The sequence below is a fragment of the Streptomyces chisholmiae genome (assembly GCF_031845445.1).
Classification (GTDB): Bacteria; Actinomycetota; Actinomycetes; order Streptomycetales; family Streptomycetaceae; genus Streptomyces; species Streptomyces chisholmiae.
The window spans coordinates 1-49,489 of sequence record NZ_JAVREO010000030.1 but is presented as its reverse complement, the minus strand read 5'-3'; the positions used below and the strand labels follow the sequence as shown (position 1 = coordinate 49,489).

Below are 49,489 nucleotides of genomic sequence, written 5' to 3'. Positions count from 1 at the left end.
CAGCGTGGTCATCCACGAGTGCCTGCCGGGGACCAGCGCCAGGAAGCAGGCGGTGAGCACCACCGAGCAGCCGAACAGCGCCAGCGTCATCAGCGCCCCGACCCACCAGGGCTCGCCCAGCTCCTGGGCGCTGCCCCGGTGGTAGAACCAGGCGTACTCCATCCGCGGCTCGGCCCAGTAGGCGAAGAGCGCGGCGACGGCCCCGACCGGCAGCGCGGCCAGCCGGGCCGCCCGGCGGCGCAGCAGCTGGAAGTGTTCGGCGCGCAGCGTGAGGCCCAGCACGAAGTACGGCAGGAACTGCACCACCCGCTGGAGCTGGAGGTCGCTGCCCATGGTGGGGGAGGCGGTGGCCACGGCGGCCAGCGCCAGGGCCAGCGGCACCGGCCAGCGGACGGCCTTCCACAGCGGCACGGTCAGCCGCCAGATGAAGAGCGCGACGAGGAACCACAGCAGCCAGCGCGGCTCGAAGAGCGGCAGGTAGTTGTTGTCGTTCTCGTCGAGGTGGCGCAGGAAGTACGTGTAGGCGATCTGGAAGACCAGGTAGGGCACCAGCACGCCGGTGACCAGCCGGCGCACCCGGTCCGGCCGGCCGTCCCAGCTGCGCGAGAAGTAGCCGGCTATCAGGATGAACGCCGGCATGTGGAAGGCGTACACGAACATGTAGAGCGCGGTGACCGTCCGGGAGTCCGAGCGCAGCGGCTCCCAGGCGTGCCCGACGGCGACCAGCACGATGGCCAGGTACTTGGCGTTGTCGAAGAACGCGTCGCGCTGCTTCGGGGCGGGCTTGGGGCCGTCCCGGTCCGGCGGCTGCCGCTCGTCGCCCTGGGCGGGCAGACGCAGCCGCACGGTCTGTTCGGCCGGGTGTTCCGTGGCGGGCCGGGGCGAGCCGGTCATGACGCCCCCTGCGGGGTGAGGTGGCTGGTGTGGGGAGGGGAACAGCTCATCACCCCCGAACCCTAACGGCAGTCGGCCGGCCGGTGACCCGGCGGTGTCCACCAGGTGTCGGGGGCGGCACGCCGGGTGACCGGCGGCCCCCGCTGCCGGGGCGGTGGGGCGGCCCCGGGGCAGACTGGCCGCCATGAACCCCACGAACCCCATGGCGCGGAGCGCGGACCGGCGGCAGTCGGTGGACACCGAGGCGGGACAGGCGAGGATCAGCTGGTGGGAGGCGCCGGACCCGGTGACGGTGCTGGCCCTGGGGCACGGCGCCGGCGGCGGGATCGAGGCCCGCGACCTGACGGCGCTGGCCGACGCGCTGCCGGCGCGCGGGGTGACGGTGGCGCTGGTCGAGCAGCCCTGGCGGGTGGCGGGGAAGAAGGTGGCACCGGCCCCGCGCACCCTGGACACCGGCTGGCGCGGGCTCGCCCCGGCGCTCGCCGAGCCGGGGCTGCCGCTGGTGGTGGGCGGCCGCAGCGCCGGCGCCCGGGTGGCCTGCCGCACGGCGGTGGCGACCGGGGCCCGCGGGGTGCTGGCGCTCGCCTTCCCGCTGCACCCGCCGGGCCGCCCCGAGCGGTCCAGGGCCGAGGAACTGCCGGTCGGGCGGCTGCCGTTGCTGGTGGTCCAGGGCGGCCGGGACAGCTTCGGCCGGCCGGCCGAGTTCCCGGCCGGGGTGCGGGTCGTCGAGGTGCCGGCGGCCGACCACGCGTTCGCCGTGCCCAGGCGCGCCGAGCTGGACCAGGACGCGGCGCTGACCCTGCTGACCGAGGCCGTCGCCGAGTGGCTGGCCGCGCTGTGACGCCGCCGGACCAGACGGCCTAGGGTGGGCGTCATGTGCGCGTGAGTCCCCTTGAGCCCGAGGTCCCGGCGGTCGCCGGACGCGGGAGGCGCCCGGCCCGGTGCCGGCCTCCCGGCGGTCCGCCCTGCCCGGACGGCGGCTCGTGACCGCGGCCGCGCCCCCTCTTCCGATCTTCCGAGGCGCGCGCCCCCTGCCCGGCCCACCGCACGAGAAGCACGGAAGTGCCACCCATGTTCGAAGAACTCGCCGGCATCAACGCCCGCCCCGCCCTCTACGCCCAGGTGACGACCCCGGAGCTGTGGTGCGACCCGCACATCTCCGGGCGGATGCTCGCCGCCCACCTCGACCCGCTCGTCGACCTCTCCTCCTACCGGGCCGAGTACCTGGAGCGGGTGCTGGCCTGGCTCGTCGACCGGTTCGACATCGCCGCCGGCCCGCGGGTCGCCGACTTCGGGTGCGGCCCGGGGCTGTACACCAACCGGCTCGCCCGGGCCGGCGCGATCGTCACCGGTCTCGACCTGTCCGCCCGCTCGCTCGACCACGCCGGCGCGGCGGCCCGCGCGGCCGGGCTGTCCGTCCGGTACCTGCGCCAGGACTACCTCGCCTACCGGGACGACGCGCGCTACGACCTGGTCATCATGGTCATGCGGGACTACGGCGCGCTGTCGCCCGACGGCCGGCGGGCGCTGCTGGACACCGTCCGCCGGCACCTCGACGCCGGTGGCTCGTTCGTCTTCGACGTCGACTCGGCGGCCGCGTTCGCCGAGGTGCGGGAGCGGGCGACCTACGCGCCGTCCCTGATGGACGGCTTCTGGTCCGACCGGCCCTACTTCGGCTTCCTCAACACCCACCGCTACGAGCGGGCGCGGGTCTCGCTGGACAGGTACGAGATCGTCGAGGCCGGGCGGCGGCGGACCTTCTACAACTGGGTCCGGTACTTCACCCCGGACGAGCTGGTCGGCGAGCTGACGGCGGCCGGGTTCGAGGCGGTCGAGGTCGTCGGCGACCTGACCGGGGCCCGTTACGACAGCGCGGCGCCACGGTTCGCCGCCGTCGCGACCGTCGGCTGACCCGGGCGCGGGTCAGGGCCGGCCGCCCCGGCGGCCGGCTCCGGGCCGGCCGCCCCGGGCCTCGGCGCGGGCCAACAGCGCGCTGGTCGCCTGCTGGAACCTGACCTGGGACGGCGGCTCCGTCGGGCCCAGCAGGAACGCCCGCAGCTCGGCGCGCGCCCCGGCCAGCCGGTCCAGGCGCGGGTCCACCACCGCGGCCAGCAGCTCGGGCAGCTCGGCCACGTCCGGGCTGAGCACCGTCGCCGCCCGGACCGTGGGGTTGGCGGCCCGGAACGCCTCCTCGCTCAGCCCGCTGGTGTTGACCACCGCGTAGGGCTTGACCCCGGCCAGGTAGTCGGCGACCACGCTGGACACGTCGGAGATCAGCAGGTCGGCCTGGTTGAAGCAGCTGTAGAGGTCGGGGCGCGGTCCGGTCAGCACCAGGTGGCCCTCCGGGTCCTGGGCGGCCCAGAACGCGGCCCGCCAGGCGCGGGTGGCGGCCGCCACGGCCTCCTGGTGGCCCTCCGCGGGCGCCGACTGCCACAGCATCCGCTCCACGTCGTCCGCGCCCGGCCGCCAGCCCCGGCTGGTCAGCGCCTCCAACCGGGCGGTGCGGTGGGCGAGTTCGCCGGCCGTCCGGTCCGGTTCCGGCGGGGCGCCGGCGGCCAGCGCGCCGCGTTCGGCCACCGGCCCGGCCGACCGCCGCAGCAGCGCGCCGCGCGGCGCCGGCGCCGGGGAGCGCGCCCCGGCGCGGGCCGGCCGGCGGCGCTCGGCGGCCGCCACCAGCGCCCGGATCCGGGCGTCGGCGGCGCCGAACCTGGGATCGACGGAGCCGGTCATCGGGTGCGGCCGGTAGAGCAGCCGGACCCGGGCGTCGGCCAGCAGTTCGGCCACCAGCCGTTCGCCGGCCAGCAGCACCGAGGTGTTGCCCGGGTCGTTGGTCCAGCCCTCCCAGGTGGGGGCGTAGAGCACGGTGATCGGTCCCTCGGCGGGCGGCGGCCCGGTGTACGGGTGGATCGGCGCCAGCTGCGGCCGGCCCACCTCGACCACGTCCCGGTCGTCCACGCCGACGTCGGCCAGCGCGTACCGCTCCCTGGCCGCCGGGCCGGCGACCCACACCTCGTCGTACACCTTGGCGTACGGGTTGCAGCTGGAGAGCTTGTCGCTCTCGCCGTGGTTGACGAAGGCGTGCTTGATGGTCGGGATGCGCAGCACCTGGGAGGTCTTGGGCGCGTTGGCCGGGTGGATCAGCACCCGGAGGGTGGAGTGCTCCAGCAGCATCAGGTGCGCCACCTTCGGCACGCAGACCACCGGCAGCTCGGTGGGCGCCAGCTGCTGCACCATGGGCCGCTCCCGCAGCACCACCAGCGCGTTCTCCTCCAGCGCCGCGACCGCGCCCAGCCACATGTTGACCTGGTAGGCGGTGCCGCTGCCGCCGGAGAAGTAGAGCCCGACCCGTGGGCGGTGCTCCTCCAGCCAGCGCTGGAACCAGGCGAGCACCTCCTCGGTGCTCGGCGGGCGCCGCCCCGGCAGCAGCCAGGTCGCCAGCCGGGCCGCGCCGCCGGCGAAGAGCAGCAGCGAGCAGCCGACGCCGAGCAGGCTCCACGCCGCGCGCCCGGTGGCGACGGTGCCGAGCATGCCCGCGGTGGCCGGCACCGCGAACAGCGGCATCCGGCGGTGCGCGCCGGTCAGCAGCCGGGGCGGCGCGGGCCGCAGCCGCAGCTCCGAGGTGTCGATGTTGCGGGTGAGGACCGGCAGGGTGCGGGAGCGGCGCACCAGCACCGCCAGCGCGCGGGTCAGGAAGTGCAGGGCGTAGCAGGCCAGCAGGCCGGCGACGACCAGCAGCCGGACCGCGGTGGAGACCTCGGCCAGGTGCGCCAGGCCGACCACCACCAGCAGGTCGCGCAGCAGTTGGCGCATCGTCTCGTCGCAGCGGACCCGGCCGAGCGGCACCAGCACGCCGGGCCACCACTGGCGCAGCGCCAGATCGAGGGCGAGCCCGGCGCCGCCGGCCACGCACAACAGCGGCGCGTTGGGGAGTTGGGCGCCCAGCAACTGAGCGGTGAAGAGCAGCAACAGGGCACCCAGGGCGAGCCCTTGGGCGCCGCGGCGCAGCGTCGGTCCAGCAGCCACAGAGAGTCAGCTCCGGTTCGGGCGGGAGATGGGGGAGTTCAGGCAGCGATGCCAGGGGGGAACGGTCGGGCGGTGGGGGAGCCGGCCCGGGGTGTCGTCGGGAGGTCAGCCCGGGTGGTCAGCCCCGGAAAGACAGCCACTTACCGCGCACAACGGTGGTGCCACCCCAAACCGGACGGAATTCACTCGTGCGGGTGGCCGGGCAGAGTGGTCCGGGGTGAGACGGCCAGACACCCGGCGGGTGGGGTGGCATACATTTACGGTCGGCAGGCCGGCCCGACACCGGGGGTGCCCCGATGTCCGACGTCCCAGGTCGCGCGGGCGACCGCGGGCCGGGCCGCCGCCCTCAGACGCGGGGGCGCGCGGCCCCGGCTATCGCGCCCGACGCGGTCCGGCCGGACAGCGAACGCGAACAGGAAGGTGCCATGACAGCGGCACGGCAGGACGTCTCCGACGCCCGCAGGATCGTCGTCAAGATCGGCTCATCCTCGCTGACCACGGCGGCCGGCGGACTGGACGCCGACCGGGTGGACGCACTGGTCGATGTGCTGGTGAAACAGGACGGGAGGCAGATCGTACTGGTTTCGTCGGGGGCGATCGCCGCCGGGCTCGCGCCGCTCGGCCTGGCCCAGCGACCGCGCGACCTGGCCCGGCAGCAGGCCGCGGCCAGCGTGGGGCAGGGCCTGCTGCTGGCCCGCTACACCGCCTCGTTCGCCCGCTACGGCCGCCGGGTCGGGCAGGTGCTGCTGACCACCACCGACACCAGCCGGCGCGCGCACTACCGCAACGCCTACCGGACCCTGGACCAGCTGTTCGCCATGGGCGCGGTACCGGTGGTCAACGAGAACGACACGGTGGCGACCGACGAGATCAGGTTCGGCGACAACGACCGGCTGGCCGCCCTCGTCGCCCACCTGGTCAAGGCCGACCTGCTGGTGCTCCTCTCCGACGTGGACGGGCTCTACGACGGCGACCCGGCCCGGCCCGGCACCCAGCGGATCGGCGAGGTCACCGGGCCGGCCGACCTGGCCGGCGTCCAGCTCGGCCGGCCGGGCCGGGCCGGCGTCGGCACCGGCGGGATGGTCACCAAGGTGGAGGCCGCCGGCATCGCCACCGAGGCCGGCATCCCGGTGGTGCTGACCGCCGCCAGCCAGGTCGCCGACGCGCTCTCCGGCGCCGCCACCGGCACCTACTTCCGCCCCACCGGGCGGCGCGCCACCGGCCGGCTGCTGTGGCTGGCGCACGCCTCCGTGCCGCGCGGCGCGGTGGTGCTGGACCCCGGCGCGGTGACCGCCATCACGGAGCGCGGCGGCTCCCTGCTGCCGGCCGGGATCGTCGGTGTGGCGGGGGAGTTCCTGGCCGGCGAACCCATCGAGCTGCGCGACGAGTCGGGCCGGGCGGTCGCCCGCGGCCTGGTCAACTTCGACGCCAAGGAGCTGCCCCGGCTGCTCGGCCGTTCCACCAGGGAACTGGCGCGCGAGTTGGGTCCCGACTACGAAAGAGAGGTCGTCCACCGCGATGACCTCGTGCTGCTACGGGCATAAGAGATCCCGAGGAGGCCGTACGCGGGAGGCTTGGCCGGCCGGTGCCCGATCTGTGAAAGACCAGTCTTTCCACCGAAGGTTCGGGGAAAGACGCCCGGTCGGGCCGGGCGACTGGTCCACTCGTGCCTGGTGCCCGACCGGCACTCACCCGCACACCCAGCAACGACGTTCGCACCATGTCAGGAGGCTGTCGGTGAGACGACTGGCCAGCGTCGAAGGAGGCCGGCCGGCCCGCGAGCGGGACAACCCCGCGCACGCGGAGCGACCACGGGGGGACACCGAGGAGCGATCTTCCAGACTGTGGCACATCACGTTGAGCGTGGCCGGCCGGACGGTGCCGCTGCCCGATGTCCGGCGGGCGCTGGAGCGGCTGGCGGCGGACCACCCGTTCCTGCTCACCAGCCGGTACGCGGAGGACCACGCCGAGATCAGGTACTGGGAGGAGGCCAGGGACCTGCACGACGCGGCGGCCCTGGCGCTGCGGCTGTGGGGCGAGCACCGGCGCACCGCCCAGCTGCCGGCCTGGGAGATCGTGGGCCTTGAGGTGGTCGGCCGGGACACCTACCAGCAGCGGATCTCCGAGGGGTACGGGCCGCCGCCGGCCCACCCGGTCGGCGTCCACCCCTTCTAGCGCCAGGCGGGTCCCCGAGTTCCGCTCCGCCACGGTCGGGGCCGCTGTTCCGCATGCTGGCTGGCCGGTCCCCGGCCGGCCGGCGCCGGCTAGGCTGCGTGCCATGAGCAGCTCAGTGCCCTCCGCGTCGGACTCGCCCGTCATCGCCACCGCGCGCCGCGCCCGCGCGGCGGCGGCCGATCTCGCGCCGCTGCCGCGGACCGCGCGGGACGCGGCCCTGCAAGCGGTCTCCGACGCGCTGTTGGCCAGGTCGGCCGAGGTGGTCAAGGCGAACGCCGAGGACGTGGCCAGGGCCAGGGCCAACGGCACCCCGGACGCCATCGTGGACCGGCTCACCCTCACCGAGGAGCGGATCGCCGCGATCGCCGCCGACGTGCGGGACGTGATCGCGCTGCCCGACCCGGTCGGCGAGGTGGTGCGCGGCTCGACCCTGCCCAACGGTCTTGAGCTGCGCCAGGTCCGGGTGCCGCTGGGCGTCGTCGGGATCATCTACGAGGCCCGGCCGAACGTCACGGTGGACGCCGCCGCGCTCTGCCTGAAGTCGGGCAACGCGGTGCTGCTGCGCGGCTCGTCCTCCGCGTACGCCTCCAACACCGCGCTGGTCGAGGTGCTCCGCGACGCGGTGGCCGGCGCCGGGCTGCCGGCCGACGCCGTGCAGCTGGTGCCGGGCGAGAGCCGCGACTCGGTGCGCGAGCTGATGACCGCGCGCGGCCTGGTCGACGTGCTGATCCCGCGCGGCGGCGCCTCGTTGATCCAGACCGTGGTCAACGAGTCGACGGTGCCGGTGATCGAGACCGGCACCGGCAACTGCCACGTCTACGTGGACGCGGCGGCCGACCCGGAGCTGGCGGTCGAGATCCTGGTCAACTCCAAGGCCCAGCGGCCCAGCGTGTGCAACGCCGCCGAGACGGTCCTGGTGCACGAGGCGGTCGCCGAGCGCTTCCTGCCGCGGGCGCTGGCCGCGCTGACCGAGGCCGGCGTCACCGTGCACGGTGACGCGGCGTGGCAGCGGGCGGGCGAGGCGGCCGGCGTGCCGGTGCCGGCCGCCACCGACGAGGACTGGGCGGTGGAGTACCTGAGTTACGACATCGCCGCCGCCGTGGTGCCCGACCTGGACGCGGCGGTGGCGCACATCCGCCGCTGGACCTCCGGGCACACCGAGGCGATCGTCACCGCCGACACGGCGGCCGCCCGCCGGTTCGTCTCCCGGATGGACTCGGCCGCGGTGATGGTGAACGCCTCCACCCGGTTCACCGACGGGGGCCAGTTCGGCTTCGGCGCCGAGATCGGGATCTCCACCCAGAAGTTGCACGCCCGTGGCCCGATGGGGCTGCCGGAGCTGACCTCGACCACCTACGTGGTGACGGGCGACGGTCACACCCGGGGGTGAATTCCCGCCGGGCCTCCCTAAGGCGGCCGATCCGGCCTACGCTGGAGAGGTGCCGGACGACGTGGGAGGCCCACCGTTCCCGGACGGTGAGGGGCCCGACAGCCAGAACTCGGGGGCGGCCGACGAGGCGTTCGCCGCCGTGGTGCTCGACGAGCAGTTCGTCGCCGCCGCCCAGATCCACGAGCCGAGTGCCGCGGAGCGGGCCAGGCGGGCCGCAGCGGGGCGCGCCGAGCCCGAAGGGCCGGCGTTCCACCGCGACCCGGACCTCGACCCGAGCGGGATCGGCGGCGCCTACGGCGGCCCGTTCGAGGACGAGTTCGACGACGAGGCGGACGACGAGTTCGACGACGGGTACGACGCCGAGGCGCTGGACGAGGCCGAACCACTGGACGCGCCCGGCGCGTTCGACGGGCGGGCCGGATACGGCGGGCGTGACGGGTTCGGCGGGCGTGACGGGTTCGCCGAGTACGAGGAGTTGGACGGGCTCGCCGACCTGGACGACCTGGCGGGCCTGACGGACCTCGGGGAGCTGGACCGGCTGCTCGATCCGACCGGCCCCGCCGGCCGGGAGAGCGGCCCCGACCCGGCCGGCTTCTACCGCCGCGACGGCCTGGACCCGGCCAGCGTCCGGGGCCGGGGCGATCTCACGGACCCGGACGGCCTGGGCGACCCGAGCGGCTTGGACGACCTGAGCGACCCCGACGATCCGGATGATCCGGACAACGAGGGCCGGTTCGACAGCTCCGACTACACCCGCTACGTGCCCGAGCCCGTCGAGGACGGGTCGGTGGAGCCCGCCGGTCCCGCGGCGCCCGCGCCGGCCCCGGGCGCGGCGCGGGCGGGAGCCTCGGACGCCGGCGCGCGTCGGCCGCCGCGCGCCGCCGGCGGGGTCGAGCGGCCGCCGGGCCGGGCCCGGCGCCCGCTGCGCTGGCAGCGGTCGGTGGCCTGCCTGTTGGCCATGGTGATGAGCCTGAGCGTGATCGCGCTGACCCTGATAGCCATCCAGCGCGCCGGTGCCCCCCGGGAGGGCCAGCCACGGCCGGCGCCGCCGCCCCCGGCGATCTGGCCGGACGGCGAGCGCGGGCAGGCCGCCGGCCGGGCCCGGCGCCGCCGCTGACCCCCGGGCCGCGGCCCGCAGGTCTCGGTCGGATGTCGGTTTTGCGCCAACTCGCTTTCTTCACCCGTCGCTTACCCACCGGACGGGCGATTCTCCGCCTTCGGGGCTGTCCGCACCCGCGACGGGGACCTACGCTAGGGGAGTGGCCGGGAGAGCTGACCCTCCCGAAGGTGGCGCCGCTGGCGCCCCGGGAGCGGGGGACGAGGAGTACCGATCGATCGTCTTCGACGACACGTTCGTCAACGCTGCCCGGCTGCAGGAGTTCTCTGCCGAGCAGCGGGCGGTCGAGAACGCGGTCGCCGTCCGCGACCGGGAGCCGCCCGCCGAGCCCAGCCTGAGCCGCGCGGTCCCCAAACAGGGCCTGGCGCTGGCCATGATCATCCTGCTGGCCTTCGCCGCCGCGATCTACCTGGGCGCCAACAACCCCTACCAGTCGCCGCGTTCGCTGGCCGCCGGCCGGCCAGCGGGCTCCACGGTGGCGCTGGTGCCGGACGGTGAGGTGCCCGGCCAGATCGACGTCGAGGCGATCTTCGGCAGCGGCCCGGTCCGCGAGTTCGGCGTCGGCTCCGGCGGCCTGGAGCTGCCCGACCCCAAGTCCACCACGCACTTCTCCCGCGAACAGGTGCTGACCGCGCTGACCCTGGCCAAGGAGTACCTCACGGCCAGCGCGCTCAACCCCGACGTGTTGGTCGGCGGCTCGCTCAACGAGGTGCGGCAGCTCCTCGGCATCGAGCAGCAGCGGCAGTTCGACGCCGTGATGGACGACGAGGCCGGCCGTTCCTGGGCCACCGACTGGCTGGTGCGCTTCGACCGGGAGCGGGTCGAGATGGCCGACCCGCACGTCCGGGTCAGCGGCGCCTTCACCTTCACCGAGGCCGCCGAGGACGTGCTGGAGATAGCCGGGCACCACGTCTTCGTCTACGCGCTGCGCCCCACCGACTCGATGGGCGCCTCCGCCTCGCTCTTCGGGGTGCGGCGCGAGGTGCGCTTCCAGTTCGGCAAGGAGGAGCTGCGGGACCGGAACGTGGTGCTGCGGCAGGTGGACACGCTGGCCGGGCCGATGGCCTGTGAGGCCGATCCGGCCGTGGCCTTCGAGCCGCTGCTGGCCGGCGAGTCGGCGCCGCAGACGGTGGTCGCCGGCATCGACCCGCTGGTGCCGGACGCCGACCGACCGGTGCTCTGTGCCGCCCTCATGCCGGGCCAGCTCAACCTCTCCTGACGTTCCTCCCGCTGACCTCAGCCGCGCGCCGCCCCGGCTGCGCCGACTCCGGCTGCTCCTCACCCGGCTCCGATGACCTCGGCTGCTCTCACCTGGCTGTGCGCACCCGTTTGTGCTGACCTCGGCTGTGTGGGACCCCGGCGGTACTGACGTCGCCTGCGCGGACCCGGCCGCGCTCACCCGGCTCTGCCGACCCGCCGGCCGCCGGGCCGTTACCCTCCGTCCCCGCGGGCGCCGCTGTTGCGTTGCGGTGGTGGCCCCGCCGGCCTCCCGCTGCTCCGGCGTTGCCGGGCCCCCCGGCCCGCGGGCCCGACGCGTGGCCGTCGCTCTCCGTCCCCGCCGGCGCCGCCGTTCCGTGCCGGTGGTGGCCCCGCCGGCCTTTCGCCGCTCCGGCGCCCCCGGCCCCGCCGCCCCGGCCCGTCGCCGGCCCCGCCGGCCGACGCGTGGCCCCGACGCGCGGCGCCCCCGGGTGGTGCCGTCGGGCACCACCCGGGGGCGCGCGGCCGCTCCGCCCGGCGCCGTCAGCGCGGGCTCTCCGCCCCCGGCCCCGCCGTGCCGCCGTCCGTGTCGCCCCGCTCCGGTCCGCCGCCGGAGCCGTCGCCCGAACCGCCGCCGGTGCCCGACCCGGCGCCCCCGCCGGGCCGCTCGTCGCCGCCGGCGTCCTGCTGACCCGGGCCGCCGGCCCGGCGGCCGGTGGCGAAGTCCCGCAGCCGGCCGCCCAGGTCGCTGGCCCCGCCGGCCACGTCGGTGACCAGCTTCATCAGCGGGTCCTTGCTGGTCCGCACCGACCGCGCGTAGTGCCCCGCCGTCTCCCGCACCGATTCGCTCACCGAGGCGCCGGCGTCCTCGTTGCGCCGCGGGTAGTGGCCGGTCATCAGGCGCTGGTAGTCCCGGCTCTTCGACCAGTCGTGCAGCTCGGCGGCCCGCACCGCGGCGAACGGGTGGGTGCGCGGCAGCACGTTGAGGATCTTCAGCACCGAGTCCCGCAGGTCGCCGCCCGCCTCGTACTCCCTGGCCTGGGCCAGGAACGCGTCCACGTTCATCTGGTGCAGGTGGTTCCCGCCGGCCAGCTTCATCAGGCCGCGCATCGAGGCCTCCGGGTCCTGCCCGACCAGCAACCCGGCCCGGTCGGCGGAGAGTTCGGACTTGCGGAACCACTCGCGCAGCGCCGTGACGATGGCCATGATCGCCATGTTCCCCAGCGGGATCCAGGCCACCCGGACCGCCAGGTTGGTCAGGAAGAGCAGCAGGGTGCGGTAGACCGCGTGGCCGGAGAGCGCGTGCCCCACCTCGTGGCCGATCACCGCCCGCATCTCCCGCTCGTCGTCGAGCAGTTCGATCAGACCCGTGGTCAGCACGATGATCGGCTGGTCCAGCCCGATGCACATCGCGTTGGGCTTCGGGTCCTGCGCCACGTAGAGCGGCGGCACCCGCTCCAGGTCCAGGATCGCGCAGGCGTCCAGCAGCATCTCGTGCAGGTGCGGGAACTGCCGCTCGTCCACCCGCACCGAGTCGGAGAGGAACAGCAGCCGCAGGCTGCGCTCCGGCAGCATCCCGCTCAGCGCCTTGAACACCGTGTCGAAACCGGTCAGTTTGCGCAGCGCCACCAACGCCGAGCGGTCCGCCGGGTGTTCGTAGGCCCGGGAGGAGATCCCGGGGAACCGCCGCCGGCCGTCCGCCGGCCGCTCCACCGCCTCGACCGCCGCCTCTCGCTGGGGCGGCACCGAGCCGCCCGTCTCCTCGACACCGTCCGCGTTGTCCGTCATGTCAGGCCCCCTCCGTTCCGGCTTACGACCCGCGTCGCGGCCCCGCCACCGCCCCGACCGCCCGGACGGGTGGGGGCAGGAGGCTGCGGTCTCCGCGTCCGCATACCATGACCCTACGTCCCAGCGTCCCGTTCCCGGATAGGCCGTCGCATGACCCAGCTCTCCGCTCTGACCGCCGACACCACCGTCGCCGAGACCCTGCTGCCGCTCGCCTCGGAGGGAGGCCCGCACGCCAGCCTGAACGCCTGGGGCATCGGCGCCGGCGCGCTCGCCGCGCTGCTGCTGCTGCTCTGGATCACCACCCGCCTCAACCGGGACCGCTAGGGTCTCCTCCCATGCGAGAGCCGATAGCCGACGGCAAGCGCCGGCTCGGGGTCATGGGTGGCACCTTCGACCCCATCCACCACGGCCACCTGGTCGCCGCGAGCGAGGTCGCCGCGCGGTTCGACCTGGACGAGGTCATCTTCGTGCCGACCGGTCAGCCGTGGCAGAAGGGGCACCGTTCGGTGTCGCCGGCCGAGGACCGCTACCTGATGACGGTCATCGCCACCGCGTCCAACCCGCAGTTCTCGGTCAGCCGGATCGACATCGACCGCGGCGGCAAGACGTACACCATCGACACCCTGCGCGAGCTGCGGGCCACCTACGCGAACGACGACCTCTTCTTCATCACCGGCGCCGACGCGCTGGCCCAGATCCTGGGCTGGCGGGACGCCGGCGAGCTGTTCTCGTTGGCCCACTTCATCGGCGTGACCAGGCCGGGGCACACGCTCACCGACCCCGGCCTGCCGCAGGGCGGGGTGTCGCTGATCGAGGTTCCGGCGCTGGCCATCTCCTCCACCGACTGCCGGGCCCGGGTGGCCCGCGGCGATCCCGTCTGGTATCTGGTGCCGGACGGCGTGGTGCGCTACATCAACAAGCGCGCCCTCTACCGGGACGCGCCGTAACCCACCCCCGCTGACCCCCGCTGACCGGACACCGAAGGGCGGCCCCTGGTGAACGACCGACAGCAGCCGTACGGGCAGAACCACGGCTACGACGCGTACGGGCGCCCGCTCCACCAGCCCACCCAGGACCCGGCGGACGAGCACACCGGGGCCGGCTACTCCGACCCCACCGGGCCGGCCGCCCCGCCCGCCGGCGGCTACCAGGACGGCTACGGCGGCTACGGCTACCAGCAGGGGTACGCCGGCGACCAGGGCGGCTACCCGGGCTGGGACGGCTACGGCGGCGACACCGGCCAGCAGACCCCCGTCCCGTCGGCCCCCGGCTACGACGGCGCCTACGCGGCGCAGGCGGGCTATGCCGGCTACTACGCGCCCACCGTCGACCACGACACCGGACAACAGCCGCCGGTGCCCGATCCCTACGGCTACGACACGGGTCAACAGGCCCCCGTCGCGGACACGTTCGGCTATGACACGGGTCAACAGCGGCCGGTCGCCGACGGGTACGGCTACCAGCCGGGGCAACCGGCCCCCGTCGCCGGGGCGTTCGGCTCCGACACCGGGCAGCAGGCCCCGGTCGTCGACGCGTTCAACCCCGACACCGGGCAGCAGCCGCCGGTTCCGCCGGCCGAGGAGCGGGCCGCGCCCACCGTCCCGGGGCCGCGCCGGCCGGCGCCCGACGAGCAGTACGAGACCGAGCAGTTCGCCTTCGTCGAGGAGCAGGACGAGGAGTCCGAGGACGTCATCGACTGGCTGAAGTTCAGCGAGAGCCGCACCGAGCGCCGCGAGGAGGCCAAGCGACGGGGCCGCAGCCGGCGCCGGCTGCTGGTCATCACGCTGGTGCTGGCGCTGCTCGGTGGCGTCGGCTTCCTCTGGTCGACCGACCGGCTGCCGTTCCTCGGCGGCGAGGACGCCGCCCCGGGGCCCGGCGCCGAGGCGCGCGACGTGATCGTGGTGCACCTGTGGCCGCTGGACTCCGAGGAGACCGCCACCGCGCTGCTGGTCGCCAACGAGACCGCCGGCGCCGGCACCACCCTGCTGCTCCCCAACGAACTCGCGGTCAGCCCGGACGGCGGCACCACCACGCTCGGCCAGGCCGTCATGGAGGAGAGCGCCGGCTCGGTCCGCGAGGCCCTCAGCTCGCTGCTCGGCGCCGACATCAAGGGCACCTGGCGGCTGAACGTCCCCTCGCTGGTCAGCCTGGTCGACCTGGTCAGCGGGATCACCGTGACCACCGACGTCGAGGTGCCCGGCGCCGAGGAGGAGGCGGAGCCGCTGGTGCCGGCCGGCGAGGACGTCCAGCTCCGGGGCGAGGCGGCCGCCGCCTACGCCACCTACCGGGCGCCGGACGAGCCCCAGTCGGCGCAGCTGGCCAGGTTCGGCCAGGTCCTCCAGGCGGTGCTCGACACGCTCTCCACCAACCAGTCCACGGTCGACACCACCGTCGAGGCGCTTCGCCAGATCCACGACCCCTCGCTCTCCCAGCAGGAGCTGTCGGCCAGCCTGGCCACCCTCGCCGGCTACGCGCAGTCCGACGCGTACCAGACCACCCCGCTGCCCGTCGACGAGGACGGCACGGTCAGTGACGAGACGGCCGACGGCCTGGTCAACGACGTGCTCGGCGGCTCGATCAGCAATGCCGAGCCGGGCGGCACGGTGCGGCTCGGCATCCGCGACGCGACCGGCACCGACGCGATGGGGGAGATGGCCAGGATCAGCCTGGTCAACGGCGGTATGACGGTGGTGGACAGCCGGTCGGCCGGTGAGACGGCCGAGACCACCAGCATCCTCTACGAGGTCCCCGAGCACCGGGAGGCCGCGGTCGAGGCCGCCAGGACGCTGGGCCTGACCGAGGACGTGGTGACGGAGGGCGACGGGCCCGGCACCGCCGATGTGACCATCGTGCTGGGAGCGGACTATGCGCCGTGACTGTCAGTGCGGCATGAGACCCTGGGGTTCCAGGGTCGGGTCCCGGGTCAGTCGATGCCCGGGACGGCGTTCCACGCGCCGGCCCGAGACCGCGAGGAGACTGCCGTACCTGTGACCGCAACCGACCGCGCCACGGAGCTGGTCAGGGCCGCCGCCCAGGCCGCCGCCGACAAGCTGGCGCACGACATCATCGCCTACGACGTCAGCGACGTGCTGGCCATTACCGACGCCTTCCTGCTGGCCTCCGCGCCCAACGACCGCCAGGTCCGGGCCATCGTGGACGGCATCGAGGAGCAGCTGCGCGCGCTGGACGCCAAGCCGGTGCGCCGCGAGGGCGAGCGGGACGGCCGCTGGGTCCTCCTCGACTACGTCGACATCGTGGTGCACGTCCAGCACTCCGAGGAGCGCGTCTTCTACGCGCTGGAGCGGCTGTGGAAGGACTGCCCGGAGATCGAGCTGCCCGAGGACGCGGTGGCCACCCGGGGCCGGGCCGCGGCGGCCGAGGCCGAGCCGGACGAGCCGGCGGGCGGTGAGTCCTTCTGAGCGCCAGGAGCGGCCGCCGGATCGTCCTCTGGCGGCACGGCCAGACCTCGTGGAACCTGGAGAGCCGGTTCCAGGGCACCATCGACATCGAGCTGACCGAGGTCGGCGTCGCCCAGGCCAGGCGGGCCGCCCGGCTGCTGGCCAGCCTCGGCCCCGACGCGGTGATCTCCTCCGACCTGCGCCGCACCCGGGCCACCGCGGCCGAGCTGGCGGCCGTCTCCGGCCTCCCGGTCAGCTACGACGCCGGCCTGCGGGAGTCCTACGCGGGCGACTGGCAGGGCCTGACGCACGCGGAGATCGAGGACCGCTTCGGCGAGCAGTACGCGGCGTGGAAGCGTGGCGAGCCGGTCCGGCGCGGCGGCGGCGAGCTGGAGACCGAGGTCGCCGACCGGGCGGCGCCGGTGGTCCGGGAGGCGGTGGAGAAGCTCCCGGCCGACGGGCTGCTGGTGGTGGTCAGCCACGGCGGCACGATCCGCACCACCATCGGGCGGCTGCTCGGGCTGGCCCCGGAGAGCTGGGAGGCGCTCGGCAGCGTCTCCAACTGCTGCTGGTCGGTGCTCGGCGAGAGCCCGCGCGGCTGGCGCCTGCTGGAGCACAACGCGGGCTCGCTGCCCGAGCCGGTCATCGGCGACGACGTCTGACGGGTCGGGTGCCGGGCCCCCTTCGGGCCCGGCCGGCCCGGGCCTCGACCTCCGCTGGTCCTCCGTCCTACGCGTGCGGGTTCCGTCCGCGCGGGCGGGCCGCCGTCTCCGTCAGCTCCCGCAGCGGTCCGGCGAGGCGCGCGGCCAGCTCCGGGTCCGCCAGCTCGGCCTCCCGCGCCAGCGCCGCGGCGCCCGCGGCGAACGCCCGCCCCAGCTCCGCCGCCGTCAACGAGCGCACCAGCGCCTCGGCCAGCGGCTCCCGCACGGCCGCCGGCAGCTCGTCCACGCCCCGGCCCCGCGCCGCCGGCAGCCCGTGGCGTCGGCAGGCCAGCGCCACCACTTGGTCGCGCAGCCCGCTCACCATGTACTCCGCCTGCCAGAGCCGCCCCCTGGCGATGCTGGACCGGGCGTGCAGCGCGTACAGCCACCCCCAGCCCACCAGCTCCCCGACCGCCGGCGGCGCCAGCCGGGACGGCTCCCGGGCGCTGCCGAAGAGCAGCCGGAAGTCCGGCCCGGTCGCGCCGAACCCGTCCGCCTCCCAGAACGACAGGTCCACCTGGAGCGTGCTCGGCAGCAGGAACACTCGGAACAGCGTGCTTCCCGCCCGCACGTCGAGGTGACTCACGGCGGCGTGCTCGCCGTACATCCGTCCGGTCCACTCCTCGACCACCGCCGTGGCGTCGGCGGCCGGGTCGAGGCAGAGCGCCAGGTCGATGTCCGACCACCGGTCCTCCCGCGCGCCGGCGGCCGAGCCGACCAGCGCGGCACCGCTCACCGCCGGGTCGGCCTCCGCCGTGGCCACCAGTCGATCCCGCAGTTCCCGCCGCTCCGCTGGAGTGAACACAGCGTCGGACGCTAGCACTTCCGGGGGTGTCGCCCGGGTCTTTCCGGCCACCGGCCGGGCGGCCACCGGGCGTTGACCGCCGGGCCAACGCCCGTCGAACAGCGGGCGACAACGGGCGTTCGCTGGTCTCGATCCCGTCTCCTCTTGCGTCAGCCGCGATCAAGCCGCTTATCGGAAAGCCCATGACATGGCAGAATCGGGGACACGCTGGGCAGCGGGCGCTCCGGCGAGTCACCCGGCGGCGACGGAGGGGTATGCCTCGTGTGCACGGCCCACAACCGAGGGTGGAGCTGACCGTATGGGTGCACACAGCAGGAAGTGCGACTGGTGCGGTGCCGGCACCCCCATCGTGCGCGACCTCCAACCGGTGAACGTCGCCTACCAGTACTGGTGCGTGGAGTGCGCCCGGGCACTGATCATCAAGGGCGACCCGATCGAGGTCTACCGCGAGCTGGAGGGCGAGCCGATCTACGGCCGCCTGCTCGACGAGCACTGCGCCCTCAAGCGGTTCTACTCCTTCGCCAGCGTCTGACCCGGGGCCGCCCGGGGCCGCCCGGGGGCCGCTGGCCAGCCCGGACGGCCCCACCACCGCCGATTTGGCAAAGCACCCCGGTGAGTGTGTAAAGTAGGCATCGCCGCCAGGGGGAAACCCCAGGCGGACCAGGCAAGGGGCTATAGCTCAGTTGGTAGAGCGCTTGCATGGCATGCAAGAGGTCAGGAGTTCAATTCTCCTTAGCTCCACAGGTCAGAGGCCGTCTCCCGCGAGGGAGGCGGCCTCTTCCCGTTGGTGGGTGCCGGGGCCGGGCCTCCTCGGGCCCGGCCCGTGTGTGCGGTCGGTCCGTAGGATCGCGACATGGCCGCTACCGAACGTGTGACCCGGGCGTCGTTTCACAGCCCGCTCCTGCCGATCTCCGTGCCCCAGCCGTTGTCAGTGCTACCGCGTAGGGTCTGGACGGACGAGGAGTGGCAACGCGTCCAACTCGGCTACCGGGCAAAGATGATGGAGGAGAAGTGGCATGTCTTCGCCGAGGGCGCAGCCGTGTTCCTGCACCGGAGCTGGACCGGCCGTGGCATCCTCGCGGCGACGTTCGCGCCGGTCGACGGACCTGACGGGGGGTGGCGGATAGCGGAGGCGGTGGCGGAGCGGGACCCGGACCGCTATGGCGGCACGGATGACGACTACGACTGCCTGATGCTGGAGTTGGTGCTCAGCGCGATCGTGCTGGGCGAGCCGGCCGCCGAACTGCGAAAGCGGCTGGTCGCGTCGATGCGGAGCACGGGCAACCCCGAGGCCCCCGCCGCCCTGGTGCAGCACAGCGCCCTGGGGCAGCGCTTCGCCCCAGATCAGGGGGTGGATGGCCAGTCGGGGTCCACGGACACCTCGTCGAACACCGCGCCGTCGGCGTCGTAGGCGACGACCCGGAAGCCCGCGGCGAGGTCGGGGTGGCGGGTGGCGTCGAGGTAGAACGTGCCCCAGTCCGGTTGGCCGCCCAGCGTGACCAGGGTGGCCGGGTAGCCGGTCCGCTGGCCCGCCGGCTCGACCACGATGCGCGACGGTGGTTCGGCGAGCCGCCAGACGCCCGCGACCAGCAGGGGGACGCCGGCGTCCGCGGCGTGGCCGACGCTGATGCTGTCGGGGTTGAGGTTGTTGCCGGGGAGTTGTCTGGCGTAGTCGATGCTCGCCTCGAACTGCTCGGCTGAGGCGGTCACGTAGTTCTGGTTGCCCTCGGGCAGCAGCCCCAGCACGTAGTGCTCGTTGATCACCACCGGTTCGTAGGGGGCCACCTCGCGCGGCGCGCCGGGTACGACCGGATCGGGTTGCGGGACCGGGAAGGTGGCGGTCGGGGTGCCGCCGGCCGGTGGCCCGGCGTCGGTCGGCAGCCAGGCCAGGCCGGCGGCCAGCGCCACCGCGAGCACCCCCGTGGTGCTCGCGCCGGCGACCGTCAGCCGGCGGCGGCGGGCGCGCAGCGCGCGGCCCCGCTGGATCAGTTCGTCCACCGGCACCGGGCCGGGGCGCACCGTTTCCGCCGCGCGGCGCAGTTCCTCAACGCAGTCCGGCCCGTGTGGCTGTTCCGGCACGGTCCGTCACCTCCTGTTCCCTCTCCGGCGCGCGGAGTTCCCCGACCGCCGGGTCGGCGCGCAGTTTCGCCAGGCCGCGGGCGGCCCGGCTGCGCACCGTCCCCACCCGGGTGCCGAGCAGCGCGGCCACCTCGGTCTCGCTGCGGTCCTCGACATAACGCAGTACCACGGCGGTGCGCTGCCGCGGCGGGAGCCGTTGCAACGCGGCCGTTAACACGTCCCGGGCGAGGAGTTGGTCGACCCGGTCCCGGGCGGTCACTTCCGGGAACCGGTTCGTCAGCCACTCGAACACCCGAAGCCCACGGATACGGTCGCGATGGGAGTTGATCAGAATGCGCCAGACATAGGCGTCCGGTTCGGTCGCCCGCAGGACGCGGTCCCACCGCGCGTACGCCTTGACCAGCGCGATCTGGACGAGGTCCTCCGCGTCGTGGTGATGGCCGGTCAGCAGGTACGCGGTGCGCAGCAGCCGGGGCCACCGGTCGATCGCGAAGGTCCTGAAGTCGGCGTCGTGGGCTTCGGGTGCAGGAGTCATGTGGGGGTGTCAGCTCTCCCGTCAGTGGTTGAGGGAGACCTCGATCTCGTCGAACACCTGGCCGTCGGCGTCCGAGGCGGTGATGGTGTAGCTGTCCACGCCCGCAATCTCCCACGCGGCGGGGTCGAAGTAGTACGTGCCCCAGCCGTCTTCGTCCTCCAGTGCCACCGGCTGCGCGCCGTAGCCCCAGTCCTGGCCCTCGGGGGTGACCGCGATGAACGGCACACCCTCGTCCAGCCGCCAGGAGCCTTCCAGCAGGATGATCTCGCCGTCCGAGCCGTAGACGCCGGCGCTGATGCTGTTGGGCAGGATGTTGCTGCCCGGGTAGCCCTTGGCGGCCTCGATGTCGGCGTCGAAGCTGCCGGGGGTGCTGACGACGTAGTTCTGCTCGCCCTCGGGCAGCAGGCCCATCACGAAGTCGTCGTTGATCACGACGGGCTCGTAGGGCTGGGTCTCGATCAGGTCCATCCCGCCGGCCTGGGCGCCGCCGGGGAGGAGCACCACCAGGGCGGCCGCACTGGCCGCGCTGGTGAGCAGGGCGCGCTTGAGAGTCGTCTTCGCGGTCATGACCCCTCCAGGGGTGGGTTGTTGACGTGGTCCCGGGCTGGGACATGACTCAGACGGTGGCGACCGGCGGAAACTATCCACGCGCCGGGCGCTTTTTTCACGAGGCCCCCGTGCGGGTGGGACGGGGGCTGCGGAGGGCGGTGGGCGCCCGTCGCCGGCGGCTGGCGACGGCTGGTCGGGGCGGATGGGGTGGTGGAACGGCGTGCGAACGTGTCGAAGCGGTGAAAGTTCCCGATCACCGGGGCGCATTGGTGCAGGCGGGCGGCTTTTTCAAAGGGATAGACCGGTGGGATGCGCCGGGGGCTCTTCCTGAGAGGCGGGTCTACGTGCGTAAACTTGGACATGACGTGACCTCGTCAAGTGCACTGCTCCGTTCCATCCCCCTCGCAGACGCAGGAGTCGGACATGCTCTTCACCAGATCCCTCACCCGTCGAGCCCGCCTACGGATGGCCACCGTGGGTGGCGTCTTCACCGCCGTGTTCGGGCTGTTGCTGACCACCCCCTCGATGGCCGCCGACGTCTCGGAGGCCGCCGCCGGGCCCAGCGAGGTTCCCGCCGCGGTCGGCACCCTCCAGGAGGGCGAGGCCTTCATGGGTGCGGGCACCGCGATCCACGAGGGACGGGCCCTGGACGAGGGTGAGTTGACGCTCACCCCGCAGACCAGCGCCGGCGGGGTGCAGGGCGTCGACATCTCGCACTGGCAGGGCGCGATCAACTGGACCTCCGTGCGCGGTGCCGGCATCCAGTTCGCCTGGATGAAGGCGACCGAGGGCACCAGCTACCGGGACCCCAGGTTCAACACCAACTACCCGGCCGCGCACGGTGCCGGGGTGATCCGCGGCGCCTACCACTTCGCGCTCCCCAACGCGTCCAGCGGCGCCGTCCAGGCCAACTTCTTCGCCTCCAGCGGCGGCGCCTGGTCCCGGGACAACCTGACCCTGCCGGGCGTGCTGGACATCGAGCACAACCCGTACGGGGCCATGTGCTACGGCCTGTCCACCACCCAGATGCGCAACTGGATCAACGACTTCTACAACACCTACAAGTCGCGCACCTCGCGGGACGTGGTGATCTACACGACGGCCAGCTGGTGGAACACCTGCACCGGTAACTGGAGCGGGATGTCCACCAAGTCCCCGCTGTGGGTGGCGCACTGGACGTCGGCCGCCAACCCGACTATCCCCGCCGGGTTCCCCACCTGGACGGTCTGGCAGTACACCGACAGCGGCTCGGTGAGCGGCATCTCCGGCGGCGTTGACCGCAACAAGTTCAACGGGACCAGGGAGCGGCTGCTGGCGCTGGCCAACAACACCCCCTGACGGGGGACGTTGGCTCGCTCCCTACGGTGGGGCCGGCGCCCGCGTCGGCCCCACCGCACTTCACTCCCCGTCCCCACCTGGCCGTCCCCGCCTGGCCGCCCCGCGTGACGTCCCCGCGCGGAGTCGTCCCACGCGCCCGCCCGCGCGCTCCCCGGCCCGTTCCCGCTCCCCGCCGGTTCCCCGCTCCTGTTCCCGTTTCCGTTCCCGTTCCCGTTCCTGTTGCGGCGCGGGGCGCCTCGCGCGCGCCTCCCCCCACACCTTCGCGCCGGGCCAGGGCCCGCCGGCGCATTCCCGCCCCCCACAGAGCCAAGGAGTCCCCCCATGGCACGTGACTTCACCCTCGGACGCCGCGGGCTGTTCGCGGCCGCGGCCGGCCTCGGCGCCGCCGCCGCGCTTCCCGGCGTGGCCCGGGCCGCGCAGCGCACCTCGACCGGGACCGAGGTGGTCGAACCGGACATCGACGCCACGACGGCCTGGGGCGCGCGCCCGCCCGCCGGCTCGATCTCCACCCTGAACTACACGCCGAGCCAGATCATCGTGCACCACACGGTGAGTGAGAACACCAACGACTTCTCCCGCGCCCAGGCCCACTCGCACAGCCACTGGGTGCAGGGACTGCACATGGACGGCAACGGCTGGGTGGACACCGGCTACAACTTCCTGGTCAGTCGCGGTGGTTGGATCACCGAGGGGCGTCACCGGAGCCTCGCCACGCTACGCGGCGGCAGCAGCTTCGTGCTGGGCGCCCACACATCCGGGCAGAACACCACGGGCATCGGCATCGCCAACGAGGGTGCCTACCACGACGGGGCGACGCCGCCGGCCGCCCAGTGGGAGGCGCTGGTGTCGCTGTGCGCGTACGTGGCGTACCAGTACACGATCGACCCGACCGAGATCTACGGGCACATGGACTACGGCAACACCCTCTGCCCGGGGATCTTCCACGAGATGCTGCCCCAGCTGCGCACCGAGGTGGCCGCCGCGCTGGGCTGACCGGCGGCGTTCCCGGCGCCCGCTCCCCGGCGCCCGCTCCCCGGGGCCGCACCCCGCGCCCCCACCCCGGGGCCGTCCCGTCGGGGGCGGGGCTCCCCGGCCCGTTCCGCGCCCCGCGTCGGGTTCGTTCCGCACCCGTTTCCCCCGGCCGTTCCGGGCCCCGGGGGTGCGCCGTGAACCGCCGGCCGGCCGGGTGGGCAGCCTGCCCCGGCCGGCCGGTGACGGCGCGCTCCGGCCGGTGGGAGTGCGCTACCCTGTCTGCTATGCGTGCCGTACGCCTCCTTCTTCACCGGCCGCGCTGAGCTACGACCCTTCGACGCCGGCGCGGCCAACCCCTCCTGTGCGAGGGGTTTTTTCATGGGCGTGTACCGCCGTGCCAGCAGGACCGACGAGGCTTTGAGGACTTCGAGACGATGAGCGAGACACACAAGTACGACGCCGCGTTGGCAGCGAGGATCGAGGCCCGCTGGCAGGACTTCTGGGCTGAGCACGGCACCTTCCAGGCCCCGAACCCCACCGGGGAGCTGGCGGACGACCCGGCGGAGGCGGCCAAGCCCAAGAAGTTCATCATGGACATGTTCCCCTACCCCTCCGGGGCCGGGCTGCACGTGGGGCACCCACTGGGGTACATCGCGACCGACGTCTACGCCCGCTTCCAGCGGATGACCGGCCACAATGTACTGCACACGCTGGGTTACGACGCCTTCGGGCTGCCCGCCGAGCAGTACGCGGTACAGACCGGCACCCACCCCCGGGTCTCCACCGAGGCCAACATCGAGACCTACCGCCGCCAGGTCCGCCGGCTGGGCCTGGGCTACGACGAGCGCCGCTCGTTCGCCACCATCGACCCCGAGTACTACCGCTGGACCCAGTGGATCTTCCGGGAGATCTTCAACGCCTGGTACGACCCCGAGCAGGACCGCGCCCGGCCGATCGCCGAGCTGGTCGCCGCGTTCGAGGCCGGGGAGCGCAAGACGCCCGACGGGCGCCCCTGGGCCGAGCTGTCCGCCGTCGAACGCGCCGAGCTGCTGAGCGAGTACCGGCTGGCCTACGCCTCGCACGCCCCGGTCAACTGGTGCCCGGGGCTGGGCACCGTGCTGGCCAACGAGGAGGTCACCGCCGACGGCCGGTCCGAGCGCGGCAACTTCCCGGTCTTCAAGTCCCAGCTGCGCCAGTGGAACATGCGGATCACCGCCTACGCCGACCGGCTGGTCAACGACCTGGAGCTGGTCGACTGGCCGGAGGCCATCAAGGCCCAGCAGCGGAACTGGATCGGGCGCTCCGAGGGCGCGCGGATCGCGTTCACCATCGGGGAGCCCGAGCAGGGGCGCACCGTCACCGTCTTCACCACCCGGCAGGACACCCTGTTCGGCGCCACCTACCTGGTGCTGGCCCCCGAGCACCCGCTGGTCGACGACGTGGTCCCGGCGGCCTGGCCCGCCGACACCAGGGACGTCTGGACCGGCGGCCACGCCACCCCGGCCGAGGCCGTCGCCGCCTACCGGCGGCAGGCCGCCGCCAAGACCGACACCGAGCGGCAGGCCGACGCCCGCGAGAAGACCGGCGTCTTCACCGGCGCGCACGCCACCAACCCGGCCACCGGCGAGCGGGTCCCCGTCTTCGTCGCCGACTACGTGCTGGTCGGCTACGGCACCGGCGCGATCATGGCCGTCCCCGCCCACGACAGCCGGGACTTCGCCTTCGCCCGCGCCTTCGAGCTGCCGCTGCGCTGCGTCGTCCAGCCGACCGACGGCCGCGGCACCGACCCGGCCACCTGGGACGACTCCTTCACCTCCGACAGTGCCACCATCATCGCATCGGCCACTGACAGCCTGTCGCTGAACGGCCTGACCGTGCCCGAGGCCAAGGCCCGCACCACGCACTGGCTGGAGTCCACCGGGCTGGGCGAGGGCACCATCAACTACCGCCTGCGGGACTGGCTGTTCAGCCGGCAGCGGTACTGGGGGGAGCCGTTCCCCATCGTCTACGACGAGGACGGGGTGGCCCACCCGCTGCCGGACTCCATGCTGCCGCTGGAACTGCCCGAGGTGGACAACTACGCCCCGCGCACCTTCGACCCGGAGGACTCCGACACCCAGCCGGAGACCCCGCTGTCCCGCAACGAGGACTGGGTCAACGTCACCCTGGACCTGGGCGACGGCCCCCGGCGGTACCGCCGGGAGACCAACACCATGCCCAACTGGGCCGGTTCCTGCTGGTACCACCTGCGCTACCTGGACCCGCACAACGACCAGCGGCTGGTCGACCCGGAGAACGACGCCTACTGGATGAGCCCGCGCCAGGGCATGCCGGCCGGCGGCGTCGACCTGTACATCGGCGGCGCCGAGCACGCCGTGCTGCACCTGCTGTACGCCAGGTTCTGGCAGAAGGTGCTCTTCGACCTGGGGCACGTCTCCTCCGTCGAGCCGTACCACAAGCTGTTCAACCAGGGCATGATCCAGGCCTACGTCTACCGCGACGAGCGGGGCTTCCCGGTGCCGGCGGCCGAGGTCGAGGAGCGGGACGGCGCCTACTTCCACGGCGGCGAGCAGGTCACCCGGGAGATCGGCAAGATCGGCAAGTCGCTGAAGAACGTCGTCTCCCCCGACGAGGTCTTCGTCGCCTACGGCACCGACACGCTGCGCCTCTACGAGATGGCGATGGGCCCGCTGGAGGTCTCCCGCCCCTGGGAGACCCGCGCGGTGGTCGGCCAGTACCGGCTGCTGCAACGGATCTGGCGGAACGTGCTGGACGAGGAGACCGGCGCGGTCAGCGTCGTGGACGCCGAGCCGGACGAGGAGACCCTGCGGATCACCCACAAGACGATCCACGGCGTCGCCCAGGACCTGGACCAGCTGCGCTTCAACACGGCGATCGCCAAGATCACCGCGCTCAACAACCATGTCACCAAGCTGTCCGAGGTGCCCAGGAGCACGGCCGAGACGCTGGTGCTGCTGATCTCCCCGCTGGCCCCGCACCTGGCCGAGGAGCTGTGGCAGCGGCTGGGGCACGAGCCCAGCGTCGCGCACGCCGACTTCCCGGTGGCCGACCAGGCGTACCTGACCGACGCCACGGTGACCTGCGTGGTCCAGGTGCGCGGCAAGGTGCGCGCCCGGCTGGAGGTCGCGCCGGACATCGCCGAGAGCGAGCTGGAGCAGCTGGCGTTGGCCGCGCCTGGCGTGGTCGCGGCGCTGGGCGGCGCCGGCATCCGCAAGGTGATCGTGCGGGCGCCCAAGCTGGTCAACATCGTGCCGGCCTGACGGCGGGCCGGCCGTACCCGGGTGGGAGCCGCCTCCCTGACGGGGGTGTCCCCGGGCCGGGGGCCTGCCCTGTCCGGGGGTGTTTCCGGGTCGGGCGGGCCGGGCTGGCCGGGTCCCGGGTGGGGTGCGCCGGGGTTTGGCCCGGGTTGACGGGAACCGTGGGGCGAGGGCCTACTCTGGGTGTATGGAGTGGGCTCTCGTCGTCCTGTTGGTTTTCCTGGCCATGACCGTCGCGGGGGTTGTGGTGGCGGTGCGCCGTGTCGTGCGTGAGGTCGGCCGCCGGGCCGGCCAGGCGCAGCAGGAGCTGCGCCGGCGGGCCGAGCGCGCGGCGCTCACCGCGCGGGCCAACCAGCCCGGGCCGGTCGGCGAAGTCGCCCGCATCCGCAAGGACTTGCGGGCCAGCGTGGCGAACACCCGGTCGCTGCTGCTGGCCGGGGTGGCGCAGGACGACTCGCTGCGGGAGGCGCTGGCGCTCTGCGAGCAGCTCGCCGGGCACGCGGAGCGGCTCGACGGCGAGCTGCACGCGCTGGTCGCCGACGGGGAACGGAACCGGGCGTGGATCTCGGCCAGGCTGCCGGAGCTGCGCGGGCGCGCGGAGCGCATCCGGGCCTCGGCGGAGTCGCTGCGCGAAGCGGCCAGGGAGCGGGCCCGGCACGACGAGGGTGGCGATCTCGACTCCCTCCAGGAGCGCATCGCGCTGGAGACCAAGGCGCTGCGGCACTGGTCGCCGGCCGAGCGGCCGGACGTGCCGGCGCCCGGCGACGCCCGGCAGCGCCGGATCGACCCGGCCGGCGGCGGCCCGGCCGCGGGCGGCGAGCCGGTGAGCTGAGCGGTGGCGTGCACGGGGGCTGGGTGGCGCGTCGCGCTCCGCTAGTCTCCGGTCTATGCCCCGCTCTGTCGCCATCGTCACCGACTCAACGGCCTATCTACCGGCCGCCACGATCGCCCAACGGGGCGTGACGGTGGTGCCGCTGACCGTGGTGCTCGGCGACGAGGCGCTGCCGGACGGCACGGAACGGGCCGCCCGCCGGCTGGCCCAGGCGCTGGGGCAGAAGCAGCCGGTGACCACCTCGCGGCCCAGCCCGGAGGAGTTCGCCGTCGCCTACCGGAAGATCGCGGCGGAGGCCGGGGTCGAGGGCATCGTCTCGCTCCACCTGTCCTCCGAGATCTCCGGCACCCACGACGCCGCGGTGTTGGCCGCCCGCGAGGCGCCGGTGCCGGTGCGGGTGGTGGACAGCGGGATGATCGCGATGGCGTTGGGCTTCAGCGTGCTGGCCGCCGCCGAGGTCGCCGACGCGGGCGGTTCCCTGGACGAGGCGGTCGCCGCCGCGGTCAAGCGGGCGGGTGCGGCGCGGGCCGTGTTCTACGTGGACACCCTGGAGCACCTGCGGCGGGGCGGCCGGATCGGCACCGCGCAGGCCCTGTTGGGCTCGGCGCTGGCGGTGAAACCGCTGCTGGAGCTGGCGGACGGGCGGATCGAGCCGTTGGAGAAGGTGCGCACCGCGAGCCGGGCCATCGCCCGGCTTGAGGAGTTGGCCGTGGAGCACGCGGGGGCCGGGCCGGTCGATGTCGCGGTGCACCACCTGGCGGCGGAGGAACGCGCCCAGCAGCTCGCGGAGCGGCTGCGCGGCCGGCTGCCGGGACTGGTGGCGCTGCACGTCAGCGAGGTGGGCGCGGTGTTGGGCGCGCACACCGGGCCGGGGTTGCTGGGCGCGGTGGTGGCGCCGCACTGAGCGGACCGCCGGCGTCAGCTTCCGCCGGGCCGAACCACCCGTGTGGGTGAGGGAGTTATCCACAGGCTGGGGGTTGTCCACAGATATGGGCGCGGCCGGTCACGGAGGGTGAAGCGCGGCTAGCTTGCTGTGCATGGAGACTCATCTGTCGCGGGGGCGCGCGGAGCGCCGGGGAAGTGCTGAGGGCCGGGGCCGGGGAGGGGTGCGGCGCGGCCGGCGGGCCGGGCCGCGGCACGCGGCCAGGCGCCGGACGCGGTTTGGCCGCTGGCGTGCGGGGGCGGCGCCGCCGGCCGGCGTGGAGCGCCGGGCCGCGGCGCTGCTGCGCGGCGACGGGGCAGCGGGCTCGGCCCCGGGGGCGGTCGTGGGCCCCGGGGTGGTCGCGGGTTCGGGGGCGAGGCCAGGTGTGGCTGCCCGGGTGGGCTCAGCCGTGGGTCCGGGGCTGGGCTCGGCCGCGGGGGCGCGGTCGGGTTCCGGGGTGGCCGCGCGGCCGGGGGCGGCTGCCCCGCCGGGTCCCGGGCCGGCACGGGGAGCGCCGCCGAGTCCGCCGCCCGCGCCTGTGAAGCCGGGGGCGGGGACGCGGGGTTCGGTCGAGCCGCCGGCCCGTTCGCCCGGGGCCACCGGCACGCTGCCGGGCCGGCGTCCGGGGTGGGCGGCTGGGCCGCCCGACATCCCCACCGTGCCGCTGCCGGCCTGGCGGCAGCGGGCCGCCCCCGCGGAGGCGGGCGCCGGGGCGAAGGCGAGCGGCCCGCCGCGTCCGGCCGCGCCGTCCCGGCCCTGGCCGGCCGCCGCGTCGTCCACGGTCCGGTCCGTCGCGTCCGGCGAACAGCCGGCGGCCCGGCCGGGGTTGGCGGGAGGGGCGGCGGCCAAGCCGCCGGCCAGCGTCCCGCCGGTTGACGCGCTGGCCGAACAGCGCCGCGAGCAGCTCGGCTTCGAGCGCCTGGCGGCGGCGATCAGAGCCCTGCCGGAGCCTCGGCCGGGCGCGTCCCCGGCCGAGCCGTCCAGGTGGCAACGGCTGCGCTGGGAGGTGACGGACCGGGTCCCCGACTGGCTGCGGCGCGGCTGCGGGCTGGAGCTGCGAACCTGGTTGGCGCTGCTGCTGGTGCTGGTGGTGGCCGTCGGTTTCGCGGTGCACCACTTCTGGACGGAGCGGGCGCGGGCGGTGCCGGTCGCCGAGCCGGCCTTGGCCGAGCCGAGCGGCACGCCAGCCGAGGCGGAGTCGCCGACCGGCGACGACGCGGGCCGCGAGGTGGTGGTGGACGTCGCCGGCGAGGTGCGTGAGCCGGGGCTCTACCGGCTGCCCGGCGGCTCCCGGGTGGCCGACGCCCTGACGGCCGCGGGCGGGCCGGTGGAGGCCGAGGACGCCCAGGGGCTCAACCAGGCACGGCTGTTGGTGGACGGGGAGCAGTTGCTGGTGAGCGACGGGCCGCCGGCCGTGGCCGGCGGCCCGTCGGCCGGGCAGCCGCCCGCCGGCCAGCCCGCCGCGCCGGTCAGCCTGAACTCTGCCTCTCCGGAGCAGCTTGAGGAACTGCCGGGCATCGGGCCGGTGCTGGCGCAGGAGATCGTGGCCTACCGGCAGCAGCAGGGCGGGTTCACCGCTGTCGAGCAGCTGGGTGAGGTCTCCGGCATCGGGGAGCGCCGACTCGCGGAGTTGCGGGACCGTGTCACGCTCTGACCGGCTCTCCGCCTTCCCCGCCCAGGCCACCGCCGTGGCCTCGACGGTGGGCGCGGCGCGGGAGCCGCTGGATCTGCGGCTGGTGCCGGCGGCGGTAGCGGCCTGGGGGTCGGCCGCGTTGGCCTTCGCATTGCCCGGGTGGGCCACCGCCTGCTGGGTGGTGGGGTGTGGTCTCGCCGGGCTGGTGGCGCTCGGGGTGGCGCTGGCGCGGCGTCCCCGGCCGGTGGTCATGGCGATCAGTCTCGCCCTGCTCGGTGCCGCGGCCGGGGCGGCCGTCTCCGGGTGCCACACGGCGGCCGTACGGTCCGGCCCCTGGCCGGAGTTGACCGGGCGGCAGGTGACCGTCGAGGTGCGGCTCAGCGGCGACCCACGGCTGGCCGGCGAGCGCCCGGGGCGGCCGGACGGTGTGGTGCTGTTCCCGGCCGAGGTGCGTCGGGTGGCCCTGGCCGACGGCGCCGGTTGGACCTCGGCCGGTCCGGTGCTGGTGGTGGTCGAGGCGGCCGAGCCGGCGCCCTGGCTCGGGCTGTTGCCGTCCACCGGGGTGCGCCTGGTCGCGACGGTGGCGGAGCCGATGCCGGCCAGGGCGGGCGAGTTGGGCGCGGTGTTGCGGGTCTCGGCATCCGATCCGGCCACTGACCCGGCCACTGACCCGGCCGTCGGCCGGGCCGCCGTCGGGGCGACGGGCCCGGAGGTGATCGCCGACCCGGGGGCCGGGCAGCGGTTCGCCGGGCTGGTCCGCGCGAGGCTCCGGGCGGCGGTCGACGGCCTGCCGTCGGATGCCAGGGCCCTGTTGCCGGCGCTGATCGTCGGCGACGCCTCCGGGGTGTCGGCCGAGCTGGACGAGGCGGTGCGGGCCACCGGGCTCACCCACCTGATCGTGGTCAGTGGTGGGCACCTGGCGGTGCTCTTCGCCCTGTTGGTCGGCTCTCCCGCCACCGCGTCCCGGGCCGAACGCCGTGGCCTGGCCGCCCGGTTGGGGGTGCCGTTGCGTGGCACCGCGCTGCTCGGGGGCGTTCTGTTGCTGGGCTTCCTGCTGATCTGCCGGCCGGGGCCCAGCGTGCTGCGGGCGGCGGTGTGCGGCGGCATCGCCCTGCTGGCGATGGTCACCGGCCGGCGGCGCGCGCTGCTGCCTGCGTTGGCCGCCGCCGCGCTGCTGCTGGTGCTGCACGACCCGGGCCTCGCGCGCTCCTACGGCTTCCTGCTCTCCGTGCTGGCCACCGGCGCGCTGCTGTTGGTCGCCCCACGTTGGAGCGTGGCGTTGCGCCGGCGTGGGGTGCCGGGGCGGCTGGCCGAGGCGCTGGCGGTGGCGGCCGCGGCGCACCTGGTCTGTGCGCCGGTGATCACGGTCTTCACCGGCCAGGTCAGCCTGGTGGCGGTGCCGTGCAACCTGCTGGTCGAGCCGGTGGTGGCGCCCGTCCTGGTGGTGGGGTGGGCGGTGCTGGTGGCCGCCCCGCTGGCGCCGCCGCTGGCCGAGGCGCTGGCCTGGCTGGCGGCCTGGCCGGCGCGGTGGATCGCGGAGGTGGCCCGGGGCGGTGCGGCGCTGCCCGGCGCCGAGTTCGGCTGGCCGGGCGGGTGGCGGGGCGCGGCCCTGCTGGGCGCGGTGAGCGTGGCCCTGCTGGTGCTGGCCCGGCGGTTGCCGGGGCGCCGGGCCCTGGCGCTGCTGGGGACGGGGGTGCTGCTGCTCGCGGTGCTCCGCCCGGCCCCGCTGCCCCGGCTGCTCACCGGCTGGCCGCCGGTCGACTGGCGGCTGGTCGTCTGTGACGTAGGTCAGGGCGACGCGCTGGTGCTGTCGGCCGGCGGCGGCGCGGCGCTGGTGGTGGACGCCGGCCCGGACCCGGCGGCGGTGGACCGCTGCCTGACCGAGTTGGGGGTGCGTCGGGTGCCGTTGCTGGTTCTCAGCCACTTCCACGCCGACCATGTGGCCGGCGTACCCGGGGTGTTGCGGGGGCGGGAGGTGGCGGCCATCCAGACCGGGCCGGTGGGGGAGTCGCCCGAGCAGGCGGCCCGGGTGGCCGGTTGGGCGGCGGCCGCCGGGGTCCCGCTGCGCCGGGTGGCGTCGGGCGAGCGCGGCAGCCTGGGCGCTGAGTTGAGCTGGCGGGTGCTGTGGCCGCCGGCCGAGGCGGCCGGCCTCGGCGACAACGACGCCAGCGTCACCCTGCTGCTGCGGGCGGGCGAGCTGACCCTGCTGCTGCCGGGCGACCTGGAACCACTGGGCCAGGAAGGACTGTTGGCCACGTACCCGGAGCTGGCGCGGGTGGACGTGCTGAAGGTCCCCCACCACGGTTCCGGCCACCAGCACCCGGCGCTGCTGCGCCGGCTCAGCCCCCGCCTGGCGTTGATCTCGGCCGGTGCCGACAACCGCTACGGCCACCCGGCCCCGCGCACGGTCGCCGCGCTGACGGACGGTGGCGCGGTGGTGCTCAGCACCGACGAGCGGGGGGCGCTGGCCGTTGTCGAGACCCCGGCTGGTCAACCGGCCGGGGTGGTGCGCAGGGGCCGGGGTCAGCCCAGCCAGATGCCGTCCCGCATCAACAGTCGGTCCGGCATCTCGGGCTCCTCGTGCCAGGCCTGGACGCGCTGCGGGCGGAAGCGCAGGAAGCCCCAGGACGCGCTGCCCCGTGGGTCCCAGCCGAGCTTGGCGACGAACGCGTCGCCCAGGCCGGGCGGCAGCGCCTCCGCGGGGACCGGCTCGCCGGTCGCGTCGACCAACACCACGTCCCGGGTGGCGCCCAGGCTGAGCATCGCCCGTCCGTCTCGGGCGACGTTGCGGGCCGTGGGGTTGGTGGAGCGGGTGCTGATCCAGAGCGCCTCGTCCCACCAGAGGAAGGAGAGGGGCACCAGATACGGCTCGCCCTCGGCCCCGGTGGTGGCCACCCAGACATCCTCCTCCTTGGCGAACCGGGCCAGCATGTCGTGCTTGCGCCGCTCGCGCGGGCGCGGAGCGGGGGGTGTCTCGGCCATGCCGGGCAGGCTAGCCCGCGCCCGGCCGGCGGCGGATCGGCCAGGGGGCCTAGGACCTTGGCCGCCTGACGGGGGCGAAGGGCCTGTTCCCCCGGTGGCCCTCGGGGGCGCGCCGACCGTTGGCCGGGTGGCGTCCTCGCTCAGGTGTCGCGCAGCGCCCGCAGCATCCGGTCCAGTGCCGCCCTGGTGTGGGCCAGGTCCTCGGGGCCCGCCGAGGAAGCCAGCCAGAGCGCCGCCTCGTTCATCGCCCCGGACAGCAACCTGGCCAGCGGCTCGACGGGTTGCGGCGGGATGGTGCCGGCCTTGACCAGGGCGGCCAGCGCCTCGCTGAGGTGCCGGGCGGAGGCGGCCTCGTCCATGGCCCGCCACTCGCTCCAGCCGAGCACGGCCGGGCCGTCGACCAGCATGATCCGCTGCACGTCGGGCGCGGTGCTCGCGGTGAGGAACTCCTGGCAGCCGCCGACCAGTTGGTCCCACGGGTCGTCGTGTGCCTCGGCCGCTTCGGCGACCCGGCGGCCCACCTCGCCCTGGACCTGCTCCAGCACGGCCCGGAACAGCTCGGCCTTGCCGCTGAAGTGGTGGTAGAGCGCGCCCTTGGTGACCTCGGCGGCGCGAACGATCTCGGCCAGTCCCACGGCGCCGTAGCCCTGGGCGGCGAACTGCCGCCGGCCCTCGCCCAGCAGCTTCTGCCGGGTCCGCTCCCGCTGCTGTGCGCGGATGCCGTGCTGGGCCATCACACCTCACTCAAGTTGACGTACCGACGGTATGTGAATACCTTCATTCGCGTACCGATGGTATGCGAAAAGGAGACCTCATGAAACTGACCGGCTGCTACCCGGTGATCGGCACCGCCCGGCTGCGGGAGTCCCACGCCTTCTACACCACGCTGCTCGGCTTCGAGACCACCTTCGAGGCCGACTGGTACGTCAGCCTGCGCTGGCCCGGGGAGCACCCCTTCGAGTTGGCCCTGCTCGACCACACCCACCCCACCATCCCCGAGGGCCACCGGGTTCCGGCCCAGGGCGTGCTGCTCAACTTCGAGGTCGAGGACGTCGACGCGGAGTGGGAACGGCTCGTGGTCCGTGGGGGGTTGACCCCCAGGCTGGAGCTGCGCAGCGAGGACTTCGGCCAGCGGCACTTCATCGTCGCCGACCCCAACGGGGTGCTGCTCGACATCATCACGCCCATCCCGCCGACCGCCGAGCACGCCGCCCACTACGTCGATGCCTGATGCCTGACCTGCCTGATGCCTGACCGGACAGCTGGCCCGCCCGACCCACCCGGCCCGCCCGATGCCTGATCGGCCCGACCACCGGCGGGCCGGCCGACCACCGGCGGGCCGGCGGCCGGGCATCGAGGTCACTCGTGTTCCAGCCAGCCCTCGTGGGCCTCGACCAGGCCGGTCAGGGCGGCCAGCAGGGCCGCGTCCCGCGCCGGTTCCTCCAGCACCACCAGCCACTGGGCGTCCTCGGCGTCGTCCTCGCCGGCCAGCGCGTCCCGCACCGGCTCCGGCTCCTCCGGCAGGTCCAGCAGCCCGGTCACCCGCTCCGCCACCTCCTCGGCGGCCTCGCGGTCCGGCAGCACCAGGATGAGTCGCGCGTCAGTCACCCCGCCATTCTCCCCGCGCCCCGCGCGGCGACGGCCCGGCGGGGGCCGGTGGTGGCCGCCGCCTGTCAGTGCCGCGTGCGATGCTGGACGGCATGGCGGGCAGGGGTAGTGGGAACGACGGGCGGCCGGCGGCCGTGACGCTGGCGGTGGGGCAGGAGGAGCTGCTGCTCGACCGCGCCGTGCGCGAGGTGGTCGCCGCGGCCAGGGCCGGCGATCCGGACACGGACGTGCGGGAGTTGGCCGCGGCTGAGCTGCGCCCCGGGACCCTGGCCGAGCTGACCAGCCCCTCGCTCTTCGCCGAGCGCAAGGTGGTGGTCGTCCGCCAGGCGCAGGATCTGGCCGCCGACACGATCAAGGACGTCAAGGACTATCTGGCCGCGCCGGCTGAGGAGATCAGCCTGGTGCTGGTGCACGCCGGCGGCGCCAAGGGCAAGGGCCTGCTGGACGCCGCCCGCAAGGCCGGTGCCGCCGAGGTCGCCTGCCCCAGGATGACCAAGCCGGCCGACCGGGTGGCCTTCGCCCGGGGTGAGTTCCGCGCGCTGGGCCGTTCGGCCACCCCGGCGGCCTGCCAGGCGCTGGTCGACGCCATCGGGGCCGACCTGCGGGAGCTGGCCTCCGCCTGTGCCCAGTTGGCGGCCGACATCGAGGGCGCCATCGACGAGGCGGTGGTCGCCCGTTACTACACCGGCCGGGCCGAGGCGTCGAGCTTCACGGTGGCCGACCGGGCCGTCGAGGGCCGCACGGCCGAGGCGCTGGAGGCGTTGCGCTGGTCCCTGGCCACGGGCGTCGCGCCGGTGCTGGTCACCAGCGCGTTGGCGCAGGGGGTGCGGGCCATCGGCAAGTTGGCCTCCGCTCCCGGCGGGCTGCGTCCCGGCGACCTGGCCCGCGAGCTGGGCATGCCACCCTGGAAGGTGGACCGGGTCCGCCAGCAGGCGCGCGGCTGGTCGGCCGACGGTGTGGCGGCCGCCCTGCGGGCCGTCGCCGAGGCCGACGCGGCGGTGAAGGGCGGCGGCTACGACCCGGCCTACGCCCTGGAGCGCGCGGTGATCACCATCGCCCACGCTCGCCGCTGACCGGGCGCCGCTCCACGCTCACCGCTGGCCGCGCCGTCCCGCGCGGCAGCGCGCCCGCGCGCCGCGCCCCGCGTGCGGCAGCGCGCCCGCCGGTCCGCCGGTCGCCCGTTCGGGACGGGTCGCCGGTCAGCGAGTCCAGGCACGCCGAAGGGGCCCCAGGCACCTGGTGGGCGTCGTGGGGCCCCTTCGGGAAGGTCTGTGTGGGCGGTGAGCACCGCACCCGCGTGGCGAACTTGGGATCAGCGCGGTGCCCGGCGGATCGGTCGGCGCGGAGAGAGGGGCCGCGAAAGCCGGACCGGTGCCGCTTCCCGCCCGATCAGCCCTGGAGCTGGTTGACCCGAGCGGCCAGCGCGGACTTCTTGTTGGCCGCGTTGTTGGCGTGCAGCACGCCCTTGCTGACGGCCTTGTCCAGCTTGCGGGCGGCCTCGCGACGAGCGGCCTCGGCCTTCTCGACGTCACCGCTGGCGGCGGCCTCGCGGGCCCGCCGGACCGCGGTCTTGACCTCGGACTTGATCGCCTGGTTGCGCAGCCGGGCCTTCTCGTTGGTCTTGATCCGCTTGATCTGGGACTTGATGTTCGCCACGAATGAGAGCCTTTGCAGGTTCGAGAAGATTCGGGAGTCCCGACCGGGGCGCCCGAACGTTTCGGATGTTTCGGTTGAACGGGTGGATGGACGGTGAAGCGGTCTGCCCGCCCCCGGCGGTCCATCCGCACCAGAGGCAGTGGGCCAGCCTACCAGCGCCCCCGCGACGCTTCCCAATCGGAGCCGGCTTCCCGGTCATGGGACCATGGGAGCGACCAGCGATCCACCGCCATCACCGACAGGACCCCGCGTGCCCGCGATCCCTTCGAACGCGCCGGAGCCCAGCCGTACCGCCCCGGCCGTCATCCGCAACTTCTGCATCATCGCGCATATCGACCACGGCAAGTCCACCCTTGCCGACCGGATGCTCCAGTTGACCGGGGTGGTCGAGCAGCGGCAGATGCGCGCCCAGTACCTCGACCGGATGGACATCGAGCGTGAGCGCGGCATCACCATCAAGTCCCAGGCGGTCCGGATGCCGTGGGGTGCCGAGGACGGCACCGCCCACGTGCTGAACATGATCGACACCCCGGGCCACGTGGACTTCACGTACGAGGTGTCCCGCTCGCTCGCCGCCTGTGAGGGCTGCATCCTGCTGGTCGACGCCGCCCAGGGCATCGAGGCGCAGACCCTGGCCAACCTCTACCTGGCCATGGAGAACGACCTCACCATCATCCCGGTGCTCAACAAGATCGACCTGCCGGCCGCCCAGCCGGAGAAGTTCGCCGCCGAGCTGGCGCACCTGATCGGCTGCGACCCCGGTGACGTGCTGCGGGTCTCGGCGAAGACCGGCGAGGGCGTCGTCGAGCTGCTCGACGAGGTGGTCCGCCAGGTGCCGGCGCCGGTCGGCGACAGCGAGGGGCCGGCCCGGGCGATGATCTTCGACTCGGTCTACGACTCCTACCGCGGCGTGGTCACCTACGTGAAGATGGTGGACGGCCAGCTCGGCAGGCGCGAGAAGATCCAGATGATGTCCACCGGCGCCACCCACGAGCTGCTGGAGATCGGCGTCAACTCGCCCGAGATGACCCCGGCCGACGGCCTGGCGGTCGGCGAGGTGGGGTACCTGATCACCGGGGTGAAGGACGTCCGGCAGTCCAAGGTGGGCGACACGGTCACCTTCCAGCGCGGCGGCGCCACCGAGGCGCTCGGCGGCTACAAGGACCCGAAGCCGATGGTCTTCTCCGGCCTCTACCCGATCGACGGCTCGGACTACCCGGCGCTGCGCGACGCCCTGGAGAAGCTCCAGCTCAACGACGCCGCGCTGGTCTACGAGCCGGAGACCTCGGTGGCCCTGGGCTTCGGCTTCCGGGTCGGTTTCCTCGGCCTGCTGCACCTGGAGGTGATCCGGGAGCGGCTGGAGCGCGAGTTCAACCTGGACCTGATCGCCACCGCCCCCAACGTGGTCTACGGGGTGACCATGGAGGACGGCGCGGAGCACGTCGTCACCAACCCGAGTGAGTTTCCCGGCGGCAAGATCGCCGAGGTCCGGGAGCCGGTGGTGCGGGCCACCCTGATCGCGCCCAGCGAGTTCGTCGGCGCGATCATGGAGCTGTGCCAGACCCGCAGGGGTTCGCTCCAGGGGATGGACTACCTCTCCGAGGAGCGGGTGGAGCTGCGCTACACGCTGCCGCTGGCGGAGATCGTCTTCGACTTCTTCGACGCCCTGAAGTCCAAGACCAGGGGCTACGCCTCGCTCGACTACGAGCCCACGGGCGAGCAGTCGTCGGCGCTGGTCAAGGTCGACATCCTGCTGCACGGTGACCAGGTGGACGCCTTCTCCGCCATCGTGCACAAGGACAAGGCGTACGCCTACGGCGTCAAGATGGCCAGCAAGCTGCGGGAGTTGATCCCCAGGCAGCAGTTCGAGGTGCCGATCCAGGCGGCCATCGGCTCCCGGGTGATCGCCCGTGAGACGGTCCGCGCGATCCGCAAGGACGTGCTCTCCAAGTGCTACGGCGGCGACATCTCGCGGAAGCGGAAGCTGCTGGAGAAGCAGAAGGAGGGCAAGAAGCGGATGAAGATGGTGGGCCGGGTGGAGGTCCCGCAGGAGGCGTTCATCGCGGCGCTCTCCTCGGACTCCGACGGCGGCGAGGGCAAGAACAAGAAGTAGTCCCGACGGCGGCGGCTTCCACGGACTGTTGACCATCCCCCTTACATGAGGGCGCCGCGCCGCTTACTCTGTTCGCCCCGGCGGAAAGTTACCCGCAGGTCACCCCCGTTGCAGCGCGGCACCCGGAGGAGTTCGTGAGCGTGAGTGAGCAGGTCATGGAGAACCGGCCGCCGTCCGTGGCGCATCTGTTCCTGGAGCGGGTGAAGGCCACCCCGGACCGGGAGGCCTTCCGCTACCCGGTGCCGAGCGCCGGCGACGGCCCGGACGACTGGCGCAGCTACACCTGGGCGGAGGCCGGCGCTCGGGTGGACGCCATCGCCGCCGGGCTGATGGACCTGGGGGTGCGGCCCGAGGAGCGGGTCGCCATCGCCGCCAGCACCCGGGTGGACTGGGTGCTGGCCGACTTCGGCGTGATGTGCGCCGGCGCCGCCACCACCACGGTCTACCCGCAGACCGACGCCGCGGAGACCGCGTACATCCTCGCCGACTCGGCGAGCCGGGTGGTGATCGCGGAGAACGCGGAGCAGCTCGCCAAGATCAGGGAGCGCCGGGCGGAGCTGCCCGAGGTGGCGCACGTGGTGGTGATCGAGTCGGCCGACGCGGTGCCGGCCGAGGGCGACCCCGACGGCTGGGTGCTGTCGCTGGCCGAGCTGGCCGAGCGCGGCGCCCGCTACCTGGCGGACAAGCCGGACGCGGTCCGGGACACCGTCTCCGCGCTGCGCGGCGAGCAGTTGGCCACCCTGATCTACACCTCGGGCACCACCGGCCGCCCCAAGGGGGTCAGGCTCCGCCAGGACACCTGGTCCTACATGGGGTACGCGATAGAGCAGATCGACATGGTGCTGCGGGAGGACATCCAGTACCTGTGGCTGCCGCTGGCGCACGTCTTCGGCAAGGTGCTGCTGGCCGCCCATGTCAAGGTCGGTCACGTGATGGCCGTGGACGGTCGGGTCGACAAGATCATCGAGAACCTTCCGATCGTTCAACCGACCTCGATGTGTGCTGTTCCGCGCATCTTCGAGCGGGTCTACAACGGGGTGGCGGCCAAGGCGCGGGCCGGCGGGGGCGCCAAGTACAAGATCTTCAGCTGGGCCGCGGCCGTCGCCCAGGAGTACGCCCAGGTGTCGCAGGACACCAGACGCCGCACCGGACGCGCCAGCGTGCCGTCCACCCTGGCGGTCAAGCACCGGATCGCCGACAAGCTGGTCTACGCGAAGATCCGGGCCGCCTTCGGCGGGCGGATCAGGGGCTGCGTCTCCGGCTCCGCCCGGCTCACCCCGGAGCTGGGGTTCTTCTTCACCGGCGCCGGCATCCCCATCACCGAGGGCTACGGGCTGACCGAGTCCGCCGCGGCCAGCTTCGTCAACCGCGAGGACGCCAACCGGATCGGCACCGTGGGCAAGGCGCTGCCCGGCCTTGAGGTGCGGATCGCGGACGACGGCGAGGTGCTGCTGCGCGGCCCCGGCATCATGGACGGCTACCACGGCCACCCGGAGCTGACCGCCGAGGTGCTCCAGGACGGCTGGTTCCACACCGGGGACATCGGCGAGCTGTCCGACGACGGCTACCTCACCATCACCGACCGCAAGAAGGACCTCTTCAAGACCTCGGTGGGCAAGTACGTGGCGCCCACCGAGATCGAGGGCCGGTTCAAGGTGATCTGTCCGCACGCCTCGTCCATGGTGGTGATCGGCGCCGGCCGCAAGTTCTGCTCCGCGCTGATCGCCCTGGACGAGGTGTCCCTGCTGGCCTGGGCGAAGGAGAACGACGTCCCGGGCGACTACGCCGAGGTGGTCGCCGACAAGCGGACCGTGGCGATGGTCGAGGAGTACGTGAACGAGCTGAACGCGACGCTCCAGCGCTGGCAGACGGTGAAGACCTTCCGGCTGCTGCCGCGCGAGCTGGACATCGAGCACGGCGAGCTGACGCCCAGCCTCAAGCTCAAGCGGCCGGTCGTCGAGGGCGAGTACCAGCACCTGATCGACGACATGTACCCGACGCCCTGAACGCTCCGGACGTCCGGACGCCCTGAGGCTCCGACGTCCCGACGCTCCGGCGACGGGACGCCGGGGCGCCGGGGCCGGGCCCGTCCGGGCTCAGTCCACCAGGTCCCGGGTCAGGGCGTCCGCCAGCAGCCGGCCCCGCAGCGTCAGCGCCGCGCGGCCGGCCGCGAAGGCGTCCGCCCGCAGCAGCCCGTCCGCCAGGCCCCGCCGGGCCGCGGCCAGCCCGTCCGGGCGCAGCAGCGACAGCGGGCAGCCGGCGGCCAGCCGCAGCTCCAGCAGCACCCGCTCCACCCGCCGGTCCTCCGCGGTCAGCACCTCCCGACCGGCGCCGGGGGAGCGGCCGTCGGCCAGCGCCTGCGCGTAGCCGCCGGGGTGCTTCACGTTCCACCAGCGCACCCCGCCGACGTGGCTGTGCGCGCCCGGGCCGGCGCCCCACCAGTCGGCGCCCGTCCAGTACAGCTCGTTGTGGCGGCAGCGACCGGCCGGCGTGGTGGCCCAGTTGGAGACCTCGTACCACTCGAAGCCGGCCGCGCCGAGCGCCTCCTCGGTCTGGAGGTAGCGGTCGGCGTGCACGTCGTCGTCGGTCATCGGCACCTCGCCGCGGCGCACCCGCTGGCCCAGCCTGGTGCCCTCCTCCACGATCAGCGAGTAGGCCGAGACATGGTCGGGCCCGGCGGCCAGGGCCGCCTTCAGGGTGGTGGACCAGTCCTCGGCGCTCTCGCCCGGCGTGCCGTAGATCAGGTCGAGGTTGACGTGCTCGAAGCCGGCCGCGCGGGCGTCCGCCACGGCCCGCTCGGGGCGGCCCGGCGTGTGGGTGCGCTCCAGCAGCCGCAGCACGTGTGGGCTGGCGCTCTGCATCCCGAACGAGACGCGGTTGAAGCCGGCCTCGCGCAGCGCCGCCAAGCCGGCCGCGTCCACCGAGTCCGGGTTGGCCTCCGTGGTCACCTCGGCGTCCTCGGCCAGCCCGAACTCCTGACGCACCGCGTCCAGCATCCGGGCCAGGTCGGCCGGCGGAAGCAGGGTCGGGGTGCCGCCGCCGACGAAGACCGTGGCCACCCGCCGCTCGTCGGCGCCCAGCACCCGGCGGGCCAGCCGGATCTCCTCGGTCAGCACCGCGGCGTAGTTCTCCCGGGACGCCAGCGCCCCACCGGAGCCACGCAGCTCGCTCGCGGTGTAGGTGTTGAAGTCGCAGTAGCCGCAGCGGGTCGCGCAGTACGGGACGTGCAGGTAGAAGGCGAGCGGCCGGTCGGCGGCGTCGGCCAGCGCGGTGGCCGGCAGGGCGCCGTCGCTCGGCATGGGGTCGCCTTCGGGCAGGGCGGAGGGCATACTCGCCATTGTCCGGCATGCGCCGGGGACGGCCCGGCGCCGGGGAGGTGGCACCGTGTTCGACCTGCGGATCTCCTTCACCACCGAGGCCGCCGAGTCCGCCGAGCGGATGGCCCCGCACCGCAAGGAGCTGCTCGACCGTGGCCTGGCCAAGCTGGCCCGTGATCCCTACCACAAGGCGAGCGCGCCGGTCGGCACCCACGAGGACAACCGCAAGGCGCAGGTGGCGCCCGGCATCCTGATCGAGTACCTGATCGGGCAGGGTCTGATGGTGGTCGTGGTGGTCACGGTCTTCGACGAGGACCTCTTCCTGGTCTGAGCTCCTGGTCCGAGGGCCTGGCCCGGCTCCCGGGCCGACGTCGCGGTTCCGAGGGCCCGGCCTGAGGTCCGGGTCCTGGAGCCTGGCCGAGGTCCTGGTCCGATGTCGTGGTCCGAGGCCCCGCTCCGGAGCCCGCGGCCGCGCGCACCGCCCGCTGGGACCGCCCGCCGGGGCCGCCCGCCAAGACCGGCCTCAGTCCGCCGGGCCGGCCGGGCCGCCGACCGTGACGTGGTCGATCAGGTGCTCCACCGGCCCCAGCAGCCCCGGGTCCAGGTCCCGGTAGTCGCGGACCGAGCGCAGCACCCGCTGCCAGGCCGCCCCGGTGTTCTCCGGCCAGCCGAGCGCCCGGCACACCCCGGTCTTCCAGTCCTGGCCGCGCGGTACCTGCGGCCAGGCCGGGATGCCGACCGCCGCCGGCTTCACCGCCGCCCAGATGTCGACGAACGGGTGCCCGACGACCAGCACCAGCCCCTCGCCGTGCGCGGCCCGCACCTCGTCGGCGATCCGCGACTCCTTGGAACCCGGGACCAGGTGGTCCACCAGCACCCCGAGCCTCGCCGTCCGGGTGGGCCCGAACTCCCGCACCACGGCCGGCAGGTCGTCCACCCCCGCCAGGTACTCCACCACCACGCCCTCGGCTCGCAGGTCGTCGCCCCAGACCCGCTCCACCAGCTCCGCGTCGTGCCGGCCCTCCACGAAGATCCGGCCGGCGCGGGCCACCCGGGCGCGCCCCGGGGGCGGCGCCACCGAGCCGGACGCGGTGCGCGCCGGCCGGCCGGGCGCCGTCCGCGCCGACTGGGGGCGCACCAGGGTGACCGCGCGCCCCTCCAGCAGGAAGCCGCGCGGCACCATCGGGAAGACCCGGTGCGCCCCGAACCGGTCCTCCAGGGTGACCGTGGGCCCCTCGGCCGTCTTCTCCCAGCGGATCACCGCGCCGCAGAAGCCGGTGGTGACCTCCTCGACCACCAGCCCTGGATCGGCCGGCACCTCGGGCACCGCCTTTGGCCGCTGCCACGGCGGGGTCAGATCGGGATCATAGGAACGTGCGCGCATGACCACATTCGATCACGTGCCGGCGTCCCGGTGGGGCTCGTCCGGCACCTCGAAGCGGCGGGCCAGCGCCGCCCGTTGGGACCGGACGAAGGCCGCGTCCACCACCGCGCCGTGCCCCGGCACGTACCGGGCCCGCTCGCCACCGAGCGCCAGCAGCCGGTCCAGGGCGGCCGGCCAACGCGCCGGGGCGGCGTCCGGGCCGGCCTGCGGCTCCCCGGACTCCTCGACCACGTCCCCGCAGAACACCACCGGCGGCCCGGCCGGGTCGGTGACCTTCACCACCAGGTCGTGGCCCGAGTGCGCGGGGCCCAGGTTCGTCAGCGTCGCCCGCCGCCCACGCCCCAGGTCCAGGGTCAGCGCGTCGGTCACCAGCCGGTGCGGCGCCGGCAGCGCGGCGCCCGAACGCGCCGCCTCCGCCCGGTCCAAGCCCAGCGCCACCCCGTCGGCCACCGCCGCCGGGGCACCGGCCGGCCAGGGCGGCTCCGCGCCGGCCGCGGCCAGCAGCTCGGCTTCGGGGAAGGCGCCGGCTCCCAGCAGGTGGTCGAAGTGCGGGTGGGTCACGGCCAGCCAGCGCACCGGCGGCCGCGAGCCTCCCGCCAGCTGCTCCCGCAGCTCGGCGCCGGCCGCCAGCGACGGGCCCGCGTCCACCAGCAGCAGCCCGTCCCGGCCGGCCACCGCGCCGACCGTCTCGTCCCAGCCCGGCAGTCGGCGCCGCCAGACGCCCGGCGTGATCTCCCGCCAGCCCCGTCCGGGGGCGGGCCAGCCCGCCGGGCCCTCGTCGATCCCCGTCATGACCGCGACGGTAGCCGCCCGGCGCCGGCGGTGGCGGGCCCGGACGGGGCGCCGGGGGCAACCGCCGGCGCGTGAACGGGGGTTCGCGCTCCGTTATGGGGCGGTTTCCAGCCGTTCTCCTCCCCGGATTCGGTCGTTCTTCGCGACCGGATACCGGTCGGCCACCGGCCCGGATTCGTTCGCGTTCTCGCCGGCCGCTCGTTCCCCGGGCGGGGTACCCGGCCGTACACTGGAGCCGGTACTGGCACTCTGCGTGAGCGAGTGCCAGGGGCAGTCGGATCGTGAAGTGCCGGTCGGGAGGTGTGCGGCGTGCTCAGTGAGCGCAGGCTTGCGGTGCTGCGGGCCATCGTCCAGGACTATGTCGGCACGGAGGAGCCGGTCGGCTCCAAGGCGTTGACCGAGCGGCACAACCTCCAGGTCTCGCCGGCCACGGTGCGTAACGACATGGCCGCGCTGGAGGAGGAGGGGTACATCGCCCAGCCGCACACCAGCGCCGGCCGGGTGCCGACGGACAAGGGGTACCGGCTCTTCGTGGACCGGCTGGCCGGCGTCAAGCCGCTGTCCTCCCCGGAGCGCCGAGCGATCCAGAACTTCCTGGACGGCGCGGTCGATCTCGACGACGTGATCGCCCGCACGGTGCGGCTGTTGGCCCAGCTCACCCGCCAGGTCGCCGTCGTCCAGTACCCGTCGCTCAGTCGTTCGACGGTGCGCCACGTGGAGCTGTTGGCGCTCGCCCAGGCCCGGGTGATGCTGGTGCTGATCACGGACACCGGCCGGGTCGAGCAGCGCATGATCGACTGCCCGGCGCCGCTGGGGGAGACCTCCCTCGCCGATCTGCGGGCCCGGCTCAACAGCCGGATCGTGGGGCAGCGCTTCCCCGAGGTGCCCCGGCTGGTCGCCGATCTCCCGGACGCCTTCGGCCCGGAGGAGCGCGGCGCGGTCTCGACGGTGCTGGCCTCCTTGCTGGAGACTCTGGTCGAACAGACCGAGGAGCGGCTGATGATCGGCGGCACCGCCAATCTCACGCGCTTCGGCCAGGACTTCCCCCTCACCATCCGCCCGGTGCTGGAGGCGCTGGAGGAGCAGGTCGTCCTGCTGCGGCTGCTGGGGGAGGCCAAGGGCTCGGAGATGACGGTGCGGATCGGTCATGAGAACGCTCACGAGGGGCTGACCGCCACATCGGTTGTGTCGGTCGGCTACGGTTCAGGGGACGAAGCGGTCGCGAAGCTCGGAGTCGTCGGACCGACCCGGATGGACTACCCCGGAACGATGGGAGCGGTGCGCGCGGTGGCACGGTACGTCGGACAAATCCTCGCGGAGAACTAGGTGGCGACGGACTACTACGCGGTCTTGGGTGTGCAGCGAGACGCCTCGCAAGACGAGATCAAGAAGGCGTTTCGCCGGCTGGCCCGGGAACTGCACCCGGATGTCAACCCGGACCCCAAGACGCAGGAGCGGTTCAAGGAGATCAACACCGCCTACGAGGTGCTCTCCGATCCGCAGAAGAAGCAGATGTACGACCTGGGCGGGGATCCGCTCGGGGGGGCGGGCGGCGCTGGCGCCGCCGGCTTCGGCGCCGGCTTCGGGAACTTCTCCGACATCATGGACGCCTTCTTCGGCACCGCCTCGCAGCGGGGCCCGAAGTCGCGCACCAGGCGCGGTCAGGACGCCCTGATCCGGCTCACCATCGATCTCAACGAGGCGGCCTTCGGGACGACCCGCGAGATCCAGGTCGACACGGCCACGGTCTGCGACTCCTGCAACGGTGAGGGCGCCGCCCCCGGCACCTCGGCGCAGACCTGCGACATGTGCCGCGGTCGGGGCGAGGTCTCCCAGGTGACCCGCTCGTTCCTGGGCCAGGTCATGACCTCCCGTCCCTGCCCGCAGTGCCAGGGCTTCGGCACGGTCGTGCCGACCCCCTGCCCGGACTGCGCCGGCGACGGCCGGGTCCGCACCCGCCGCCCGCTGAACGTCAAGATCCCGGCCGGCGTGGACAACGGCACCCGCATCCAGCTCGCCGGCGAGGGCGAGGCCGGCCCCGGCGGCGGCCCGCCCGGCGACCTCTACGTGGAGATCCAGGAGAAGCCGCACGCGACGTTCCAGCGGCGCGGCGACGACCTGCACTGCACGGTCACCATCCCGATGACGGCGGCCGCGCTGGGCACCCAGGTCCCGTTGGAGACGCTGGACGGTCAGGAGGAGGTGGACATCCGCCCGGGCACCCAGTCCGGCCAGTCCATCCCGCTGCACGGCCGGGGCGTCACGCACCTGCGTGGGAACGGCCGGGGCGACCTGGTGGTCCATGTCGAGGTGCAGACCCCGAGCAAGCTCGACCCGGAGCAGGAGGAGCTGCTGCGCCGGCTCGCCAAGCTGCGCGGCGAGGAGCGGCCCACCGGCCAGTTCCAGCCCGGGCAGCAGGGCCTGTTCTCCCGGCTGAAGGACGCGTTCAACGGCCGATGAGCAGCGCGCCGGTCTTCCTCGTCGATTCGCTGGCGCACGCCGAGCCGGGCGCGCCGCTGACCCTGGACGGCCCCGAGGGCCGGCACGCGGTCGCGGTGCGCCGGCTGCGCGTCGGTGAGGAGCTGGTGCTCAGCGACGGCGCCGGCCGGGGCGCCCTCGGCCGGGTGGCCGAGGTCGTCGGCCGGGACCGCCTCGCGGTCACCGTCCTGGAGCGCCGCCAGGAGCCGGAGCCCACGCCCCGGATCACGGTGGTCCAGGCGCTGCCCAAGGGCGACCGCGGTGAGTTGGCCGTCTCCACCATGACGGAGACCGGCGTGGACGCCGTCGTGCCCTGGGCGGCGGCCCGGTGCGTCACCCAGTGGAAGGGCGAGCGCGGCGCCAAGGCGCTCGCCAAGTGGCGCGCCGCCGCCCGCGAGGCGGCCAAGCAGGCCCGCCGGCTGCGGGTGCCCGAGGTCGCCGAGCCGCTCACCACGGCCGGGGTGGCCCGGCTGCTGGCCGAGGCGGACTTCGCCGGCGTGCTGCACGAGACGGCGACGCTGCCGCTGGCCACCGCCGAACTCCCCACCAGCGGCTCGCTGGTGCTGGTGGTCGGCCCCGAAGGGGGCGTCACCGACGCCGAGTTGGCCGCCTTCGCGACCGCCGGCGCGGCCGGCTACCGGCTGGGCCCCACGGTTCTGCGCACCTCCACGGCCGGCCCGGCCGCCACCGCGCTGCTCCTGGGCCGCACGGCCCGCTGGGGCTGAGCCCTACCGCGACTGCCCGTGGTCGGGGTGCTGGCGCAGCAGGACGTTGAAGTCGGTGACGATCGGCCAGTCCTCGTAGTACTTCGCCAGGTTCCGCCCCACGGCCAGTTCGCCACACTCCGCACATCCCTCGACGGGCCTGGGCTCGGGCCGCACCCGGCTCAACGGATCGACGGGCAACGGCCCGTCCGGCACGGCCATGTGCGGTTCGAGATAGTCGGCACAGGAATAGAACATGACGGTTCCTCTTCTCATGAGCCCGATTCCGTCGCCCTGACGGGCACGGTTCGTCCTTGCGGGGGAACGCCCCCAGGAGAACAGATCCAAGAGCACCAACAGTGGGTACATTGACCGGAATTCAAGTCCCGCCCGGTCGCTGTTGGGGGTCGCCTTGTTGAAGAAGCAGGCCAGTGATGTGGAAACCGGGGTGTCCGGCCGTGGTTTGAATGATCTCGTGTTCCTCGGTTCAGAGATCAGGACCGGCCGCCTCGGCCGCAAGATCACCCAGGAACATCTCGGCAAGGCGACCGGCTACAGCCTGAGTTACGTCTCCAAGGTCGAGTCCGGCCTGATCGTCCCGTCGCAACGGTTCGTGGAGGGCTGCGACCTCGCCCTCGGCACGGACGGACTGTTCACCCGGCTGCGGGCCCGCGTGGTGGCCACTGGCCTGCCCGCCTGGTTCCAGCCGTTCGTGCAACGCGAGCGCAGGGCACGGCTGATCACGGAGTACTCGGTCCTCGTCGTACCCGGGCTGCTCCAGACGGGCGCCTACGCCCGGGCGTTGTTCGAGGCCTACGCACCGGACACCCCGGCGGAGACCCTCGACCGGCAGGTGCAGGCGCGGCTGGAACGGCAGTTGGTGCTGACGGGCGACGAGCCGGCGTCGTTCTGGGCGGTCCTGCACGAGTGTTGCCTGCGCATCCCGGTTGGTGGCCGTGCTGTCATGCGTGCCCAACTCGCTCACCTGGTGACGATGGCGGCCCTGCCTCATGTGACCCTTCAGGTGCTTCCCATCAGCCTGGGGGCTCCGCCGAGTGTGGAACAGCTGATCGTGCTGCGACAGCAGGACGGTCAGGAGTGCCTGTACTCCGATACAGTGATGGGAGGGCAGCTCAGCGAGGAAGAGGGACGCTTGAGCGACGTAGCCCGGAGAATCGAGCGTCTGAAGGCCGACGCACTCGCCCCACGGCAGTCAGTCGCTCTCGTGAATCAACTGGCTGAGGAACACGATGAGTAAGCAGCACTGGCGTAAGTCGAGCCACAGCAGTGGCAACGGCGGGGCCTGTCTGGAAGTGCGGGACGGGGTGCCGGGGGCGGTGCCGGTGCGGGACAGCAAGGTGAGGACGGACGTGCTCACCTTCGGCGCGGACGCCTGGGGGGCGTTCGTCCGCCACGTGGGGCGACGGTAGGTCGCGGTCCAGGAGTTGGCGACACAGCACTGGTCCGCCTGACCGGTGGGTAGCTTTCTGTAGACCTTGAACACGACCTTGGGGGGGATCGTGGCACGGCCGTCTGACTGGTCACCGGTGGATATGGACCGGGACCCGACGCCGGGGGATCCGGACGAGGTCCGGGAGTTGGCGGAGGAGTTGCAGGAGTTCGCCGATGACGTCGGCGAGGCGCTCGGCAAGATCCGCGGCATGGCGGGCGAACGAGCCGTCCTGGACTGGGCGGGGTTGTCGGCGGACGCGTTCCGGCGGGAGTTCGACGGGGTCCCGGACAATCTCACGAAGCTGGAGGACTCCTACAGCCTCTGTGCTCAGGCGCTCAACGTCTATTGGCCGAAGTTGCAGACCGCGCAGGGCATGGCCGACCGCGCGCTGGACCGGGCCGTCACCGCCCAGGCGGATCTGGCCTCCGCCCAGTCCGCGCTCGGCGACGCCACCGACTGGGTCGGCCGGGCCGGCGACGAGGCCGAACGGTTGCAGCGCGAGGGCGAACGGGAGAACGTCGAGCCGCCGGACGAGGCCGATGTCCGGGCCGCCGCCCGGGACCAGCAGGCCGCCGAAGCGGCGGCCGGCGCCGCCCAGAGCCGGGTCAACGACGCCGAGGAGCGGCTCTCCGCTGCCCGCCAACTCGCGCAGGACGCCCAGGAGATGCGCGAGGAGGCCGCTCGGCAGTGTGCTCAGGGCATTGAGGAAGCGTCCGACGCCGGGATCCAGAACCGGCGTTGGTGGGAGAAGGCGATCGACTGGGTCACCGACAACTGGGACACCCTGGTCGAGGCGTGCAAGCTGGTGGTCGCCGTCCTCGGCGTCGTCGTCATGATCATCGGTGGCCCCCTCGCCTGGGTCGTCCTCGCCGCCGCCGTCATCGTCCTCGCCGACACGCTGATCAAATACGCACGGGGCGAAGCCGGCCTCCTCGACGTCGCGTTCGCGGCGCTGGACTGCATCCCCGGCATGAAGGGCCTCACCACCCTCGGGGGCCTGGCCCGAGGACTCCGCAGCGCCGGCTCCACCGGCCTTCGCGGCCTCCGCCAGGGCGCCCTCGGCCTCGGCCGGCGCACCCGAGGCGACGGCGTCCCCATGAACGGCCGCAACGCCTGCGGCGACCCCGTCGACGTCGCCACCGGCGAACTGCTGATGTCCGCCACCGACGTCGAACTCCCCGGCATCCTCCCCCTGGTCATCGAACGCCACCACATCTCCAGCTACCGCGCCGGACGCTGGTTCGGCACATCCTGGGCCTCCACCCTCGACCAACGCCTCATCCTGGACGAACACGGCGCCCAGTTCCTCACCGCCGACGGCATGACCCTCCTCTACCCCCGCCCCCTCCCCGACGAGCCGGTCCTCCCCGTCGAAG

46 protein-coding genes, 1 tRNA gene and 1 pseudogene are annotated in these 49,489 nt (G+C 73.9%); 33 read left to right on the top strand and 15 right to left on the bottom strand.

Annotated elements, in window-relative coordinates:
- Positions 1-894 (bottom strand): acyltransferase family protein (locus tag RM844_RS30820; protein ID WP_311670736.1); only part of this gene is annotated, 894 nt, incomplete at its 3' end.
- 184 nt (positions 895-1,078) lie between these two features.
- Between RM844_RS30820 and RM844_RS30815 the strand changes: the two genes are divergently transcribed.
- Both RM844_RS30815 and RM844_RS30810 read left to right on the top strand, forming a co-directional pair.
- Positions 1,079-1,735: an alpha/beta hydrolase family protein gene (locus RM844_RS30815; protein WP_311670735.1), complete on the top strand. Its 657-nt coding sequence runs from the start codon at positions 1,079-1,081 to the stop codon at positions 1,733-1,735.
- A 230-nt stretch (positions 1,736-1,965) separates the two neighbouring features.
- The gene (locus RM844_RS30810; protein ID WP_311670734.1) at positions 1,966-2,805 is read left to right on the top strand and encodes an SAM-dependent methyltransferase; all 840 of its coding nucleotides are present in this window, start codon (positions 1,966-1,968) and stop codon (positions 2,803-2,805) included.
- Positions 2,806-2,817: 12 nt separating this feature from the next.
- On the opposite strand, the gene RM844_RS30805 is transcribed toward RM844_RS30810, so the two are convergent.
- Positions 2,818-4,917: a hypothetical protein gene (locus tag RM844_RS30805; RefSeq protein WP_311670733.1), complete on the bottom strand. Its 2,100-nt coding sequence runs from the start codon at positions 4,915-4,917 to the stop codon at positions 2,818-2,820.
- A 425-nt stretch (positions 4,918-5,342) separates the two neighbouring features.
- Here RM844_RS30805 and proB point away from each other — a divergent pair, with 425 nt between their 5' ends.
- The 5 genes from proB to RM844_RS30780 all read left to right on the top strand — a co-directional run bounded on the left by proB (position 5,343) and on the right by RM844_RS30780 (position 10,818).
- The gene (gene proB / locus RM844_RS30800; RefSeq protein WP_311670732.1) at positions 5,343-6,461 is read left to right on the top strand and encodes a glutamate 5-kinase; all 1,119 of its coding nucleotides are present in this window, start codon (positions 5,343-5,345) and stop codon (positions 6,459-6,461) included.
- 193 nt (positions 6,462-6,654) lie between these two features.
- A complete protein-coding gene (locus tag RM844_RS30795; RefSeq protein ID WP_311670731.1) occupies positions 6,655-7,092 on the top strand; it encodes a hypothetical protein in 438 nt (145 codons plus the stop codon).
- A 103-nt stretch (positions 7,093-7,195) separates the two neighbouring features.
- Complete coding sequence (locus RM844_RS30790) at positions 7,196-8,482, top strand: glutamate-5-semialdehyde dehydrogenase (RefSeq protein ID WP_311670730.1); 1,287 nt, start codon at positions 7,196-7,198, stop codon at positions 8,480-8,482.
- A gap of 49 nt (positions 8,483-8,531) precedes the next feature.
- The gene (locus tag RM844_RS30785) at positions 8,532-9,599 is read left to right on the top strand and encodes an SCO2584 family spore wall biosynthesis protein (RefSeq protein ID WP_311670729.1); all 1,068 of its coding nucleotides are present in this window, start codon (positions 8,532-8,534) and stop codon (positions 9,597-9,599) included.
- 142 nt (positions 9,600-9,741) lie between these two features.
- A complete protein-coding gene (locus tag RM844_RS30780; protein WP_311670728.1) occupies positions 9,742-10,818 on the top strand; it encodes an SCO2583 family membrane protein in 1,077 nt (358 codons plus the stop codon).
- 521 nt (positions 10,819-11,339) lie between these two features.
- On the opposite strand, the gene RM844_RS30775 is transcribed toward RM844_RS30780, so the two are convergent.
- Positions 11,340-12,584 (bottom strand): M48 family metallopeptidase, encoded by a 1,245-nt coding sequence (locus RM844_RS30775; protein WP_311670727.1) that lies wholly within the window; start codon positions 12,582-12,584, stop codon positions 11,340-11,342.
- A gap of 150 nt (positions 12,585-12,734) precedes the next feature.
- Here RM844_RS30775 and RM844_RS30770 point away from each other — a divergent pair, with 150 nt between their 5' ends.
- From RM844_RS30770 to RM844_RS30750, 5 genes are all read left to right on the top strand, one after another.
- On the top strand, positions 12,735-12,908 hold the full coding sequence (locus RM844_RS30770; protein ID WP_311670726.1) for a hypothetical protein: 174 nt from the start codon (positions 12,735-12,737) through the stop codon (positions 12,906-12,908).
- 11 nt (positions 12,909-12,919) lie between these two features.
- A complete protein-coding gene (gene nadD, locus RM844_RS30765) occupies positions 12,920-13,531 on the top strand; it encodes a nicotinate-nucleotide adenylyltransferase (protein ID WP_311670725.1) in 612 nt (203 codons plus the stop codon).
- 48 nt (positions 13,532-13,579) lie between these two features.
- Positions 13,580-15,460 (top strand): LCP family protein, encoded by a 1,881-nt coding sequence (locus tag RM844_RS30760; RefSeq protein WP_311670724.1) that lies wholly within the window; start codon positions 13,580-13,582, stop codon positions 15,458-15,460.
- A 111-nt stretch (positions 15,461-15,571) separates the two neighbouring features.
- Positions 15,572-16,003, top strand: a complete 432-nt coding sequence (rsfS, locus tag RM844_RS30755) for a ribosome silencing factor (RefSeq protein ID WP_311670723.1) — start codon at positions 15,572-15,574, stop codon at positions 16,001-16,003.
- Positions 16,000-16,644, top strand: coding sequence for a histidine phosphatase family protein (locus RM844_RS30750; RefSeq protein WP_311670739.1), 645 nt, complete (start codon positions 16,000-16,002; stop codon positions 16,642-16,644). Before rsfS ends, RM844_RS30750 begins: the two co-directional genes overlap by 4 nt.
- Positions 16,645-16,711: 67 nt before the next feature.
- Here the strand turns inward: RM844_RS30750 and RM844_RS30745 are convergent, their stop codons facing one another.
- The gene (locus RM844_RS30745) at positions 16,712-17,488 is read right to left on the bottom strand and encodes a hypothetical protein (protein WP_311670722.1); all 777 of its coding nucleotides are present in this window, start codon (positions 17,486-17,488) and stop codon (positions 16,712-16,714) included.
- A 298-nt stretch (positions 17,489-17,786) separates the two neighbouring features.
- Here RM844_RS30745 and RM844_RS30740 point away from each other — a divergent pair, with 298 nt between their 5' ends.
- The 3 genes from RM844_RS30740 (at position 17,787) to RM844_RS30730 (ending at position 18,899) form a co-directional block, all read left to right on the top strand.
- Positions 17,787-18,020, top strand: a complete 234-nt coding sequence (locus tag RM844_RS30740) for a hypothetical protein (protein ID WP_049575784.1) — start codon at positions 17,787-17,789, stop codon at positions 18,018-18,020.
- A 136-nt stretch (positions 18,021-18,156) separates the two neighbouring features.
- Positions 18,157-18,229 (top strand) — tRNA-Ala (locus RM844_RS30735).
- 190 nt (positions 18,230-18,419) lie between these two features.
- A complete protein-coding gene (locus RM844_RS30730; protein WP_311670721.1) occupies positions 18,420-18,899 on the top strand; it encodes a hypothetical protein in 480 nt (159 codons plus the stop codon).
- On the opposite strand, the gene RM844_RS30725 is transcribed toward RM844_RS30730, so the two are convergent.
- From RM844_RS30725 to RM844_RS30715, 3 genes are read right to left on the bottom strand one after another with little or no spacing between them, the layout of a single operon-like run.
- Positions 18,833-19,567 (bottom strand): hypothetical protein, encoded by a 735-nt coding sequence (locus tag RM844_RS30725; protein WP_311670720.1) that lies wholly within the window; start codon positions 19,565-19,567, stop codon positions 18,833-18,835. The genes RM844_RS30730 and RM844_RS30725 overlap by 67 nt on opposite strands.
- The gene (locus tag RM844_RS30720) at positions 19,533-20,102 is read right to left on the bottom strand and encodes a SigE family RNA polymerase sigma factor (protein WP_311670719.1); all 570 of its coding nucleotides are present in this window, start codon (positions 20,100-20,102) and stop codon (positions 19,533-19,535) included. Before RM844_RS30720 ends, RM844_RS30725 begins: the two co-directional genes overlap by 35 nt.
- 21 nt (positions 20,103-20,123) lie before the next feature.
- On the bottom strand, positions 20,124-20,669 hold the full coding sequence (locus tag RM844_RS30715; RefSeq protein WP_311670718.1) for a hypothetical protein: 546 nt from the start codon (positions 20,667-20,669) through the stop codon (positions 20,124-20,126).
- 405 nt (positions 20,670-21,074) lie between these two features.
- Between RM844_RS30715 and RM844_RS30710 the strand changes: the two genes are divergently transcribed.
- The 7 genes and pseudogenes from RM844_RS30710 to RM844_RS30680 all read left to right on the top strand — a co-directional run.
- Positions 21,075-21,989, top strand: coding sequence for a lysozyme (locus RM844_RS30710; protein ID WP_311670717.1), 915 nt, complete (start codon positions 21,075-21,077; stop codon positions 21,987-21,989).
- A gap of 321 nt (positions 21,990-22,310) precedes the next feature.
- On the top strand, positions 22,311-22,982 hold the full coding sequence (locus RM844_RS30705; RefSeq protein ID WP_311670716.1) for a peptidoglycan recognition protein family protein: 672 nt from the start codon (positions 22,311-22,313) through the stop codon (positions 22,980-22,982).
- 413 nt (positions 22,983-23,395) lie between these two features.
- Positions 23,396-26,242 (top strand): leucine--tRNA ligase, encoded by a 2,847-nt coding sequence (leuS, locus tag RM844_RS30700; protein WP_311670715.1) that lies wholly within the window; start codon positions 23,396-23,398, stop codon positions 26,240-26,242.
- Between the two features lie 184 nt (positions 26,243-26,426).
- Positions 26,427-27,071 carry a hypothetical protein gene (locus tag RM844_RS30695; RefSeq protein WP_311670714.1) on the top strand — a complete coding sequence of 215 codons (645 nt, stop codon included), beginning with the start codon at positions 26,427-26,429 and terminating at the stop codon, positions 27,069-27,071.
- A gap of 55 nt (positions 27,072-27,126) precedes the next feature.
- The gene (locus RM844_RS30690; RefSeq protein WP_311670713.1) at positions 27,127-27,975 is read left to right on the top strand and encodes a DegV family protein; all 849 of its coding nucleotides are present in this window, start codon (positions 27,127-27,129) and stop codon (positions 27,973-27,975) included.
- Positions 27,976-28,651: 676 nt separating this feature from the next.
- A complete protein-coding gene (locus RM844_RS30685) occupies positions 28,652-29,647 on the top strand; it encodes a ComEA family DNA-binding protein (protein WP_311670712.1) in 996 nt (331 codons plus the stop codon).
- Positions 29,634-32,141, top strand: a pseudogene (locus tag RM844_RS30680) (ComEC/Rec2 family competence protein); the annotation flags it as partial. The gene RM844_RS30685 and the pseudogene RM844_RS30680, both read left to right, overlap by 14 nt.
- An 8-nt stretch (positions 32,142-32,149) precedes the next feature.
- Here RM844_RS30680 and RM844_RS30675 read toward each other — a convergent pair.
- Entirely contained in the window at positions 32,150-32,557 is a 408-nt protein-coding gene (locus RM844_RS30675) for a pyridoxamine 5'-phosphate oxidase family protein (RefSeq protein WP_311670738.1), read from the bottom strand.
- A 191-nt stretch (positions 32,558-32,748) separates the two neighbouring features.
- Positions 32,749-33,342 carry a TetR/AcrR family transcriptional regulator gene (locus RM844_RS30670; RefSeq protein ID WP_311670711.1) on the bottom strand — a complete coding sequence of 198 codons (594 nt, stop codon included), beginning with the start codon at positions 33,340-33,342 and terminating at the stop codon, positions 32,749-32,751.
- 80 nt (positions 33,343-33,422) lie between these two features.
- Here RM844_RS30670 and RM844_RS30665 point away from each other — a divergent pair, with 80 nt between their 5' ends.
- Complete coding sequence (locus RM844_RS30665; RefSeq protein ID WP_311670710.1) at positions 33,423-33,839, top strand: VOC family protein; 417 nt, start codon at positions 33,423-33,425, stop codon at positions 33,837-33,839.
- Between the two features lie 128 nt (positions 33,840-33,967).
- On the opposite strand, the gene RM844_RS30660 is transcribed toward RM844_RS30665, so the two are convergent.
- Positions 33,968-34,216 (bottom strand): hypothetical protein, encoded by a 249-nt coding sequence (locus tag RM844_RS30660; RefSeq protein ID WP_311670709.1) that lies wholly within the window; start codon positions 34,214-34,216, stop codon positions 33,968-33,970.
- Between the two features lie 92 nt (positions 34,217-34,308).
- Here RM844_RS30660 and holA point away from each other — a divergent pair, with 92 nt between their 5' ends.
- Complete coding sequence (gene holA / locus RM844_RS30655; protein ID WP_311670708.1) at positions 34,309-35,289, top strand: DNA polymerase III subunit delta; 981 nt, start codon at positions 34,309-34,311, stop codon at positions 35,287-35,289.
- 316 nt (positions 35,290-35,605) lie between these two features.
- Here holA and rpsT read toward each other — a convergent pair whose 3' ends face one another.
- Positions 35,606-35,872: a 30S ribosomal protein S20 gene (gene rpsT, locus RM844_RS30650; RefSeq protein ID WP_311670707.1), complete on the bottom strand. Its 267-nt coding sequence runs from the start codon at positions 35,870-35,872 to the stop codon at positions 35,606-35,608.
- 250 nt (positions 35,873-36,122) lie between these two features.
- Between rpsT and lepA the strand changes: the two genes are divergently transcribed.
- Positions 36,123-37,985, top strand: coding sequence for a translation elongation factor 4 (gene lepA, locus RM844_RS30645; protein ID WP_311670706.1), 1,863 nt, complete (start codon positions 36,123-36,125; stop codon positions 37,983-37,985).
- 155 nt (positions 37,986-38,140) lie between these two features.
- Entirely contained in the window at positions 38,141-39,991 is a 1,851-nt protein-coding gene (locus RM844_RS30640) for an AMP-dependent synthetase/ligase (protein WP_394814634.1), read from the top strand.
- A 90-nt stretch (positions 39,992-40,081) separates the two neighbouring features.
- Here the strand turns inward: RM844_RS30640 and hemW are convergent, their stop codons facing one another.
- Positions 40,082-41,314 carry a radical SAM family heme chaperone HemW gene (gene hemW / locus RM844_RS30635; protein WP_311670704.1) on the bottom strand — a complete coding sequence of 411 codons (1,233 nt, stop codon included), beginning with the start codon at positions 41,312-41,314 and terminating at the stop codon, positions 40,082-40,084.
- 55 nt (positions 41,315-41,369) lie between these two features.
- On the opposite strand from hemW, the gene RM844_RS30630 reads away from it, so the two are divergent.
- A complete protein-coding gene (locus RM844_RS30630; protein WP_122183820.1) occupies positions 41,370-41,633 on the top strand; it encodes a hypothetical protein in 264 nt (87 codons plus the stop codon).
- A 192-nt stretch (positions 41,634-41,825) separates the two neighbouring features.
- Here the strand turns inward: RM844_RS30630 and RM844_RS30625 are convergent, their stop codons facing one another.
- Both RM844_RS30625 and RM844_RS30620 read right to left on the bottom strand, forming a co-directional pair.
- Positions 41,826-42,686: a DUF3097 domain-containing protein gene (locus tag RM844_RS30625; protein ID WP_311670703.1), complete on the bottom strand. Its 861-nt coding sequence runs from the start codon at positions 42,684-42,686 to the stop codon at positions 41,826-41,828.
- A 12-nt stretch (positions 42,687-42,698) separates the two neighbouring features.
- Positions 42,699-43,478, bottom strand: a complete 780-nt coding sequence (locus RM844_RS30620; protein ID WP_311670702.1) for an MBL fold metallo-hydrolase — start codon at positions 43,476-43,478, stop codon at positions 42,699-42,701.
- Positions 43,479-43,787: 309 nt separating this feature from the next.
- On the opposite strand from RM844_RS30620, the gene hrcA reads away from it, so the two are divergent.
- The 3 genes from hrcA to RM844_RS30605 are packed head-to-tail and all read left to right on the top strand — an operon-like array spanning position 43,788 to position 46,681.
- Positions 43,788-44,804, top strand: a complete 1,017-nt coding sequence (hrcA, locus tag RM844_RS30615) for a heat-inducible transcriptional repressor HrcA (protein WP_311670701.1) — start codon at positions 43,788-43,790, stop codon at positions 44,802-44,804.
- Positions 44,805-45,938, top strand: coding sequence for a molecular chaperone DnaJ (dnaJ, locus tag RM844_RS30610; RefSeq protein WP_311670700.1), 1,134 nt, complete (start codon positions 44,805-44,807; stop codon positions 45,936-45,938).
- On the top strand, positions 45,935-46,681 hold the full coding sequence (locus RM844_RS30605; protein ID WP_311670699.1) for a 16S rRNA (uracil(1498)-N(3))-methyltransferase: 747 nt from the start codon (positions 45,935-45,937) through the stop codon (positions 46,679-46,681). The genes dnaJ and RM844_RS30605 overlap by 4 nt, the downstream gene beginning before the upstream one ends.
- Positions 46,682-46,684: 3 nt before the next feature.
- Here the strand turns inward: RM844_RS30605 and RM844_RS30600 are convergent, their stop codons facing one another.
- Positions 46,685-46,918, bottom strand: a complete 234-nt coding sequence (locus tag RM844_RS30600; protein WP_311670698.1) for a hypothetical protein — start codon at positions 46,916-46,918, stop codon at positions 46,685-46,687.
- A 154-nt stretch (positions 46,919-47,072) separates the two neighbouring features.
- On the opposite strand from RM844_RS30600, the gene RM844_RS30595 reads away from it, so the two are divergent.
- The 3 genes from RM844_RS30595 to RM844_RS30585 form a co-directional block, all read left to right on the top strand.
- The gene (locus RM844_RS30595; RefSeq protein ID WP_311670697.1) at positions 47,073-47,918 is read left to right on the top strand and encodes a helix-turn-helix domain-containing protein; all 846 of its coding nucleotides are present in this window, start codon (positions 47,073-47,075) and stop codon (positions 47,916-47,918) included.
- Positions 47,911-48,090, top strand: a complete 180-nt coding sequence (locus RM844_RS30590) for a DUF397 domain-containing protein (RefSeq protein ID WP_311670696.1) — start codon at positions 47,911-47,913, stop codon at positions 48,088-48,090. Before RM844_RS30595 ends, RM844_RS30590 begins: the two co-directional genes overlap by 8 nt.
- Positions 48,091-48,213: 123 nt before the next feature.
- Positions 48,214-49,489, top strand: a 1,276-nt coding sequence (locus RM844_RS30585; RefSeq protein ID WP_311670737.1) for a DUF6531 domain-containing protein, incomplete at its 3' end; no start/stop codon positions are given.

What these genes read in the sequence shown, in the direction of transcription:
- RM844_RS30775 (WP_311670727.1), bottom strand. Translation starts at nt 12,584, where the DNA reads ATGACGGACAACGCGGACGGTGTCGAGGAGACGGGCGGCTCGGTGCCG.
- holA (WP_311670708.1), top strand. Translation starts at nt 34,309, where the DNA reads ATGGCGGGCAGGGGTAGTGGGAACGACGGGCGGCCGGCGGCCGTGACG.
- RM844_RS30815 (WP_311670735.1), top strand. Translation starts at nt 1,079, where the DNA reads ATGAACCCCACGAACCCCATGGCGCGGAGCGCGGACCGGCGGCAGTCG.
- RM844_RS30695 (WP_311670714.1), top strand. Translation starts at nt 26,427, where the DNA reads ATGGAGTGGGCTCTCGTCGTCCTGTTGGTTTTCCTGGCCATGACCGTC.
- leuS (WP_311670715.1), top strand. Translation starts at nt 23,396, where the DNA reads ATGAGCGAGACACACAAGTACGACGCCGCGTTGGCAGCGAGGATCGAG.
- RM844_RS30590 (WP_311670696.1), top strand. Translation starts at nt 47,911, where the DNA reads ATGAGTAAGCAGCACTGGCGTAAGTCGAGCCACAGCAGTGGCAACGGC.
- RM844_RS30720 (WP_311670719.1), bottom strand. Translation starts at nt 20,102, where the DNA reads ATGACTCCTGCACCCGAAGCCCACGACGCCGACTTCAGGACCTTCGCG.
- RM844_RS30705 (WP_311670716.1), top strand. Translation starts at nt 22,311, where the DNA reads ATGGCACGTGACTTCACCCTCGGACGCCGCGGGCTGTTCGCGGCCGCG.
- RM844_RS30640 (WP_394814634.1), top strand. Translation starts at nt 38,141, where the DNA reads ATGGAGAACCGGCCGCCGTCCGTGGCGCATCTGTTCCTGGAGCGGGTG.
- proB (WP_311670732.1), top strand. Translation starts at nt 5,343, where the DNA reads ATGACAGCGGCACGGCAGGACGTCTCCGACGCCCGCAGGATCGTCGTC.
- nadD (WP_311670725.1), top strand. Translation starts at nt 12,920, where the DNA reads ATGCGAGAGCCGATAGCCGACGGCAAGCGCCGGCTCGGGGTCATGGGT.
- RM844_RS30670 (WP_311670711.1), bottom strand. Translation starts at nt 33,342, where the DNA reads ATGGCCCAGCACGGCATCCGCGCACAGCAGCGGGAGCGGACCCGGCAG.
- RM844_RS30665 (WP_311670710.1), top strand. Translation starts at nt 33,423, where the DNA reads ATGAAACTGACCGGCTGCTACCCGGTGATCGGCACCGCCCGGCTGCGG.
- RM844_RS30600 (WP_311670698.1), bottom strand. Translation starts at nt 46,918, where the DNA reads ATGTTCTATTCCTGTGCCGACTATCTCGAACCGCACATGGCCGTGCCG.
- hemW (WP_311670704.1), bottom strand. Translation starts at nt 41,314, where the DNA reads ATGCCCTCCGCCCTGCCCGAAGGCGACCCCATGCCGAGCGACGGCGCC.
- RM844_RS30620 (WP_311670702.1), bottom strand. Translation starts at nt 43,478, where the DNA reads ATGACGGGGATCGACGAGGGCCCGGCGGGCTGGCCCGCCCCCGGACGG.
- RM844_RS30675 (WP_311670738.1), bottom strand. Translation starts at nt 32,557, where the DNA reads ATGCTGGCCCGGTTCGCCAAGGAGGAGGATGTCTGGGTGGCCACCACC.
- RM844_RS30770 (WP_311670726.1), top strand. Translation starts at nt 12,735, where the DNA reads ATGACCCAGCTCTCCGCTCTGACCGCCGACACCACCGTCGCCGAGACC.
- RM844_RS30710 (WP_311670717.1), top strand. Translation starts at nt 21,075, where the DNA reads ATGCTCTTCACCAGATCCCTCACCCGTCGAGCCCGCCTACGGATGGCC.
- RM844_RS30790 (WP_311670730.1), top strand. Translation starts at nt 7,196, where the DNA reads ATGAGCAGCTCAGTGCCCTCCGCGTCGGACTCGCCCGTCATCGCCACC.
- RM844_RS30605 (WP_311670699.1), top strand. Translation starts at nt 45,935, where the DNA reads ATGAGCAGCGCGCCGGTCTTCCTCGTCGATTCGCTGGCGCACGCCGAG.
- RM844_RS30715 (WP_311670718.1), bottom strand. Translation starts at nt 20,669, where the DNA reads ATGACCGCGAAGACGACTCTCAAGCGCGCCCTGCTCACCAGCGCGGCC.
- RM844_RS30740 (WP_049575784.1), top strand. Translation starts at nt 17,787, where the DNA reads ATGGGTGCACACAGCAGGAAGTGCGACTGGTGCGGTGCCGGCACCCCC.
- RM844_RS30810 (WP_311670734.1), top strand. Translation starts at nt 1,966, where the DNA reads ATGTTCGAAGAACTCGCCGGCATCAACGCCCGCCCCGCCCTCTACGCC.
- RM844_RS30625 (WP_311670703.1), bottom strand. Translation starts at nt 42,686, where the DNA reads ATGCGCGCACGTTCCTATGATCCCGATCTGACCCCGCCGTGGCAGCGG.
- RM844_RS30690 (WP_311670713.1), top strand. Translation starts at nt 27,127, where the DNA reads ATGCCCCGCTCTGTCGCCATCGTCACCGACTCAACGGCCTATCTACCG.